The sequence below is a fragment of the Streptomyces bathyalis genome, from assembly GCF_015910445.1.
GTDB lineage: Bacteria > Actinomycetota > Actinomycetes > Streptomycetales > Streptomycetaceae > Streptomyces > Streptomyces bathyalis.
In genome coordinates this window covers 1,314,919-1,372,589 of record NZ_CP048882.1, presented here as the reverse complement: position 1 = coordinate 1,372,589, position 57,671 = coordinate 1,314,919, and the positions used below count along the sequence as shown (strand labels likewise).

Here is a 57,671-nt window from a genome sequence, read left to right as displayed (position 1 = left end):
GTCACCGCGGGGGAGACCCGGCTGACGTACGGAGAGCTCGACGGGCAGGCCAACCGGCTCGCCCGGTGGCTGATCCGGCACGGCGCGGGCCCTGAGCGCATCGTCGCCGTACTGCTGCCGCGCTCGGCCGGCCTGGTGACCGCGATCCTCGCCGTGGCGAAGACGGGCGCCGCCTTTCTGCCGGTCGACCCCCGCTGGCCCGAAGAGCGCGTCCGTACGATCCTCGCCGACGCACAGCCGGTGCTGACCGTTTCACCGGGCGAACTCGGCCGGGCCGAGGACGAGTTGACGGCCCCGAAACACCCGGAACCGGAACAGCACAGCCAGGAGCATCGCCGGGAGCATCACACGCCTGACGCGACGGTGACCGACGCGGACCGGTGCGCGCCCCTGACTCCGTCGCACGCCGCATACGTCATCTACACCTCGGGTTCCACCGGCCGCCCCAAGGGCGTGGTGGTTCCCCACCGCAGCATCGTGACGCTCCTCGAAGACGCCGCGGCCCCGTTCGGCTTCGGCCCCGACGACGTATGGACCATGTTCCACTCCTGCGCCTTCGACTTCTCCGTCTGGGAGATGTGGGGCGCCCTCGCACACGGCGGGCGCCTGGTCGTCGTCGACCATGACGTGAGCCGCTCGCCCCGCGCCTTTCGTGACCTGCTCGTCAGGGAGAGCGTGACCGTGCTGAACCAGACGCCGTCCGCCTTTCTCGCCCTCGACCGCGCCGACGCAGAAGAACCGCGACGCGGCCGCGAACCGGCCCTGCGACTCGTCGTCTTCGGAGGCGAGGCCCTGCGCCCGGAACTGCTGCGCCCATGGAGCGAGCGGTACGGTGCGTCCGCGCCCGGCATGGTCAACATGTACGGCATCACCGAGACCACCGTGCATGCGACTCAACTGGGCCTGGACGGCCGGTATCTCGCCGAACGCGGCAGCCCCGTCGGCAAGGCCGTATCCGGCACACGCCTCTACGTGCTCGACGCGCGGCTGCGGCCCGTGCCGCCCGGCACGACCGGCGAGCTGTACGTGGCGGGCGCCGGCGTCGCCCGCGGCTATCTCGGACGTCCGGGCCTGACCGCGTCGCGGTTCGTCGCCGATCCGTTCGGGCCGCCCGGTTCGCGGCTCTACCGGTCCGGAGACCTCGCCCGGTGGCGTGCGGACGGCGGACTGGAGTACGCGGGAAGAGCCGACGACCAGATCAAGGTGCGCGGATTCCGCATCGAGCCCGGCGAGATCGAGACCGCCCTGGCCGGCGCCCCCGGTATCGCGCACGCCGTCGTGGCCGCCAGACAGGACGGCGGCGGCGAAGGCGATGCGGACGGAACCCGGCTGGTGGCCTACGTGGTTCCGGGCGCCGCCCGTCAACAGGGCGCCCGTCAACAGGGCGGCGCAGCCGAGCCGTTGGAGGTCGCCGGTGCCGCCCTGCGCGAGTATCTGCGTCTCCGGCTGCCGGAGCATCTCGTGCCGTCCGTGTTCGTACGGCTGGACCGGCTGCCCCTCACGGCCAACGGGAAGCTCGACAGGGCCGCGCTCCCTGCCCTCCCCGCACCGGTTGTACGCACTGCGCGTCACCCCGCGCCGGGGCGGCAGCCGCAGGGCCCGCAGGAGCGCCGACTCGCCGCCCTGTACGCCGAGTTGCTCGGCGTCGGCACCGTCGGCGCGGATGACGGCTTCTTCGATCTCGGCGGCGACAGCCTGCGCGCGGCACGGCTCGTCAGCAGGGTCCGCAGCGAACTGCACGCGGAGATCGACGTACGGGACGTGTTCGAGCACCCGACCGTCGCAGGGCTCGCCGCCCGGCTGCGGACGCGCGCCCCCGCCGTTCCCCTGTCCGCCGCGGACAGGGCCGGAGGGCGGCCGGTGAGCGTCCCGCTGTCGCATGCACAGCGCCGCCTGTGGTTCCAGCAGTCGCTGACCGGGCCGGACGCCTCGTACAACGTACCGCTGGTGCTGCGGATGACCGGCGGACTGGACAGGGACGCCCTGCACACCGCCCTCCTCGATGTGACCGAACGCCATGAGCCGCTGCGCACCGTCGTACGGGCCGGGGCCGCGGGCCCGGAACAGCACGTGCTTCCGGTGGGAGAGGCCCGCGTGTGGCTGCCCGACGCCGAGACCGATGCGGAGCGGCTCGACGAGGAGCTGGGCGCGGCGGCCCGGCACGCCTTCCGGCTGGAGAGCGAACCACCCCTGCGGGCCCAGCTGTTCGTTTCCTGCCCTGGGCGGGGAGACCCCGAGTGCCTTCGGCAGGAGGACCCCAACCGGACCGGCGAACACGTACTGCTTCTGCTGCTGCACCACATCGCCTGCGACGCGGCTTCGCTCGAACCCCTCCTGACCGACCTCGGCACCGCCTACACCGCGCGCCGCGACGGACGTGCGCCGCAGTGGGAGCCGCTGCCCGTCCAGTACGCGGACTACGCGCTGTGGCAGCGCACCGTACTCGGCACAGGGACGGACACGGACACGGGCGAGGGCGCGGGCAGCGGGGGCCCGGCCGGCTGCGGCCTCGAGCACTGGACGCGCGCCCTGGAGGGCCTGCCGCGGCGGATACCGCTGCCCGCCGACCGGGCACCCGACCCCGAGGACGCCGACAGCAGCGGCGACAGCGTCGAGCTGCGCATACCGGCAGACGTGCACGCGCGGCTGGCGGATCTGGCCGCCTCGGAGCAGGCCAGCCTGTTCATGGTGGTGCACGCCGCGCTGGCCGCGCTGCTGACCCGTCTGGGCGCGGGCGACGACATACCCGTCGGCAGCGCCGTGGAGGGGCGGACCGACGCGAGTCTGAACGGCCTCGTCGGCTTCTTCGTCAACACGGTCGTGCTGCGCACGGACACCTCCGGCGCACCCACCTTCCGTGAACTGCTCTCCCGCGTAAGGGAATCGGACCTCGCCGCGTTCGCACACCAGGACGTGCCCTTCGACCTGGTCGTCGAGGCGCTCAACCCCGACCGCAGCGCGCCAGGACAGCCCTTGTTCCAGGTCATGCTGACCCTCACGCAGCCGCCGCCGGAGCACGTCGCACTACCCGGGCTGACGACCACGGTCGGCGCCGCAGGCACCGGCGCCGCCAAGTTCGACCTGTGCCTGAGCCTGTACGAGCACCGCGGTGCGGGCGCCGGCTGTCTGGGACTCGACGGCCGGCTCGAATACCGCAGCGCCCTCTTCGACCACGCCACGGCCGAAGCGATCGGCGGGCGCTTCGAACGGCTGCTTGAGGAGGTGTCCGCCGGTCCGGACACTCCCGTCCCCCGGCTGGACATCCTCGGTGGCGCGGAACGGCGCCGCCTGCTGACGGAATGGGGCACCGCCGTGCCCTTGCCCGGCTCCGCGCACCGCACCGTTCCGCAGCGTTTCGCAGAGCAGGTACGCGCCACACCGGACGCGGTGGCCGTACGCGCATCCGGCTCCGGCGGTCCCTGGGCCCTGACCTACGCCGAGTTGGACGCATGGTCCGGTCAACTCGCCAGGCGGCTCGCCGGATTCGGAGTGGGCGCGGAGACGCCCGTCGCGGTCCTGATGGAGCGGTCGCCGGGCCTCGTCGTGACGCTGCTGGCGATCCTCCGGGCGGGCGGCGCGTACGTACCGCTGGACGCGCGGTCGCCGCGCGCCCGGCAGGAACAGGTCGTCGCCGAGTCGCGGGCGCCGGTGCTCGTCGTCGGCAACGGGCAGGAGAGCGGGGGGAGTTGGCCCGGAGGTCCCCGTGTCGTCGAGGTCCGGGAATTCGGCACTCCGCAGGACGGCGCGACGGCCGGCAGCGGTGGGGCATCGGTGCCCGTGAGCGGTCCGGCCGGCCCGGCCGGTCTGGCGTACGTCATGTACACCTCGGGGTCGACCGGTGTGCCCAAGGGCGTTGCCGTCACACACGCCGACGTCGTCGCCCTCGCGCTCGGGACGGCCCTCGGCGGCCAAGTGAGCACGCCCCGGCGGACGTTGCTGCACTCCCCGCATTCCTTCGACGCCTCCACGTTCGAGATGTGGGCACCGCTGCTGACCGGAGGAGAGGTGGTCGTCGCACCGCCCGGCGAACTGGACGTGGGGACGCTGGAACAGCTCGTCACCGCAGGGCATGTGAACACCCTCTGGCTCACCGCGGGCCTCTTCCAGCTGGTCGCCGAGGAGAACCCGGCGGCTCTCCGTACGCTCGACGAGGTGTGGACCGGTGGCGACGTCGTCTCTCCGCGCGCCGTCCGCGCGGTGCGGGAGCACTGCGCCGGCACCCGCGTGGTCAACGGTTACGGACCGACCGAGACGACGACCTTCGCCACCCGGCACTCCGTCGAGGACACCGACGTGGGCGGGCCCGGGCATGGGCCCGCGCAGGACAGCCCGGCCCCGGACCCGGGGCCGGGCGTGCCCATCGGACTTCCGCTCGACGGCATGCGCGCGTACGTCCTCGACGAGGCCCTGCAGCCCGTACCGGCGGGCGTGGCAGGCGAGTTGTACGTGGCCGGCGCGGGCGTCGCACGCGGCTACCTGGGCCGACCCGGCCTCACCGCGGAACGCTTCGTGGCTGATCCCTTTGGCTCCTTCGGCACCGCCGGAGCGCGCATGTACCGCACCGGCGACCTCGTGCGCTGGCTGCCCGGCGGCGTGCTGGGATTCGTCGGCCGCGCCGACGGCCAGGTGAAGCTGCGCGGCTTCCGCATCGAGACGGAAGAGGTCGAGGCGGTGCTCGCGGGACACGGCGGAGCGGGCCAGGTGGCCGTCGTCGCCCGCGAGCCGCAGCCTGCACAGGATGGGCCGGGCGAGCGGCGTCTGGTCGCCTACCTCGTGCCCGCCGACGGGCGAGCGGTGGACACCGTGGACTGGGACGCCGTACGGGAACACGCCGGACGGCTGCTGCCGGACTACATGATTCCGACCGCGCACGTCGTGCTGGAGCGCCTGCCCCTGACCCGCAACGGCAAGCTCGACCGCGCGGCACTGCCCGCACCCACGCTGCCCGGACCCACACGGCCCGGACCGGACGGCGCCGGTGCGGCCCCGGGCACTGAGCGCGAGCGCGTGCTTTGCGACATCGTCGCCGGACTGCTGCGCCTGCCGTCGGCAGGCGTCACCGACGCCTTCTTCGACCTGGGCGGCGACAGCATCACCGCCATCCAGCTCGTCAGCCGGGCACGCTCCGCCGGGCTGCGCTTCAGCGTGCGCGACGTCTTCAAGCACCCCACGGTCGCTGAACTGGCCGCCGTCGCCCAGGAGATCAAGGGCAAGAGCCCCCGCGCCGGGGCCGCGGGCACGGCCGCACGTGGCACCAGCACGTCCGGTGCGGACGCGGACGTCGCCGGCGAAGCGGACAGCGACAGCGCAGCCACCGGCCCGGCGTCCGTGGCGGAGGCGTGCGGCCCGGTGCCGCTCACCCCGGTCATGCACTGGTGGCGCGAACACGGCGGCGAGACCACGAGGTTCAGCCAGCACATGACGCTGCGCGCTCCGCTCGGTCTGACACGGCACCGGCTGGTCGCGGCGGTGCAGTCGCTGCTCGACCACCACCACGCGCTGCGGCTGCGTTTCGGCGCACCGGAGGGCCCCGGGGAACACGCGGGGCCGTGGACGCTCGAAGTGCCGCCGCCGGGTGCCGTACACGCCGAGGACTGCGTCAAGTACGTCCGTTCGCGCGACGGCGGCGAGCAGGAGAGCAGCCATGGGCAGGCGCTCTCCGAGGCGGTGCGCGCGGCAGAGGACCGACTGGACCCGCGGGCAGGGCGGATGCTCCAGGCCGTCTTCCTCGACCGTGGCCGCGACCACCCGGGACGTGTCGTGCTCGTCGTGCACCACTTCGCCGTCGACGGCGTCTCCTGGCGCATCCTGCTGCCCGACCTGGCCTCCGCGTACGATGCCGTCGCCGCCGGAAAGCGGCCCGAACTGCCGCCCGCCGCAACCTCGTTCAGACAGTGGGCCCGGCTTCTGGCCGGCCAGGGCGAGGAGGGCGCACGCAAGGACGAGACGGCGCTGTGGTCGTCGGCCCTGCCGGGACCCGGCCCGGCGCCGGCGGACACCGCCGCCCGTACGCCCGCGGGAACGGCAACCGGCCCTGCAGGAACGGGCGTTGCGGGAACGGGCCCTGCGGGAACCGGCACCGGCGTGGAGCGGCTGCGTGTGACGATGCCGCCGGGGCGCACGCGTGCACTGCTGACGGAGGTCGGGGCCGCCTTCCACTGCGGGGTGGAGCCCGTACTGCTGACCGGCTTCACGCTCGCCCTGGAGGAGTGGCGCCGCAGACGCGGGCTCGCGCCGGGTGACGTCGTGCTCGACCTGGAGTCGCACGGCCGCCCGGACGGGGACGGTACCGCCGGCGCCGACGGGGACGAAGGTGTCGAACTCTCCCGTACCGTCGGCTGGTTCACCAGCGTCCACCCGGTACGGTTCGAGCCCACAGGATGCGACTGGGGCGACGTGTGGAGCGCGACCCCGGCGCTCGGGCAGGCGCTCAAGCAGGTGAAGGAGCGGCTGCGGGCCGTCCCGGACCGCGGCGTGGGTTACGGAGTCCTGCGGTACCTCGACCCCCGCACGGGACCCGGCCTGGCCGAACTAGGCACCCCGCAGCTCGGGTTCAACTACCTCGGCCGCTTCGGCGCCGCGGACGACGCCGACTGGTCGCCCGCGAACGACGGCGACGGCTTCGCCGGCGCCGAGCACCGCGCGGACAGCGACCAGCGCGACCACGGCGACCAGAGCGACCGAGGTGAGGACCGCGGCGGCACCGGGACGGGGTCCGCCCTGCCCGGCGGACACCTCATCGACGTCAACTCGCTGACGGCGGACGGTCCCGACGGCCCCGTGCTGAGCGCCGAATGGTCCTGGGCCGCAGGGGAGTTCCGTCCCGCGGAGATACGGGAGCTGGCCGACCTGTGGTTCAGCGCCCTGTACGCGCTGACGGCGCATGCGGCCTCACCCGGCGCCGGCGGACGCAGTCCCTCCGACCTGCCACTGACCGGTCTGCGGCAGGAGGAGGTCGACCGGCTGGAGGAGAGCTACCCGGACCTGACGGACGTACTGCCGCTGACGTCGCTCCAACAGGGCCTGGTCTTCCACTCGTTGTTCGCCCCCGGCAGCCCGGACGTCTACCAGGCGCAGATCGTGCTCCGGCTGCGGGACGAGCCGGACGCAGAGGCGATGCGCGCAGCCGCGAGGGCGCTGCTGGAACGCCACCCGAACCTTGGAGCGGCCTTCGTGCACGAGGACTTGCTCCGCCCCGTGCAGGTTCTTCAGCGCGCTGTCGAACCGCCGTGGCGAGAGGCCGACCTGACCGGAGTGGCCGCCGGGCGCCGCGAGGCGGTGATCAGGCGCCTCCTCCACGCGGACCTGCGCCGCCGGTTCACCCTGGACCGGCCGCCGCTGATGCGGTTCAGCCTCTTCCGCTGCGGGGACGACGACCACCGGCTCGTGCTCACCAATCACCATCTGCTGCTCGACGGCTGGTCGATGCCGCTGCTCGTGCGCGAACTCTTCGCCCTGTACGCCGTGCACGCGGGCAGCAGCACGCAGACCGCCCTGCCCGCGGTCACCCCGTACCGCGAACACCTCGCCGTGCTGGCCCGCCTGGACGAGGACGCCGCCCGCGCGGCGTGGCGGGAATCGCTCGCCGGCGTCGATGCCGCGACCAGGCTGACCGGCGGCGAGATCAGCGCCGGAGCAGTGCCCCCGCAGCCGTTGCACATCGTGCTCCCTGACGAGACGGCCGCGGCCCTGCGCCGCACTGCCGCACACGGCGGACTCACCCTCAACAACCTGCTCCTCGCGGCGTGGGCGCTGCTCCTCGCCCGTTCCTGCGGCACCCGGGACGTGCTCTTCGGCACGACCGTCTCCGGACGACGGCCCGAAGTCGCGGGCATGGAATCGATGATCGGCCTGTTCATCAACACCGTTCCGGTACGGCTCACGGTCGATCCGGGGGAGACCGTCCAGGAGCTGCTGGTCCGCTTCCAGCAGGAGCAGGCCCGCATGCTGCCGCACCACCACCTTGGGCTGGGCGACATCCAACGCATCGCGGGACGGCGGGAGTTGTTCGACACCCACGTGGTCTTCGAGAACTACCCGCTGGACCGGTCCGGCCTCGAAGAGCCCGTGCCGGGCCTCCGTGTCGACCGTATCGAGGGCCGGGACGCCGCCCACTACCCGCTCACCCTGGTGGCGTTCGCCGGTGAGGGAGGCCTCGCCCTGCGCTTCGACTACCGTCCCGACGTCCTGGACCGTGCACGAGCCGGGACGGTCGCCGCCGACCTGCAGCGCATCCTCACGGCCGTCGCCTCTGCGGACACCGTGCCGGTGGCGGACCTGCTCCGCGGCTGAGGAGTGCGAGCGGGCGCACGAGGCAGTGCCGCTATCGACGCGATCCTTGGGTAGCCTCGGGGCGGGCGTAGCCCGGTCCGGTCCGTGCCTGTGCCCGGACGTGGCCCGGTCCGTGCACAGGCATGAAGGACACCCGGGATCAGCTCAAAGTCCCAGAGAAGTCCCAGGGATGCCACCGTGCCCTGTCTCTCCCATTTCTTAGCAGGTCAGGCAGGGTGCGATGCCGTCCATCGATCAGATGTCGCGGAACGTCTCGATCTGCGCGCCGACTTCGTTGAGCCGCTCGGCGAGGTCCTCGTAACCGCGGTTGATCACATAGACGTTGCGCAGCACGGAGGTCCCCTCGGCCGCCAGCATCCCCAGCAGCACGACGACCGCCGGCCGCAGCGCGGGCGGGCACATCATCTCCGCCGCCCGCCAGCGCGTCGGGCCCTCGACCAGGACCCGGTGCGGGTCGAGGAGTTGGAGCCGTCCGCCGAGGCGGTTCAGGTCGGTGAGGTAGATGGCGCGGTTGTCGTAGACCCAGTCGTGGATGAGCGTCTGCCCCTCCGCGACGGCGGCGATCGCCGCGAAGAACGGGACGTTGTCGATGTTGATGCCGGGGAAGGGCATCGGGTGGATCTTGTCCGCCGGCGCCTCCAGCTTGGAGGGGCGCACGGTCAGGTCGACCAGGCGCGTACGGCCGTTGTCCGCCGCGTACTCCGGGCTGCGGTCGGTGTCGAGGCCCATCTCGTCCAGCACCGCGAGTTCGATCTCCAGGAACTCCACCGGCACCCGGCAGACGGTCAGTTCGGAACCGGTGACGACCGCGGCCGCCAGCAGGCTCATCGCCTCCACCGGGTCCTCGGAGGGGGAGTAGTCGACGTCGACGTCGATCTCCGCGACACCGTGCACGGTCAGCGTCGTCGTGCCGATGCCCTCGACCTTGACGCCGAGCTGCTCCAGGAAGAAGCACAGGTCCTGGACCATGTAGTTGGAGGAGGCGTTGCGGATCACCGTGACGCCCTCGTGCCGGGCCGCGGCCAGCAGAGCGTTCTCGGTGACGGTGTCACCGCGCTCGGTCAGCACGATGGGCCCCCCGGGCGTGACGGAGCTCTCCACCACCGCGTGGTACAGGCCCTCGGTCGCCGTGATCTCCAGACCGAACCGGCGCAGGGCGATCATGTGCGGCTGCACGGTGCGCGTTCCGAGGTCGCATCCGCCCGCGTACGGGATGCGGAACTGGTCCACGCGGTGCAGCAGCGGACCGAGGAACATGATGATGCTGCGGGTGCGGCGCGCGGCGTCCGCGTCGATGGCCTCCAGGTCCAGCTCCGCGGGGGGCACGATCTCCAGATCGGCGCCGTCGTTGATCCACCGGGCGCGGACGCCGATGGAGGAGAGCACCTCGAGGATGCGGAAGACCTCTTCGATCCTGGCGACGCGGCGCAGCACCGTACGCCCGGAGTTGAGGAGCGAGGCGCACAAAAGGGCGACGCACGCGTTCTTGCTCGTCTTGACGTCGATGCTGCCGGACAAGCGGCGCCCGCCGACGACGCGCAGGTGCATCGGGCCGGAGTAGCCGAGCGAGACGATCTCACTGTCGAGCGCCTCGGAGATGCGCGCGATCATCTCAAGACTGATGTTCTGGTTTCCCCGCTCGATCCGGTTCACCGCGCTTTGGCTCGTGCCCAGGGCTTCGGCGAGCTTCACTTGTGTCCAGCCCCGGTGCTGACGGGCGTCGCGAATGAGTTGCCCGATGCGGGCCAGGTAGTCATCAGTCATGCGTTGAGAATATCTCACATGTGAGATGTCTACGCACCGAGGGTGTGTCCGTGCGGCTGACGTGCGGGGCAGTACGGCGTGAGGCCGGCCCGGCACGGAGCGCAGCGCCGGGTGTCGGCGGGTGTCAGGGCGGGCTCCCGGGTCCCGGAATCCCGTGTACGCCCCGGGCGCGGCGGCGATCGCTTCCTGCACCCCGCATGACCCTGCGGCGCACGTGTACTAGAGTTATCTCGACATCGAGATAACTTGCCGGAGTGCGCACAGCATGAGCACGCGCACCACATTCGACCGCAGCCGAGCAAGGCTTGCACGGCACGCCCGCCGCTTGCCCACAAGCTTCGCCCGCTGAGGGGTCTCGGGCCGCAGGGCCAGGGGACGGATGCCAACGCACTGAAGGAGACTGTCGTGTCGGCGAACAGCTTCGACGCCCGCAGCACGCTGCAGGTGGGCGACGAGTCGTACGAGATCTTCAAGCTGGACAAGGTGGAGGGCTCCGCGCGCCTCCCGTACAGCCTGAAGGTCCTGCTGGAGAACCTCCTCCGCACCGAGGACGGCGCTAACATCACCGCCGACCACATCCGCGCCCTGGGCGGGTGGGACGCGAATGCCAAGCCCAGCCAGGAGATCCAGTTCACGCCCGCCCGCGTGATCATGCAGGACTTCACGGGCGTGCCCTGCGTGGTGGACCTCGCGACCATGCGTGAGGCCGTCAAGGAGCTGGGCGGCGACGCGGACCGCATCAACCCCCTCGCCCCCGCCGAGCTGGTCATCGACCACTCCGTGATCGCCGACAAGTTCGGCACGGCCAGCGCCTTCGCTCAGAACGTCGAGCTGGAGTACGGGCGCAACCGCGAGCGCTACCAGTTCCTGCGCTGGGGCCAGACCGCCTTCGACGAGTTCAAGGTCGTCCCGCCCGGCACCGGCATCGTCCACCAGGTCAACATCGAGCACCTCGCCCGCACGGTCATGGTGCGAGGCGGCCAGGCCTACCCCGACACCCTCGTGGGCACCGACTCGCACACGACCATGGTCAACGGCCTCGGCGTGCTCGGCTGGGGCGTCGGCGGCATCGAGGCGGAGGCGGCCATGCTCGGGCAGCCGGTCTCGATGCTCATCCCGCGCGTCGTGGGCTTCAAGCTCACCGGCTCGCTGCCGACCGGCACCACCGCCACCGACCTCGTGCTGACGATCACCGAGATGCTGCGCAAGCACGGTGTCGTCGGGAAGTTCGTGGAGTTCTACGGCGAGGGCGTCGGCGCGGTGCCGCTGGCCAACCGCGCGACGATCGGCAACATGTCGCCGGAGTTCGGCTCCACCGCCGCGATCTTCCCGATCGACGGGGAGACCATCAACTACCTGAAGCTCACCGGCCGTTCGGAGGCCCAGCTCCAGCTCGTCGAGGCGTACGCCAAGGAGCAGGGCATGTGGCACGACCCGGCGCACGAGCCCGAGTACAGCGAGTACCTGGAGCTGGACCTCGCCAGCGTCGTGCCGTCGATCGCCGGCCCCAAGCGCCCGCAGGACCGCATCGCGCTCTCCGGGGCGAAGCAGCAGTTCCTGGCGGACCTGCCGAACTACGTCGCGGACGCCGGCGGCGCCGCGGACGGGGCCCCGAAGACCTCGGCGTCCCCCGTCGACGAGGCGAGCTCCGAGTCCTTCCCGGCGAGCGACGCCCCTGCCTACGGCCACCTGGACAACGGCAGCGGCGTGCCGCAGCACGCCGCCATCGGCGCGGACGCGGACAGCGGCCCGACCAAGCGCGTGCAGGTCACCGGCCCGGACGGCAACTCGTACGAGATCGACCACGGCGCCGTCGCGGTCGCGGCGATCACCTCCTGCACCAACACCTCCAACCCGTACGTGATGGTGGGCGCGGCGCTGGTGGCCAAGAAGGCGGTCGAGAAGGGCCTCACGCGCAAGCCGTGGGTCAAGACCACCCTGGCCCCGGGCTCCCAGGTCGTCATGGACTACTACGACCGCGCGGGCCTCACCCCGTACCTGGACAAGCTCGGCTTCAACCTCGTCGGCTACGGCTGCACGACCTGCATCGGCAACTCCGGTCCGCTGCCGGAGGAGATCTCGCAGGCCGTCAACGACAACGACCTCGCCGTCGTGTCCGTCCTCTCCGGAAACCGGAACTTCGAGGGCCGGATCAACCCGGACGTGAAGATGAACTACCTCGCGTCCCCGCCGCTGGTCGTGGCCTACGCGATCGCCGGTTCGATGAAGGTGGACATCACCACTGAGCCGCTGGGCACCGACCAGGACGGCAACCCGGTGTACCTCGCCGACCTGTGGCCCTCCGAGCAGGAGGTCGAGGAGGTCGTGGCCTCGGCCATCGGCCAGGAGATGTACACGAAGGGCTACACCGACGTCTTCGCGGGCGACGACCAGTGGCAGGCGCTGCCGGTGCCGACCGGGAACACCTTCGAGTGGGACCCGGAGTCCACCTACGTGCGCAAGCCCCCGTACTTCGACGGCATGGGCACCGAGCCCGCCCCCGTCGAGGACATCTCGGGCGCGCGCGTGCTGGCCAAGCTGGGCGACTCGGTGACCACCGACCACATCTCGCCGGCCGGTGCGATCAAGGCCGACACCCCCGCCGGCAAGTACCTCACGGAGCACGGTGTCGAGCGCCGCGACTTCAACAGCTACGGCTCGCGGCGCGGCAACCACGAGGTGATGATCCGCGGGACGTTCGCCAACATCCGGTTGCGCAACCAGATCGCGGAGGGCACCGAGGGCGGCTACACCCGTGACTTCACGCAGCAGGACGCGCCGGTCTCCTTCATCTACGACGCCTCGCAGAACTACCAGTCGCAGGGCATCCCGCTGGTCGTCCTGGCGGGCAAGGAGTACGGCTCCGGCTCGTCCCGCGACTGGGCGGCCAAGGGCACCGCGCTGCTGGGTGTCAAGGTCGTCATCGCCGAGTCCTACGAGCGCATCCACCGCTCGAACCTGATCGGCATGGGCGTGCTGCCGCTCCAGTTCCCCGAGGGGCAGAGCGCCGAGTCGCTGGGGCTGACCGGGGAGGAGACCTTCAGCTTCTCCGGGATCACCGCTCTCAACGACGGCGGCATCCCCGCGACGGTCGGGGTCAGCACGGAGACGGGCGTCTCCTTCGACGCGACCGTACGCATCGACACCCCTGGTGAGGCCGACTACTACCGCAACGGCGGGATCATGCAGTACGTACTGCGCTCGCTGATCAACGCGTAGCACCGGCCCGCCCGTCCCGGGGAGGGGCGGGCAGCGAGGGCACAGGCGGGTGCCGGGAAACGACCCCGGCACCCGCCGCCCGTGTTCCCTCCCCCAGAGCCTTCGGCCTGGGAGGTGCCCCCAGGCCGCGTCGGCCTTCCCCGTGCCTCCAGGAATCCGCCAGGTCTCAACTCGGGAAAGACTCACCATTCGGGTTGTTTTGATCTTGCCCTGTTGACGGCAAGTGGACTATACCTGTCGGCACCTCACGAGGGCCCGTGCACGCGGCGCTCCCGGCGGTAGCGAAAACGATCAACTCAGCTTCAACTGACCCGCGGTGTCGGGCTGTTCGCCGGTGGGCGAGTCCTCGGGAGACCCCGGAACACCGCCTGAGTCCTGGAGAAGGCGAGGACTTGAGCATGGGATCCAACCACGTCAACCGCCGTAATCTGATCAAGCAGGCAGCCGCAGCCGGCCTGATAGCCGTCCCCGCCGTCGGAGCGCTCACTTCCTGCGCCAGCGGAAGCGGTGAGGACAACAAGGTCGAGAAGGGCAAGAAGACCAAGGACAACCCGCTCGGCGTGAACAAGAGCGCCGCGCTGGAGATCTACATCTTCGACGGGGGCTTCGGCACCAAGTACGCCAAGGACGCCCAGGCCGTCTACGAGAAGAACTTCCCCAAGGCCAAGACCAAGCTGAAGTCGACCCAGAAGATCCAGTCCGTACTTCAGCCCCGCTTCAACGGCGGCACCCCGCCGGACCTGATCGACAACTCGGGCGCCGAGCAGATGGACATGGGCGTCCTGGTGGGCAAGAAGCAGCTCACCGACCTCACGGACCTGCTCGACGCACCCTCCATCGACGACCCGAGCAAGAAGGTGCGCGACACCCTGCGCCCCGGCGTGGTCGAGATGGGCCAGTTCGACGGCAGCCCGGTGTGGATCATGTACTACGCCTACACCGTGTACGGCGTCTGGTACTCCCAGAAGGCGCTCGACAAGCTCGACGCGGAGTACCCGGAGAACTGGGACGACATGCTCGCCCTCTGCGCCAAGGCGAAGAAGAAGGGCATGGCCGGCTGGACGTACGCGGGCAAGCACCCGTACTACCTGCCCTTCAGCCTGTACCCCTTCATGGCCAAGATCGGCGGCCCGAAGGTTCTCGAGGCCATCGACAACCTGGAGCCCGGCGCCTGGAAGCAGCCGGCGGTCAAGGCGGCCCTCGAGGCGTACTACGAGCTGTACAAGAAGGGCTACATCCTCGACGGCACCCCGGGCCTGGACCACATCGAGTCGCAGACCGCGTGGAACGAGGGCAAGGCGCTGTTCATCCCGAACGGCTCCTGGGTGGAGAACGAGGCGAAGAAGACCACGCCGAAGGACTTCGAGATGCGGGTGGCCGCGCCCTCCGGCCTGGACAGCGGCGACAAGCTGCCCTTCGGCACGCTGTGGGCCTCCGGCGGCGAGCCGTTCATCGTGCCCGCCAAGGCCAAGAACCCCGCAGGCGGCATGGAGCAGTTGCGGATCATGCTCGGTGAGGCGTCCTCGAAGAACTTCACCAAGCAGGTCTCCTCGCTGACGTCCTTCAACGGCGGCACCGAGGGCCTGACGCTGCCCCCGGGCCTGCAGTCGGCCGTGGACGCGCTGGACAAGGCGGGCAAGAACATCGTCAACCCCCGCATCCAGGACTGGTACGTGGCCCTCCAGAAGGAGAAGATCGGCGTGGCCTGCCTGGGCGAGATGATGGCCGGACGCATGACCCCGGCCGAAACGATCAAGAAGGCCCAGAAGTACACCGACGAAGCGCGCGAAGACGACTCCATCACGCACTACAAGCACAACTGAACAATCGTCACCAGCGGCGGCAGGCCACAGCGGATCGGAGTCGGTGAGTAATGGAGCACGGCAAGTACCGGTTCATCGTGGGGTTCTTGATCGTTCCCCTCACGATCTACGCGGTCTTTGTCATCTGGCCGTTTGCCCAGTCGATCTACTATTCGTTCACCGACTGGACCGGACTGAGTCCGGACTTCAAGATGGTCGGCTTCGACAACTACATCAAGCTGTTCAGCGACGAGGTCTTCTGGAAGTCGCTGCAGCACAGCTTGTTGTTCCTTCTGCTGCTGCCGCTGGTGACGATCAGCCTCGCGCTGTTCTTCGCATTCATGATCAACGTCGGGGGGAGGCGGCGGAAGAACTCCGCCGTCTCCGGCGTTCGTGGATCCAGCTTCTACAAGATCGTCTACTTCTTCCCGCAGGTGCTGTCGATCGCCATCGTCGCCCTGCTCTTCCGCTTCGCCTACAACCCGCGCAGCGGCTCGCTCAACGCGGCGCTGGACGCGGTGGGTCTCTCCGCGCTGAAGACGGCGTGGCTGGGCGACCCGGAAACGGCGCTGTGGGCGGTCATGGCCGTCATGGTGTGGAGCACGGTCGGCTTCTTCGTCGTGCTCTTCTCGGCCGCCATGACGTCCATACCGCGTGACTACTACGAGGCCGCGCTGCTGGACGGGGCCGACCGGATCACCACGTTCTTCCGGATCACTCTGCCCCTGCTGTGGGACACCGTGCAGTCCGGCTGGATCTACATGGGAATCCTGGCGCTGGGTGCCGAGGCGTTCGCGGTGGTGCAGATCATGACCACCGGTCCGGGCGGTCCTGCCTACTCCACCACCGTGCTGCCGCTGTACGTGTACCTGAAGGCATTCCGCGACGGGCAGGCCGCATACGCCACCACGATCGGCGTGGCGCTGCTCGTGGTCACTCTGGCCTTCGCGGCCGTCGTACTGAAACTGGGTCGCCGCGAGAGGCTGGAGTACTGATGAAGACCACCGGCACCCTTCCCGAGGACCGCGAGACCGAGACGGTGAGCACCGTCCTCACCGGCGACCCGCTGCGCGGCACCGCCGACGAGGAGAGCAAGAAGGGCACGGAGGGCAGGACGCTCAACGTCTTCTCGCACGGGATGCTCGTGCTGTGGGCCGTGATGGTGGTGATGCCGCTCCTGTGGGCGGTGATGACCTCCTTCAAGGACGACAAGAGCATCTTCACCTCGCCGTGGTCACCGCCGTCCACGCTCAACTTCGACAACTGGTCGCGCGCCTGGAGCCAGGCGCACATGAGCGAGTACTTCTTCAACACCCTTCTGGTGGTGGGCGGTTCACTCATCGGCACCATGCTCCTCGGCAGCATGGTGGCGTACGTGCTGGCACGGTTCGACTTTCCCGGGAACCGCTTCTTCTACTTCCTGTTCATCGGCGGGATGAGCTTCCCGATCATCCTGGCTCTCGTGCCGCTGTTCTACGTGATGAGCAACACCGGGCTGCTGAACACCCGGCACGGTCTGATCCTGGCGTACATCGCGTACTCCCTGCCGTTCACCACGTTCTTCCTGACCTCGTTCTTCCGCTCGCTGCCGACGTCGGTGGCGGAGGCGGCGCTCATCGACGGTGCCTCGCACACCCGGACGTTCTTCCAGGTGATGCTGCCGATGGCGAAGCCCGGTCTGATCAGCGTGGGCATCTTCAACTTCCTCGGGCAGTGGAACCAGTACATGCTGCCCACGGTGCTCAACACCGATCCGGACCAGCGGGTGCTCACACAGGGACTGGTCGAACTGGCCGCCAGCCAGGGCTACAAGGGCGACTGGTCGGGCCTGTTCGCCGGTCTGGTGATGGCGATGCTGCCGGTGCTGGCGGCGTACATCATCTTCCAGCGGCAGGTGGTGGCAGGACTGACCGCGGGTGCGCTGAAGTAGGGATTCACGGCGGGGCGCCGTCAAGTAATCCACTCAGCACGGGCGGGACCGCCGGGTCCGAGCCCGGGTGAGGGCTGTCCGCTCACCCTCCGTAGAATCCCCCACATGTGAGCGCCCACCTCGTTCAAGGTCTTGACGGGAGAGAACCGCTCGGGCTCTGCTTGGAGTTCAGGTGTTGGAGACATGCCGTTTCCCGAAGACTCGGTACGGCGGACGGTCCGATGGTCGCGCCGGCCGTCGAGGCGGGAGTGAATCAGTGGTGGAGACTCCGGGGTCGCAGTCCTCGCTGCACCGGGCGAACCTCGAGCGGGTCGTGCGGGCGGTACGCATGGCGGGCTCGCTCACCCAGGCGGAGATCGCCCGCACCACGGGGCTGTCCGCGGCGACGGTCTCCAACATCGTCCGGGAGCTCAAGGAGAGCGGAACCGTCCAGGTCACGCCCACCTCGGCGGGCGGGCGCAGGGCGCGTGCGGTGTCGCTGAGCGGCGACGCGGGCGCCGTCGTCGGAGTCGACTTCGGGCACTCGCATCTGCGTGTCGCCGTGGGCAATCTCGCGCACCAGGTGCTGGCCGAGGAGGCCGAGCCCATCGACGTGGACGCCTCGGCCGACGAAGGCTTCGACCGGGCCGAGCAGCTCGTGCACCGGCTCATCGCCACCACCGGCATCAGCCGCGAGAAGCTGATCGGCGTGGGGCTCGGCGTCCCCGGGCCGATCGATGTGGAGACCGGTGAGCTGGGATCGACGTCCATCCTCCCCGGCTGGAGCGGCACACACCCGCGTGAGGAGCTGGCCTCGCGGCTCGGCGTGCCTGTGCACGTCGACAACGACGCCAACCTCGGCGCCCTGGGCGAGCAGGTGTGGGGCAACGGGCGGGGCGCGACGGACCTGGCGTACATCAAGGTCGCCAGCGGTGTCGGCGCCGGCCTCGTCATCAACGGGCAGATCTACCGCGGTCCCGGCGGCACGGCGGGCGAGATCGGCCACATCACCCTGGACGAGTCGGGCCCGGTCTGCCGCTGCGGCAACCGCGGCTGCCTTGAAACCTTCACCGCGGCCCGCTACGTACTGCCACTTCTGCACTCCAGCCACGGCACCGACCTGACCATGGCGCGGGTGGTCCAGCTGGCGCGCGAGGGGGACCCCGGGTGCCGGAGGGTGGTCGGCGACCTCGGCCGCCACATCGGCAGCGGCGTCGCCAACCTCTGCAACCTGCTCAACCCCAGCCGCGTCGTCCTCGGCGGCGATCTCGCCGAGGCGGGCGACGTGGTGCTCGGGCCCGTGCGCGACTCCGTCGCGCGGTACGCGATCCCCAGCGCCGCCCGCCAGTTGACGGTGGTTCCGGGCACCCTCGGCGGCCGTGCGGAGGTGCTGGGCGCGCTGGCCCTGGTGCTCAGCGAGATGGGAGACGCGACGCTCCTGGAGCCCTCGGCCGCCGTACCGGCAAGACGGGCCTCGGGCGACGTCGACGGTGAACGCAGAGCGCCCGTCGGGGCCGTCGCGGCGTCCGTCTGACGAACGGGACGGCAGGCGGAAACGGCTGCCCTTCGCCTCCGCTCCGGATCCGCACGGACACACACCGTGGCCTTATGGGTTCATGGAGATAACGGATGGCATCGTTGCCGTCTCGTTAATGATTTACTTCTTGACGCCTGGCTGACCTGGGAGTTGACTTCCGACCACCTCGGCCGCAACGACGCGGCCTCGTCAGGGAGGTTGGAACCCCATGAACGCAAAGCTGCGTCGCGTCGTCATCGGTACGGCAGCCATATCGATGGCCGTGTCCCTCGCGGCCTGTGGCAAGGCCGGAGGCGGTGACGGCGGAAGCGGTGGTGACAACAAGACCATCGGTCTGCTGCTGCCGGAGAACAAGACGACTCGTTACGAGACCTTCGACCGTCCCATCATGACGGACAAGATCAAGTCCCTCTGCAAGGACTGCAAGGTCAAGTACAACAACGCCAACCAGGACTCCGAGCTTCAGAAGAAGCAGTTCGACGCGCTCATCGCCCAGGGCGTCAAGACGATCATCCTGGACGCCGTCGACGCCCAGGCCACCAAGTCGTGGGTGGACCGCGCGGCGAAGAAGGACGTCAAGGTCGTCGCGTACGACCGCCTCGCCGAGGGCGACATCTCCGCCTACATCTCCTACGACAACGAGCGGATCGGCGAACTGCAGGGCCAGGGCCTGGTCGAGGCGCTGGGCGACAAGGCCAAGGACGCCAACGTCGTCATGATCAACGGCTCGCCGACCGACCCGAACGCGCCGCTGTTCAAGAAGGGCGCCCACAGCGTCCTCGACGACAAGGTCAAGAAGGTCGTCTATGAGCAGGACATCCCGGACTGGTCGCCGGACGAGGCGAACAAGAAGATGGGCGCCGCCATCACCAAGCTCGGCAAGGACGGCTTCGACGGCGTCTACGCCGCCAACGACGGCATGGCCGGCGGTGTCTCCACCGCGATGAAGAAGCAGGGCGTCAAGGACGTCCCGCTCGGTGGCCAGGACGCCGAACTCGCCGGTCTGCAGCGGATCATCAAGGGCGACCAGACGCTGACGATCTACAAGGCGATCAAGCCGCAGGCGGAGACCACGACCGAGATCGCGGTGGCTCTGCTCCAGGGCAAGAAGATCGACGAGTTCACGCCGAAGAAGGTCGACAGCAAGAGCAAGAAGGGCGTCCCCGCCCAGCTGTACGACGCCAAGATCGTGACCAAGGACAACATCCAGGACACGATCCTCAAGGACAAGGTCTACAAGGTCGACCAGATCTGCACCCCGCAGTTCAAGAAGGCCTGCGACGCGGCCGGTCTGAAGTAACCACCGGGGTCGCCGGAGCCGCGGCCCCTCTCCCTGAATGAATCGCAGGCCGCCGCCCCCGCCGTGAGCGGGGGCGGCTCCTGACGGAAGATCGGAGTTGGCCCAGTGGCGAAGGAAACCGTGCTGGCGCTGCGCGGGATCTCCAAGCGGTTCGGTGCCGTCCAGGCACTCACCGACGTTGATCTGGAAGTACGGCCCGGCGAGGTGGTCGCCCTCGTCGGCGACAACGGCGCCGGCAAATCGACCCTCGTCAAGACGATCGCGGGCGTTCACCCCATCGACGAGGGCGGCATCGAATGGGAGGGCAGGCCGGTCACGATCAACCGGCCCCACGACGCCCAGGAGCTCGGCATCGCCACCGTGTACCAGGACCTGGCGCTCTGCGACAACCTCGACGTCGTCGCCAACCTCTTCCTCGGCAACGAGGCACGCCACGCCTCCATCCTCGACGAGATCGCGATGGAGAAGCGGGCGATGGAGCTGCTGGACACGCTCTCCATCCGCATCCCGAGCGTCCGCATCCCCGTCGCCTCGCTCTCCGGTGGACAGCGGCAGGTCGTCGCCATCGCACGCGCGCTCATCGGCGACCCGAAGGTCGTGATCCTGGACGAGCCGACCGCGGCACTCGGCGTCGAGCAGACCGCGCAGGTCCTCGACCTGGTCGAGCGGCTGCGGGAACGCGGCCTCGCCGTCATCCTCATCAGCCACAACATGGCCGACGTGCAGGCTGTCGCCGACCGTGTCGCGGTGCTGCGCCTCGGCCGCAACAACGGCGTGTTCGACGTGGCGACCACCTCCCACGAGGAGGTCATCGCGGCGATCACCGGCGCCTCCGACAACGCGGTCACCCGCCGCCAGGCCCGTACCGAGAAGGAGACGGCGCAGTGAGCGACACCGTCGACAAGGAGCGCGGCAGCGAGGCCGCGAACGCGAAGGAAGCGGCACCCGCGAACGGCGACGCCGGGAACGGCGGCGCCGACCGCGTGGTCGACCCCCGCCTGCTCGTGCGCGAACAGGGCTTCGCGGGCTATCTGACGGAGTTCAAGCGCAAGGTCCGCGGTGGTGAGCTCGGCTCGCTGCCCGTCGTCCTCGGCCTGATCGCCATCGCCGTCATCTTCCAGTCGCTGAACGGGAACTTCCTCTCCGCAGGCAGCCTCAGCGACATCAGCATCTACATCGCCGGTACCGGGATCATGGCCACCGGCATCGTCTTCGTCCTGCTCCTGGGGGAGATCGACCTCTCGGTCGGTTCCGTCGCGGGTGTCGGGGCGGCCGTGTGGGCGGTGCTGAGCGTCACGCACGACGTCAACGACTGGCTGGCGGTGCTGATCGCGATCGTCTCCGGTCTGGCCATCGGCGCGCTGCACGGCTTCTTCTTCGCCAAGGTCGGCGTTCCCGCATTCGTGGTCACGCTGGCCGGGTTCCTCGGGTGGAGCGGTCTGCAGATCTGGCTCATGGGCCAGGAAGGCAGCATCAACACCCCCGAGAGCAGCGTCGTCGAGGATCTGACCGGCTACTACTTCGAGGACATCGCCGCCGCGTACGGACTGGCCCTCGTCGCCGTACTCGCCTACGCCGCCGCCCTGCTGGTGGACGCCAAGCGGCGCCGGGCGGCCAAGCTGCCGTCGCGTCCGGTCAGCGAGATCGTGGTGCGCACCGTGGTGGTGGCGGTGGTGGCCTTCGTCGCCGCGTACGTGCTCAACCAGTCGCGCGGCCTGCCGCTGGCGCTCGTGCTCTTCCTGGCGGTGCTCGTCATCGCCGACTTCGCGGTGCGGCGCACGACGTACGGACGGCAGATCTTCGCCGTCGGCGGCAACGCCGAGGCGGCCCGACGGGCCGGTATCAACGTGGAGCGGGTCCGCATCACCGTCTTCGGCATCGCGGGCATGCTGGCCGCGTTCGGCGGACTGTTCATCGCCAGCCTCTCCGGCGGCGCCACCAAGAGCCTCGGCGCCGGCAACACGCTGATGAACGTCATCGCCGCGGCCGTCATCGGCGGCACCAGCCTCTTCGGCGGGCGAGGCAAGATCTGGTCCGCGCTGCTGGGCATCCTGGTCATCCAGTCCATCCAGCAGGGCCTGAACCTGCTGGGCATGGCCAGCGAGATCCAGTACATGATCACCGGCGCGGTGCTGCTGGCCGCGGTGGTCATCGACTCCGTGTCGCGGCGTACGCAGAAGACGGCCGGACGCACCTAGCCGGACGCACCTGGACCGGCCGCATTCGCAGCAGCTCCGAAGCGGCGGAGGGGGGTTCTCCGGGACCCGCCTCCGAACGCTTCCGCCCGGGACCACGGTCCCGGTACCGCCCCTCCTGGGCCCGGGGCGGTGGGGCCTCCGCGGACATGCTCCGCAGGGGCCCCGCGGCGTGCGGCGGGTGCCGACGCGGAACGTGGCCCTGTTGATCCGGCGGAGTGCCCCTCGCCTCAACGAGGCTGCGGGCCGGGCCTTCTGCCGGCCCGTCCGGGGCGGCCGCCTTCCGCTTCGCGCCCGGACCCCCTCGGGCGGTGACAACTCCCGCTGCGCCCGGGACTTTCCCCTGCGGGAAACCGCACACGGGCCGGGAGCGTCCTGTCCGGTGGCAGGCATCGCTCGGCCAGCACCGCCGCGGCCGGTCACCGTTGCGCGGGACGGGGCGCCTCCTGCGGCGCCACGTCCGGAAGGACGCCTCCGTTCCCCGGAAAGGGGGCACTCCGGCGGTGTGCCGGACTTGCTTTCCGCCCGGCAGCCGGGGCCGGCCGCCACTTGTGCCGCGTCCAGACGGGTGATCGATCTCGCACGGCCAGGAGACCCCGTCTGCGGTAGGAACATTAGACTCGACGGATCGGCACAGCTCGATCACGCTCGAAAGCAAGGAGGCACCGTGGATAAGGGGCCGCGCCCAGCGCGTCATCCCGGGTCGGGGGCGGTGGAGTTCCCCAGGGCACAGCGCCGTGGAAGGTGGGATCTGCTGACCCGCATCGAGGGGCCGCGCGACCTGGACCAGCTTTCACCCGAGCAGTTGGAGCAGCTGGCCGGGGAGGTCCGCTCGTTCCTCGTCGACTCGGTCTCCAAGACCGGCGGCCACCTGGGGCCGAACCTGGGCGTGGTGGAGCTGACCATCGCGCTGCACCGGGTGTTCGATTCCCCGAAGGACAAGATCCTCTTCGACACCGGGCACCAGTGCTACGTCCACAAGCTGCTGACCGGACGTCAGGACTTCACCAAGCTCAAGAGCAAGGGCGGCCTCTCCGGCTACCCCTCGCGTGCCGAGTCCGAGCACGACGTCATCGAGAACAGCCACGCCTCCACCGTCCTCGGATGGGCGGACGGCCTCGCGAAGGCCAACGAGCTGCGCCACAGGGACGACCACGTCGTCGCCGTCATCGGTGACGGCGCCCTGACCGGAGGCATGGCCTGGGAGGCGCTGAACAACATCGCCGCCGCCAAGGACCGGCCGCTCGTCATCGTCGTCAACGACAACGAGCGCAGCTACGCACCGACCATCGGCGGCCTCGCCAACCACCTCGCCACGCTGCGCACCACCGACGGCTACGAGCGCTTCCTCGCCCGCGGCAAGGAGGTCCTCAACCGCACGCCCGTCGTCGGCAAGCCGCTGTACGAGACGCTGCACGGCGCCAAGAAGGGCCTGAAGGACTTCATCGCCCCGCAGGGCATGTTCGAGGACCTCGGCCTGAAGTACGTCGGCCCCATCGACGGTCACGACCTCGCCGCCGTCGAGTCCGCCCTCCAGCGCGCCAAGCGCTTCGGCGGCCCCGTGCTCGTGCACTGCCTGACCGAGAAGGGCCGCGGCTACCAGCCCGCCCTGGAGGACGAGGCGGACCAGTTCCACCAGGTCGGCATCATCCACCCCGACACCGGTCTGCCGGTGAAGTCCTCGGGCGCCGACTGGACTTCGGTGTTCGGCGAGGAGATGGTCAAGCTCGGGCGTGAGCGCGAGGACATCGTCGCCATCACCGCCGCGATGATGCGCCCCGTCGGACTGCACGGCTTCGCGGAGGAGTTCCCGGACCGCGTCTACGACGTCGGCATCGCGGAGCAGCACGCCGCCGTCTCCGCGGCGGGCCTGGCCACGGGCGGGATGCACCCCGTCTTCGCCGTCTACGCCACGTTCCTCAACCGTGCCTTCGACCAGCTGCTGATGGACGTCGCGCTCCACAAGTGCGGCGTGACGTTCGTACTGGACCGCGCCGGCGTCACCGGCTCCGACGGGGCCTCGCACAACGGCATGTGGGACATGTCCGTGCTGCAGTGCGTGCCCGGGCTGCGGCTTGCGGCGCCGCGCGACGCCGACCAGGTGCGCGCGCAGCTGCGCGAGGCCGTCGAGGTGGACGACGCCCCGACGGTGGTGCGCTACTCGAAGGGCAAGGTGGGCCCGCCCGTTCCGGCGGTCGGCCGCGTCGGCAGGATGGACGTGCTGCGCAGGCCCGCGGACGTCCAGCGCCCCGACGTGCTGCTGGTGTCGGTGGGCGCGCTCGCCCCGATGTGCCTGGAGATCGCCGACCTCCTCGACAAGCAGGGCATCTCGACGACCGTCGTCGACCCGCGCTGGGTCAAGCCGGTCGACGAGGAGCTGGCGCCCTTCGCCGAGCAGCACCGCGTCGTCGTCACCGTCGAGGACAACGGCCGCTCGGGCGGCGTCGGTTCGGCCGTGGCGCAGGCCCTGCGGGACGCGAACGTCGATGTGCCGCTGCGTGACTTCGGCATCCCCGAGCGCTTCCTCGACCACGGCTCGCGAGCCGACGTGATGGCCGAGATCGGGCTCACCGCGCCCGACATCGCACGTCAGGTGACCGGTCTCGTCGCGAAGCTGGACGGCCGGTACGAGACGGAGACGGCCGAAGCCGCACGCGACTGACGCGCGCACGACCGCCGTTCGCAGGCAGCCGGCCAGGGCGGGCGGCGGAAGGGCGATCAGACGGCCGGCAGGGACGGACCGGACCTCTCAGGGTTCTGGTCCGGCCCTGCCGCATGCACGTTCCGTGCGTCCCGCTAGCTTTGGTGCCATGCCGCCCTCGACCACGACCACGACCAGGGTGCCCGGACCCGGGGACGGCGCTCACGCTCCCACCGGCCGCGCGGTCCCTGCCGGCGTCCAGGGAGGGGGCCGGCGGCAATTCTGGGCGCGCCTGCTGCCCTTGCTGGCGCTGCTGACCGCGGTGACCCGGCTGCCGTCCTTCGCGCGGCCGCTGTGGAATCCCGACGAGGGTTATCTCGCCACGCAGGCACGTCAGTTGGCGGCCGGCGGAACGCTCTACGAGACCGTAGTGGACCGCAAGCCGCCGCTGCTGCCCTGGCTGTACCGGGGTGCGTTCGCGCTCTTCGGCGACCGTTCACTGTGGCCGCTGAGGGTGGCCGCGGTACTCGCCGTGCTGGCCGGTGCGGTGCTGCTCGCCTCCCTCGCGCGCCGCCGCTGGGGTGACCGTGCGGGACGTCTCGCGGGCGTCTGCTACGTCCTCACGTCCGTCGCCCTCGTCCCCGAGGACACCCAGGCGGCCACGTTCGAGGTCTTCATGCTTCCGTGGACGGTTCTCGCCATGTGGTGCGCGGACCGCGGGCGTTGGACGTGGGCGGGCCTCGCGGTCGCGGGAGCGGTGCTCACCAAGCAGACCGGCGGCGCCGTGCTGCTGCCTGTGCTGTGGCTGCTGTGGTCGGCACGAGCCGGCTGGTGGCCCCTGGTGCGGCTGTCCACAAGTACGGCACTTCCGGTACTGGCGGCGGCGCTCCTGTACGGGCCGGCACGCTTCGTCTTCTGGATGGCCACCGGCTCACAGAGCTACCTCTCGGCGGACGGCTCGGTGGGCTACGCGCTCATGCGCGCCCTCGCCAACTGCGGCCTTCTGCTGGCGGGTTGCCTGCCCATGCTGCTCGCGGTGCTCCATGCGTCACGATCCGGCCGCATGCCGGGCAGGACTTCAGACGTGTGGGTGTGGGTGGCGGCCTCGGCGGTGGCGGTGACCGCGGGTTTCCAGTTCTTCGGCCACTACTTCCTCCAACTCACCCCCGGGCTGGCCCTGTTGGCGGCCGCAGCCCTGCAACACCTCACCGTGCGCCCGCTGATCACCCTGCTCGCCGTCAATGCCCTCATCGCCGCGGGCTTCCTCGCCTGGGGGCTGTTCCTCTTCCCGCGCGGCGAACTCGCCCACCAGCAGCGGCTGGCCGCCGAGGTCCGCGGACTGACCGCGCCGACCGATCGTGTGCTGCTGTGGGGCATGCACCCGGAGGGCTACTGGTTCGCCGGACGCACCCCCGCCTCCCGCTATCTCACCGCCGGCTTCCTCACCAACTTCAGCGGCGGACGCACCGGCGCGCGCGTGGGGGAGCGGTATGCGATGGAGGGGGCCTGGCCGCACCTCCGGCGTGAACTGCGAAGCAGGCCACCGGCGTTGATCGTCGACGACTCCCGCGGGAAGCCGTACGCGCTGCCGCGCACGCCGACGCTGCGGTCCTACGTTGCCCTTCAGTACGAGCGGGTGGGAACGGTCGACGGCGCGGTCCTGTACGTCCGTTCAGCCGCCGCGGCCGGTTGAGCGCGGACGCGGGTCCCTTCGGGGTGCCTGGCGGCCATCTGGTCCGCTACGAGGCGAGTGTCCGCCTTGCGACGTAGATCCGACGCCGGATGTGGCCGGGTGCCCGCCGTCATAACCTCCCCGCATGACGGCACCCGACTCTCCCTCCACCGGACCCCGCAGCCCGCAGCGGCGCAAGCGCGAAGCGCTCGAACGACTGGCGAAGGACAACGACCTGTGGGCTGCCACGGCCGACGCCACCGGCGAACCGTGCCTCGTCCCGCTGGCCTTCTGGTGGGACGGCGAGGCGGTGTGGCTCTCCACCCGGGAGACCAATCCGACCGGACGCAACATGTGCGCCTCAGGCCGGGTCCGGCTCAGTCTCGGCCATACACGGGACGTCGTCCTGGTCCACGGCACCGCGCGCATGCTGACCCGCGACGAGCTTCCGGCCGAGGTGGGTGACGCCTTCGCGGCCAAGGACGGCTGGGACCCCCGCGAGAGCCACCCGTCGTACATGTTCTTCCGGGTCGTCCCGCAGGTGCTGCAGGCGTGGGGGACGGTCGCGGAGATGACAGGACGGACCTTGATGCGCGATGGGAAGTGGCTGGTCTGAGGCCTGTCCGGAGCCCCAACCCCCTCGCGCTCTCTCCGTCTCCTTCTCCTTCGCCGTAGCGCGGGTGGCGCGGCCCGCGACGGCGAACGGCGCCCGCCCGCAAGTGCGTTGCGGACGGGCGCCGTTCCGGTTCTTTCGTCTGCCTGGTCAGGCGGGGACGCTGGCGACTCCCGGCTCCAGGAAGCGGCGCCCGGTGGCCCGTTCGCTGACGCCCTCACGGTCCAGGTACGGCGTGATGCCGCCCAGGTGGAAGGGCCAGCCCGCGCCGGTGATCAGGCACAGGTCGATGTCCTGTGCCTCGGCGACGACGCCCTCGTCGAGCATGAGGCGGACCTCCTGCGCGATGGCGTCCAGCGCCCGCTCCCGCACCTGTTCCTCGGTGAGCACCACGTCGCCCGTCTGGAAGAGCGCCTCGACCTCCGGGTCCAGTTCCGGCTTCGCGGCGCCGGGGACGTAGAGGTTGCGCTTGCCCGCGTCGACGACGCGCCCGAGGTTCTCCGAGACGCCGAAGCGGTCGGGGAACGCCGCGTTCAGCGTGCCCGAGACGTGATGGGCGACGGCCGGACCGACCAGCTCCAGCAGCACGATCGGCGACATCGGCAGCCCCAGCGGCGCCAGCGCGCGGTCGGCGACGTCGACGGGGGTGCCCTCGTCGATGGAACGCAGCACCTCGCCGAGGAACCGGGTCAGGACACGGTTGACGACGAAGGCCGGTGCGTCCTTGACCAGAACTGCCGTCTTCTTCAGCGACTTGGCCACGGAGAAGGCCGTCGCCAGCGAGGCGTCGTCCGTGCGCTCCGCCCGTACGATCTCCAGCAGCGGGAGGATGGCGACCGGGTTGAAGAAGTGGAAACCGACCACACGCTCGGGGTGCTTGAGCTTCGAGGCCATCTCCGTGACCGACAGCGACGAGGTGTTGGTGGCGAGGATGGCGTGCTCCGGCACGGCCGCCTCCACCTCGGCGAAGATCTTCTGCTTGAGACCCATCTCCTCGAAGACGGCCTCGATGACGAAGTCCGCGTCGGAGAAGGCGGCAGCCTTGTCCAGCGACCCGGTCACCAGCGCCTTCAGCCGGTTGGCCTTGTCCTGGTTGACGCGGCCCTTCAGGAGCAGCTTGTCGATCTCCTCGTGGACGTAGGCCACTCCCTTGTCCACCCGCTCCTGGTCGATGTCGGTCAGCACGACCGGCACCTCCAGACGGCGGGCGAAGAGCATCGCCAGCTGCGAGGCCATGAGTCCGGCTCCCACGATGCCGACCTTGGTGACCGGACGTGCGAGGGACTTGTCCGGAGCACCAGCCGGCCGCTTCGCGCGCTTCTGCACGAGGTTGAACGCGTAGATGCCGCTGCGCAGTTCACCGCCCATGATCAGGTCGGCCAGCGCCTTGTCCTCGGCGTCGAATCCCGCACGCAGGTCGCCGCTCTTGGCCGCGGCGATGATGTCGAGCGCGCGGTAGGCGGCCGGGGCGGCGCCGTGCACCTTGTCGTCGGCGATCTGCTTGCCGCGTGCCACGGCCTGGTCCCACGCCTCGTCGCGGTCGATCTCGGCGCGCACGACCTCGATCTCGCCCTTGAGGACGGCCGCGGTCCAGCGCAGCGACTGCTCGAGGAAGTCCGCGCCCTCGAACAGGGCGTCGGCGATGCCCAGTTCGTAGACCTGCGGGCCCTTGAGCTGCTTGTTCTGGTTCAGGGAGTTCTCGATGATGACCGAGACCGCGCGGTCGGCACCGATGAGGTTCGGCAGCAGCGCACAGCCGCCCCAGCCCGGCACCAGCCCGAGGAAGACCTCCGGCAGCCCGAACGCGGGCACGGCCTGCGAGACGGTGCGGTAGTTGCAGTGCAGCCCGACCTCGACGCCGCCGCCCATCGCGGCGCCGTTGTAGTACGCGAAGGTCGGCACACCGAGGTCGGCCAGCCGCCGGAAGACCGCGTGGCCGCCCTGGCCGATGGCGAGGGCGTCCTTGTGCTCCTTGAGCAGCTCGACGCCCTTGAGGTCGGCGCCGACGGCGAAGATGAACGGCTTGCCGGTGATGCCGGCACCGACGATCTCGCCCGCCTTCGCCTCCTTCTCCACCTCGTCGATCGCGGCGTCGAGGTTGGCCAGCGAAGCCGGCCCGAACGTCGTCGGCTTGGTGTGGTCGAAGCCGTTGTCCAGCGTGATGAGTGCGAAGCGGCCCGCGCCGCCCGGCAGGTCGAGGTGACGCACATGCGCCTGCGTGACGACCTCGTCCGGGAACAGTTCGGCCGCGCCCTTCAGCAACTCGGCGGTGTTGGTGCTCATGCCGCTCCCTCGCTGTGCTCGGTCGTGCATGCGCACGTGCTGCCCCTCTTCATTGTTCGCTCGCTGCGCTCGCTCACTTGCCTGCCCCCTTGTGGTGCGGGTTCTCCCAGATGACGGTTCCACCCATGCCGAATCCGACACACATCGTCGTCAGCCCGTAGCGCACGTGCGGCTGCTCCTCGAACTGCCGCGCCAGCTGCGTCATCAGGCGGACGCCGGAGGACGCCAGCGGGTGCCCGTAGGCGATGGCTCCGCCGTACTGGTTGACCCGCGGGTCGTCGTCGGCGATGCCGTAGTGGTCCAGCAGCGCCAGCACCTGCACGGCGAAGGCCTCGTTGACCTCGAAGAGGCCGATGTCGTCGATCGACAGCCCGGCCTTCGCGAGCGCCTTCTGCGTGGAGGGCACGGGCCCGACGCCCATGACCTCCGGCTCGACACCGGCGAACGCGTAGCTGACGAGCCGCATCCTGACCGGCAGGTCCATCTCCTGCGCGAAGTCCTCGGCGGCGATGAGCGAGGCGGTCGCACCGTCGTTGAGACCGGCGGCGTTGCCCGGGGTGACGCGGCCGTGCGCGCGGAAGGGGGTCTTCAGCCCTGCGAGGCTCTCCAGCGTGGTGCCCGGACGCATCGGCTCGTCCTGCGTGGCCAGGCCCCAGCCGGTCTCCCCGCCCTCCTCGTTGGTGCGGCGGACCGAGATCGGCACGAGGTCCTGCTGGATCTTGCCGTTCGCGTAGGCCTTGGCGGCCTTCTCCTGGCTGCGCACCGCGTACTCGTCGGCGCGCTGCTTGGTCAGGTGGGGGAAGCGGTCGTGCAGGTTCTCCGCCGTCATGCCCATGAACAGGGCGGACTGGTCGACCAGTTTCTCCGATACGAAGCGCGGGTTGGGGTCGACGCCCTCGCCCATCGGGTGACGCCCCATGTGCTCGACACCGCCCGCCACGACGACGTCGTAGGCGCCGAAGGAGACGGAACCGGCGGTGCTCGTCACCGCCGTCATCGCACCCGCACACATGCGGTCGATGGAGTAGCCGGGGACGGTGTTGGGGAGTCCGGCGAGGATCCCCGCCGTGCGGCCCAGGGTCAGGCCCTGGTCGCCGATCTGCGTGGTGGCGGCGATGGCCACCTCGTCGATGCGCTCGGGCGGCAGGTCCGGGTTACGGCGCAGCAGTTCGCGGATGCACTTGACGACCAGGTCATCTGCCCTGGTCTCGTGATAGATGCCCTTGGGGCCCGCCTTGCCGAACGGTGTGCGGACGCCGTCGACGAAGACGACGTCCCTAGCGGTACGAGGCACTTTGGCTCTCCTCCAGTGCGGTGCAGTTACGCCGTGCGGCGCGCTTCCCACGGGTCATGCTACCCGTGGGTAACTGAGGAGCAAGGGCCGTTCCCAGGGAGGGGTACACGTCACACCGCGGCCGCGCCACAGGCGTGTCCCACGGCCCCTGGACCACACTCGCAACGCGGGCGGACGGCCGGTCAGCGGCGGCCCGGCCGGCGCTTCCGGAAGCGCAACCTCCGCCGCCGTGTGCGCGGTCGCGGTACGACCGGCCGCCGCCCCGCGCCACCGTCCCTGCCACCCGGCGAAAGCACCGGCACCTTGCGTTCCGCCTGTGCCTGGATCTCGTACGCGGAGTCGTGCGCGGTCACATGGAAGGCCTCGTCGTGCGCGGCCAGAGCGCCCCGCACCGCTGCCCCCGCGATGCCCCGGCGGCGCACGACGGCCGCCAGCCATGCGAAGAAGCCGATGACCGCCGCGAGGGCGGCGGCGACCACGAGATACGGAAGGAGCTCACTCATGGGCCCGGACCGGGGCGGGCACCGCTCCGCCGATGTCGGCCATGGCGCGCTACTCGGCCGGGGCCGGCTCGGCCAGCGCCTCGGTCAGCAGCGACGCCGTCTGCTCGATCTGCCACTCGCGGGCCCCGAGCGCCCGCAGTGCCGAGACGACCTCGGGCATCGTGCTCGCACTGGGCGGCTGCCAGCACAGCCGCCTGACCGAGTCGGGCGTCAGCAGGTTCTCCTGCGGCATGCCCAGCTCCTCCGCGCGTGCCGTCACTGCCGCACGCGCCGCCGCGAGCCGGGCGGCGGCCGCCGGGTCCTTGTCGGCCCAGGAACGCGGCGGCGGCGGACCGTTGGGCGTCTGGCTCTGCTGCGGAAGAGCCGAGTCGGGCAGCGCCTTCGCCCTGTCGACCGCCGCCTGCCACTGCTCGAGCTGCTTGCGGCCCATGCGGTGCCCGAAGCCCGGCAGGGCGGAAAGGGCCCGCGCGTCCGAGGGCAGCGCCAGCGCCGCCTCGACGATCGCCGAGTCGGAGAGGACCTTGCCCGGCGAGACGTCCCGCTTCTGCGCGATCTTGTCGCGGGCGTTCCACAGCTCCCGTACGACGGCCATCTGGCGCCGCCGCCGCACCTTGTGCATGCCGGAGGTGCGCCTCCACGGGTCCTTGCGGGGCGGGGCCGGGGGTGCGGAGGCGATGGTCTCGAACTCCTCCCGCGCCCAGGCCAGCTTGCCCTGCTGTTCCAGCTCCTCCTCCAGGGCGTCCCGCAGGTCGATCAGCAACTCGACGTCCAGCGCCGCGTAGTGGAGCCAGGGCTCCGGGAGCGGACGCGTCGACCAGTCGACGGCGGAGTGGCCCTTCTCCAGCGAGTATCCGAGCAGGTTCTCCACCATCGCGCCCAGCCCGACCCGTGCGTACCCGGCGAGGCGTCCCGCGAGCTCGGTGTCGAACAGCCTCCGGGGCACCATGCCTATCTCACGCAGGCACGGCAGGTCCTGGGTGGCGGCGTGCAGCACCCACTCCGAGTCGGCCAGGACGGAGCCCAGGGCCGACAGGTCCGGGCAGCCCACCGGGTCGACCAGCGCGCTTCCCGCACCTTCGCGTCGCAGCTGCACGAGATAGGCCCGCTGCCCGTAGCGATAACCGGAAGCCCGCTCGGCGTCCACGGCGACGGGGCCGGTGCCCGAGGCGAACGCGGAGACGATCTCGGCCAGTCCCGCCTCGTCGGCAGTCACGGGTGGAACGCCCTCGCGGGGCTCGAGCAGGGGGACCGGCGCCTGACCAGGGTCTTGGCCCTCGGTCGTGGTCTTAGCGGGGTTTGCTGATGCGGTGTCTCGGGCGTCGGTCACCGGTCAAGGGTATCTGCGGAAGGCCCGTGGTTGTCCGAATGTCCGGGCAGATCGTTGCCCGTGGCACCGGAATCTTCGTCAGGTTCCGCCGGCGGCCACCGTGCGGAGGCTTCCGCAGCGCACACACGAGGCGCCCGCCTGCGGACAGTGCCGCCGGCGGGCGCCTCGAGGTGTGGGGGAGGGGAAGCTCCGTGAAGGAGCGGGTGATCAGTGGATGATGCCGGTACGGAGCGCCACGGCGACCATGCCCGCACGGTCCCCGGTGCCCAACTTGCGGGCGATGCGGGCCAGATGGGACTTCACCGTCAGAGCCGAGAGGCCCATGGAGACGCCGATGGCCTTGTTGGACTGGCCCTCCGCAACCAGCCGCAGCACCTCGACCTCGCGTCCGGACAGCTCGCGCTGTCCGCCGGGGTGCCCCGGGCCGCCGGGGCCGCCGCCGGGCCGGCGGTGCATCCGCGCGGCCGCGGCACCGATCGGGGCCGCACCGTGCCGGGTGGGCATGGCGCCGAGGTTGTTGCGGGTGCCGGTGACGACGTAGCCCTTGACGCCGCCCGCCAGGGCGTTGCGTACGGCGCCGATGTCGTCGGCTGCCGAGAGGGCCAGGCCGTTCGGCCAGCCCGCGGCTCGGGTCTCGGACAGCAGGCTGAGGCCCGAACCGTCCGGGAGGTGGACGTCGGCCACGCAGATGTCGCGTGGATTGCCGACTCGGGGACGTGCCTCCGCGATCGACGACGCCTCGATCACGTCCCGTACCCCGAGAGCCCAGAGATGTCGGGTCACGGTGGAACGGACGCGGGGGTCGGCCACGACGACCATGGCCGTCGGTTTGTTCGGGCGGTAGGCGACCAGGCTTGTGGGGTGCTCAAGAAGAACAGACACCGGGCCTCCGAGGGCTGGCTGCGGACGGAACGATTCCGGTGACCGCGCGGGGCTGGCCGGGGAGTTCCGTGTGGAAGGGTCATAGACTCCTTCGGCAGGTCGGGGACCCTGCTTTAGGAAGTGATCACCAATTGATGACCGATATTTCCTGAATCGGACAGCCGCTCGACCTCGCCCCGCGCGGTCTCGCGCGCCGGGGAGCGGCGCGGCGGAACCGGCCGCGGGCGCAGGGGAGCCGGTGATCTTCAGAGGGGCTGAGGGCCCCGCCGCTTCGGCAGGGAGACGACGGAGCTTCCGTCGCCGGGGTCGGGCGGCAGCCCCGCGCACTGACACAGAAGCTCCGACCAGGCGATCAGATGGACGGCCATGTCGGGCAGGGCGTCGGCTGCCGCCGCCTCGTCGGGGCGGGGCGTCCAGCTGGCCCGGATCTCCAGTTCCGTCTGCGGCGGGCGCTCGTCCAGGCCGCCGAAGTAGGAGGAGCCGGACCGGGTCACCGTCCCGCTCGAGTCCGAGTACGCGGCCGACTGAGCCTCCAGTGCACCTGTGAGCCACGACCACGTGACCTCGGGCAGCAGCGGATCGCCGGCCATCTCGGGTTCCAGCTCGGTGCGGGCCAGGGTGACGACGCGGAACGTGCTCTGCCAGGACTCCTGCCCCGACGGGTCGTGGAGCAGGACGAAGCGGCCGTCCGCGAGCTCGGCCGACTCGTCCTCGGGGTCCATGACCGCGGCGGACAGCGCGCAGGAGAACGGGGCGAGGCGCTTGGGCGCAGGCAGCGCGGAGAGCTGCACCTCAGGCCTGGTGTGTGCGGAGTTCAGGGCCGCCATCGCCTGCTGGAAGGGCACGGGGGCGCCGTCGCCCCCGCCGCCCGAGCCGCCGGAGCCCTCCGTCGTCGTTGGTCGCGCCGCTGCCATGGGGCGCAAGAGTAGGGCGAGCCGGGGGCACAGACCGGTAGGGACACTCGCAAGTGGCCGAAGAACGATGGGTGTTGAAGATCCCGGAGGGTTCGCAGGGCAGTCACGGGGCGGGCGGCGGCCGGCCGTCCGCCGAGATTGGCCGACAAGCGACGGCGCTCGTGGGAGGGTGCTCCGCCCGCCGGGCCGGGACGGGCGAGAGCCCGCAAGCCACTGCGCCACCTCGCCGGTGAGGAGCCCCTCCTGGGCGTGGGAGACTGCCGTGCGTGAGTGCCGAAGAACCCCAGCCGGGCAAGCCGACCGACCCGCACGACTCCGCATTCCTCAGGGCGTGCCGCAGGGAGCCCGTGCCGCACACCCCGGTGTGGTTCATGCGGCAGGCGGGGCGCTCGCTGCCGGAGTACCGCAAGGTGCGTCAGGGCATCGGCATGCTCGACTCCTGCATGCGTCCGGACCTGGTCACGGAGATCACGCTGCAGCCCGTTCGACGCCACGGGGTCGACGCCGCCATCTACTTCAGCGACATCGTCGTACCGCTCAAGGCCATCGGCGTGGACCTCGACATCAAGCCGGGCGTCGGACCGGTCGTGGAGCAGCCGGTGCGCACGCGCGCGGATCTGGAGCGGCTGCGGCCCCTCGAGCCGGACGACGTCGCCTACGTCACGGAGGCGGTGCGGCTGCTCGGCCGCGAACTCGGCGACACCCCTCTCATCGGCTTCGCCGGTGCGCCGTTCACGCTGGCCAGCTATCTCGTCGAGGGCGGCCCCTCACGCAACCACGAGCGCACCAAGGCGCTGATGTACGGGGACCCCGAGCTGTGGGCCGCGCTGCTGGACCGGCTCGCCGTAATCACCGCCACGTTCCTGAAGGTGCAGATCGAGGCCGGCGCCTCGGCCGTGCAGCTCTTCGACTCCTGGGCCGGCGCCCTCTCCGAGACCGACTACCGCCACTCGGTCATGCCCGCCTCGGCGAAGGTCTTCCAGGCCGTGGCGCACTACGGCGTACCCCGCATCCACTTCGGCGTCGGCACGGGCGAACTGCTCGGGGCCATGGCGGAGGCGGGAGCGGACGTCGTCGGTGCCGACTGGCGGGTGCCCCTGGACGAGGCGGCCCGGCGGATCGGTCCGGGCAAGGCGGTGCAGGGAAACCTGGACCCGGCGGTCCTGTTCGCGCCGCGCCAGGCCGTGGAGGTTCAGGCGCAGCGCGTGCTGGAGGCGGCGCGCGGGCTCGAGGGCCACATCTTCAACCTGGGCCATGGAGTGCTGCCCGATACCGACCCGGACGCGCTGACGCGGCTCGTGGAGTACGTGCACGAGAAGACGGCTGGCTGAAGGGGCGTCCACGCTGCTTCCGCTCGGTCCTGGCCGCCTCGTTCCGTCATCCGGAGACGGCCGCCGTCGCCTTCCGTGCCGCCACCAGCACCGGGTCCCACACGGGGGAGAACGGCGGCGCGTAGCCCAGGTCGAGATACGTCATCTGCCCGACAGTCATTCCTGCGGTCAGCGCGACCGCCGCGATGTCCACGCGCTTGCCCGCGCCCTCACGTCCCACGATCTGCGTGCCCAGCAGCCGTCCCGTGCCGCGCTCCGCGAGCATCTTCACCCGCATCGGACGGCTGCCGGGGAAGTAGCCGGCGCGGCTCGTCGCCTCCGCCGTGACCGTGACGAACTGCAGTCCCACCTCGCGGGCCTGCCCCTCCAGCAGTCCCGTACGGGCGATCTCCAGGTCGCAGACCTTGCTGACGGCCGTGCCCACGACGCCGGGGAAAGTCGCGTACCCGCCGGCGATGTTGGCGCCGATGACCTGCCCGTGCTTGTTGGCGTGCGTGCCGAGGGCGACGTGCCGCGTCCGTCCGGAGATCAGATCGAGGACCTCGACGCAGTCGCCGCCGGACCAGATGTTCTCACTTCCGCGCACGCGCATCGCCAGGTCCGTCAGCAGACCGCCCGATTCCCCGAGCGGCAGCCCGGCCTCGCGCGCGAGCGAGGTCTCCGGTGCGACGCCCAGGCCGAGCACCACGACGTCGGCCGGGTAGGAGGTCTCCCCGGTGGTGACGGCGCATGCCCGGCCGGAGTCGTCCGTTTCGACGGCGGTGGCCGGTGTTCCCGTCACCACCTCCATGCCCATGTCGCACATCGCGTCGCGCACCAGCTCGCCCATGTCGGGGTCGAGGGTCGTCATCGGCTGCGGGGCTCCCTCCAGAACCGTCACCTCGAAGTCCCGCCTGACGAGGGCCTCGGCCATCTCCACACCGATGTAACCGGCGCCGACCACCACTGCCCTCAGGCGGTCCCCGCCGTTCCCTGACCCTTTCCGGTCCGGGCCCTGCAGCGCGTCCAGGCGTTCCAGCAGGGCCTGTCCGTCCTCCAGGGACTGCACGCCGTGCACGCCCTCGGCGTCGATGCCGGGCAGTGGGGGGAGCACGGGCCGGGCGCCGGTGGCGAGGACGAGGTCGTCGAATTCCGTCCAGAACTCCGGCCCCGGGGGCGCGTCCCGCGGCAGTTCACGTGCGCGCACCCGCCCGCGGTCCGGGTCGATCGCGGTGACCTCGGTGCGCATCCGCACGTCGATGTCGCGTTCGCGGTGCTGCTCGGGCGTACGGGCGATCAGATCGTCCCGTTGCCCGACGTCGCCGGCGACCCAGTACGGAATGCCGCACGCGGAGTAGGAGGAGTAGTCGCCCCGTTCGAAGGCGATGATCTTCAGTTCGTCCGGCCCCTGGAGCCTGCGGGCCTGCGACGCGGCCGTCATCCCTGCCGCGTCACCTCCGACGACGACCATGCGGCGGGCAGCGGCCATGTCCCGAGTCCTTCCGTCGTGGGCGGGGCTCCCTCGTCCCCGGGATTCCCGCCGTCGCCCTGGATACGCCGGGCGGTACCCGTCCTGGGACGATGGACACATGCATGTGATCGTGATCGGCGGGGGCATCTCGGGGCTCGCGGCGGCCCTGCGGCTCTCCTCGAGCGGGGCGTCGGTGACCGTGCTGGAGGCGTCCGCGCGCCTCGGAGGGAAGCTGCTTCCGGGCGACATCGCCGGCTCCGCCGCCGTCGATCTGGGCGCGGAATCGATGCTGGCGCGCCGCCCCGAAGGCGTGGATCTCGCGCGGGAGGCCGGCCTGGCCGACGCGCTCGGGCCGCCGACGTCCGCGAGCGCCGCCATCTGGTCGCGCGGCGAGATGTGCCCGATGCCCAAGGGCCATGTGATGGGTGTGCCCGGCGATCCCGAGGCTCTGCGGGGTCTGCTCTCGGAGGAGGGAATCACCCGTATCGGCGAGGACGCCTCGCTCCCGCCCACCGACATCGGCGAGGACGTCGCCATCGGCGAGTACGTGGCGAAGCGCCTCGGACCCGAGGTCGTGGACCGCCTCGTCGAGCCGCTGCTGGGCGGCGTGTACGCGGGCGACGCGTACCGCATCTCCATGCGCGCGGCGGTGCCGCAGCTCTACGAGGCCGCACGCGCCGGGACGTCGCTGCTCGCCGGGGTGCGCGGCCTCCAGGAACGGGCGCCCGCCCCGGCCGCCGCCTCGCCCGTCTTCATGGGCATCGAGGGAGGGATCGGGCGCCTGCCGGGAGCGGTGGCGGACGCCTGCCGTGCCGCGGGCGCGGTGATCCGCACGGGCACTCCCGTACGGACCGTGCGCGGGCACGTCTCCGCTGACGAGTCGTCACCGCACGGGCGCGCGGCCCCCGCACGCTGGACGGTGGTCACCGACGGCGGCGAGGCGCTGGAGGCCGACGCGCTCGTCGTGGCCGTGCCCGCCCCGCAGGCCGCGCGGTTGCTCGCGGATCAGGCGCCGGCTGCGGCGAGGGAGCTGCGCGCCGTGGAGTACGCGTCGATGGCGCTGGTCACCATGGCCTTCCGGCGCGCGGACCTCGATCACGTGCCGGGCGGCAGCGGCTTCCTCGTGCCCCCGGTCGACGGCCGCACCATCAAGGCGTCCACCTTCTCCAGCAACAAGTGGGGGTGGGTCGCCGCACAGGACCCGGAACTGTTCGTGCTGCGGACCTCCGTCGGGCGGTACGGCGAGGAGGCGGTCCTCGAGCGCGAGGACTCCGAGCTCGTTGAGCTGTCCCTGCGCGATCTGGCTGCCGCGACGGGTCTGTCCGCCTCCCCGGTGGACCGCGTGGTAACCCGCTGGAGCGGCGGCCTGCCGCAGTACCCGGTCGGCCACAGGGCGCGCGTCGCCCGCATCCGTCAGGCCGTGGAGAAGGTGCCGGGCCTGGCGCTGTGCGGGGCCGCGTACGACGGGGTGGGCATCCCCGCGTGCATTGCGAGCGGTGAGCGTGCGGCCAGGGAGACCCAGGCGCCGGCGACGGCCGGCAGCGCGCGAGAATAGGCGCATGACAGCTGCACCGGAGCCTGGGAGCCCCGAGAAGACGCCCAACGCGGGCAAGAAGGCCAAGGACCTCAACGAGGTCGTCCGATACGCCCTGTGGTCGGTCTTCCGGCTGCGCGACGTCCTGCCCGAGGACCGCGCGGGATACGCGGACGAGGTGGAGGAGCTGTTCGGGCAGCTCGCCGCGAAGGACGTGGTGGTGCGCGGCACCTACGACGTCTCGGGGCTGCGCGCCGACGCCGACCTGATGATCTGGTGGCACGCGGAATCCTCCGACGCCCTGCAGGACGCCTACAACCGCTTCCGCCGCACCCGCTTGGGGCGGGCCCTGGAACCGGTCTGGTCGAACATGGCGCTGCACCGCCCCGCCGAGTTCAACAAGTCGCACCTGCCCGCCTTCGTCGCCGGTGAGGAACCGCGGGCCTACGTCAGCGTGTACCCCTTCGTGCGTTCCTACGACTGGTATCTGCTTCCGGACGAGGACCGCCGCCGCATGCTCGCCGACCACGGGAAGATGGCCCGCGGGTTCCCGGACGTACGGGCCAACACGGTGCCCGCCTTCTCCCTCGGCGACTACGAGTGGATCCTCGCCTTCGAGGCCGACGAGCTGCACCGCATCGTCGATCTGATGCGCCACCTGCGGGGCTCGGAGGCGCGGATGCACGTACGGGAAGAGGTGCCGTTCTACACGGGGCGGCGCAAGCCCGTGGCGGAGCTGGTGGCCGGGCTGGTCTAGGGCCGGTCCAGGGCTGGTCGGTCCGGCAGGTCGTGCAGGCGCGCGTGGCTCCGGTCGGGTGTCACAAGGCAGCCGCCCGTTGCCGTTTTTCCGGCCTCGAAGCTGCATCCGGTTCGGTGACCACGTCTCAGCTGAACGTGCGCCGGTAGGTCTTCGGGCTGACGCCGGTCGTGCGTTTGAAGCGGTCACGGAAAGTGGTCGCCGAGCCGAATCCGACCTGGGTGCCGATGCGTTCGACGGAATGCTCCGTGGTCTCGAGCAGGTGCTGGGCCTGGCGGATGCGGGCTCGATGGAGCCACTGGAGCGGGGTGGTGCCCGTCTGTTCGCGGAAGCGGCGGATCAGGGTCCGGGTACTTGTCCCGGACTGCGCCGCGATGTCAGCGAGGGTGAGGTCGCGGCCCAGGTTGCTGCGCAGCCATGTGAGCAGAGTTTCGAGGTCGGACCCCTGCGGGGTCGGAGCGTGGTCGTGGACGATGAACTGCGCCTGTCCGCCCTCTCGTTCGAGAGGCATCACCGACAGCCGGGCGGCATCGGCGGCGACGGCCGAGCCGTAGTCCCGGCGGATCATGTGCAGGCACAAGTCCATGCCTGCGGCTGCGCCGGCTGAGGTGAGGAACTGACCGCTGTCGACGTAGAGGACGTCCGGGTCGACGTCGATGTCCGGATGGCTTGCGGCCAGCAGTCCGGCCGCAAGCCAGTGAGTGGTTGCCCGCAGCCCGTCGAGGAGGCCGGTGGCGGCAAGCGGAAAGGTGCCCGTGCAGATCGACGCGATCCGCGTGCCGTCGGCGGCGGCCGACCGCAACGCGTCGCGTACCGGGGGAGAGAGCGGGGCCGCGGGATCAGCGACACCCGGCACGATGATCGTGTCCGCGTCCTGGAGGCCCTCCAGACCCCAGGGGGCACGAAGAGTGAAGGTGCCGGCGTCGATCTCCTCGTCCTCGGCGCACACACGGATCTGGTAGCCAGGTCGCCCATCGGGCAGACGGGTCCGCGTGAAGACCTCGACCGGGGTTGACAGGTCGAACGGGATCACCTGATCCAGCGCGATGACGGCGACGGTGTGCATGGCAGGAACGTACCTCTTCGACGGTTTCACGCCTCAGGCCGGGCGTCCGCCCTGAGCCATGCCACTCCACGTCTCAGACCTGACAGTCGCGGTGGCGTTATCCCGTTGAAAGGTGTCACTCGTGCCACTGGGCGAATGTGGCGGCAGCGCGTTGACTTCGGAGCGTCCGACAGAGATCGACATCCGAAGGACCTTCATGCACATCCAGGTTGTTCTGCTCGACGGCTCCGACCGACTCGATGTCACCGCGCCCGGCGAGGTGCCGCACGCCCCGCGAGGTGGGCAGCGGCACCGGGCCGGCGCCCCCGTCGGGACGGTGCGGCCCGAGTTGGAAGAGGTCATCCCGTCATGAACTACGTGTGGCCGATCCTGGTCGGTGTCGTCTACTGCCTGCTGATGTGCCTCATCAGGGAACCGCACCGACGCCGCTTCAACGCGATCATGGTGGGGGGAGCCGGCGCGGCCTATCTGAGCGGAGGCGGCTTCGGCGCCTGGGAGCTCCCGGTCGTCGCCGTCATGACCTACGTCGCCTACCGGGGCCTGGAATCCTGGACCTTCATCGGCATCGGCTGGCTGATACACACGGCGTGGGACCTGGCCCACCACCTCAAGGGCAACCCGATCCTGCCCTTCCAGCACGACTCCTCCCTGGGCTGCGCCATCTGCGATCCCGTCATCGCCCTGTGGTGCTTCCGCGGAGGCCCCTCGCTGATCACCTTCGTCCGCGGCCGGTTGAGGCCCCGCCGGACGGCGGACCAACCGCCGCACGATGCGGCTGCACCCTGCTAGCGGACTTCGTCGGAATCCCGGGTCGTCACCGGCAGGGGTCAGGGGCGCGGTCCGGGAGGCGCGGGGCATTCGGCCGCGCGCCCCGGCGTCCTGCCGTCCAGCAGATAGGCCGCGAGATGCCGGTCGGCGCATGCGCTGCCGCCGGCGACGCCGTGCGTGCCCGAGCCCCGTTCGGTGACGAGGGAGGAGCCGGGCAGCCGCTTCCAGGTCTCCACGGCGCCCTCGTATGGGGTCGCGGCGTCACGGGTCGACGCGAGCAGCAGCACCGGCGGCAACTCGCCGGGCGTGGCGCCCACATCGACGGGCCGGACGGACCTGCCCTGCCAGTAGGCGCACGGAAGGTTCGCCCGCAGGTTCTCCCAGGTCTGGAACGGCGCCTCCCGCGCGAGCGCGGTGTTGTCGCGGTCCCAGCGCGACCAGTCCCGCGGCCAGTGCCCCTCGGAACACTGGACGGCGCGGTAGACGGAGTCGCTGTTCATCCGCTGCGCCGAGGCGCGCCGGCCGGGAGCGGCCAGTTCGGCCAGCGCACGCGGGTCGCCCTCGCGGAAGTCCGCGAGGGCGCGGGCCAGGCGCGGCCAGCTCTCGTCGCTGTAACCGGCGTCGAGGTAGCCGCGCAGCAGCTGCCGTGAGCCGACGCCGTCGCCCGCCCAGCCGCCCACGCTCCCGTGGTCGAGGGCGTCGCGTGCCCGGTCGAAGTTCCGCTGGACCGTGTGCGCCGTGCGGCCGAGTCCGTAGGCGGAGTCGTGCTCGGCGACCCAGGACATGAAGTCCCCCCAGCGGCGCTGGAACGCCTTGTTCTGTTCGAGGCCGTTGCGGTACCAGACCCTATCCGGGCGCGGATCGACGACGCTGTCGAGGACGAGGCGGCCCACGCGCTCCGGGAAGAGCGTGGCGTACACGGCGCCGAGGTAGCTGCCGTACGAGGTGCCGATGAAGTCGGTCCTCTCCCGGTGCAGGGCGGCGCGCAGGACATCCAGGTCGCGGGCGTTGTCGGCGGTGGTGAAGTGGTCGAGCCGCGCACCGTGTTCGCGAGCGCATGCCCTGGCGAACGCGGCGGCCTGCCGTCGCATCTGCCTCTTGAACGCCTCGGACGGCACACGGGGCGAGCGCGACGCGCCGCTGTCCGCCTCGTCCGGGTCCGCGCACAGCAGCGGGCCGGAGCGTCCGACGCCGCGCGGCGCGTAACCGACCAGGTCGTAGGAGCGGTTGAGCTTCTTCCACACGCCGCCCGGGACCGTGGCGTGGAGCGGGAAGTCCATGCCGTCGGCGCCCGGCCCGCCGGGGTTGTGCAGCAAGGGGCCGCGTCTCAGGGCCGCCGGACCGGTCGCACGTTTGCGGCTGACGGCCAGCCGGAACTTCTCCCCGTCCGGATCGGCGTAGTCCACGGGGATGGTGACGCTGCCGCACTCGGTGGACGCCGGAAGCTCCTCGGCCGCGGGGCACCTGGACCAGCCGATGCCGGCGGCCTCCGCCGCTTCGGCCGCCTTCGCCGCACCGACCGCCTCACGCGCGTCGCGGAGCGGAAGGGGCAGGCCGCCGGGGGTGATGTCGCCCGGGAGGACGGCGGCGGCCGTGAGGGCCAGGGCACCGAGCGTGGCGTGGATCGCGGCTGAGCGCACGGTGGTGCCTCGTTCCTGTTGGTGCTGTGGCGGGGCGCCGGAGACATGCGTTCGCCGCGTGCTGTGTGTGAGCCCCCATGAGCGGTGTGTGACAACGGGCATGCTGGGTGCGGGAGTTGGCGAAGTAAAGAACCGGCGGTACGTGTCGGCGGGGATGCGCCCGAAGCGGCGACCGCGGGGGCGGCCGTACGAAATCCGCCCGTACGCAAGGGAGTTCGGGGACGATCAGTGGTCGTTATCCGGCGATCACCGTGACTGACCGCAACGGCCGCGGGGCGGGCCGGGCCCGGCTCTCGTCAGCGGGCGCGCATCAGATGCAGCGTGCGGGCCAGCGTCCCCTCGGGCAGGGGCTCCGGGCCCGAACGCTCCAGCCACCACGACCGCAGCTTCCTGCGTGCGCGGCGGTCGCCGGCGAGGCCCTCGTCCAGTACGTGCGCCGCGAAGTGCAGCGCGTCGCGCCGGTAGCCCCCGGTCATGGGCCTCGCCCGCGCGTACGAGGCGAAGGCCGTGCGGAAGGCCGACTCGCCCATGATCTCCGGCAGTTCCGGTGCCACCTTCTCGACGACGCCGGCGCGCTTTCCGATGAGCGCGCGACTCTGCACGGCCAGCCGCTCGTGGTCGAAGCCCTCGGGTGCAGGCGCGCCCGCGACGAGCGCGGCAAGCAGCCCGGCCTGGGCCTGTGCGAGGCGTTCCCGTGCGCCGGCCGTTCCGGCAGTGTCCTCAGTCGCCATGGGTGCTCAACTCCCTTGCGCGCACGCCCTGTTCGACCATGCCGCGGATGCTGTCGAGCTCGCCCGCGAGTTCGCTCACGGGCGGGAAGTTCTCGTCCCGCTCCAGCAGCACGCCCGGTGGCTCCGTACGTGCGCACAGCTGGGCGAGAACGTCCAGCACGGACTGCGGCACGGGATGCCCGTGGCTGTCGTGCCAGACCCCGTCCCGCTCGAAGCCGCCCGCCACATGCACGTAGGCCAGTGCGTCCAGGGGGAGTTCGTCCAGCGCGACCGAAGGTTCCTCGCCGCGGTTGACGTGATTGGTGTGCAGATTGGCGACGTCGATCAGCAGGCGCACACCGGTGCGCTCCACGAGCTCGGCCAGGAAGGCGCCCTCCGTCAGCTCCTCGCCGGGCCACTCGACGAGCGCCGCGATGTTCTCCAGCGCGAGCGGCACGGGCAGCGCGTCCTGCGCGATCCGCACGTTCTCGCACAGCACGTCGAGGGCGTCCCGGGTGCGCGGCACCGGCAGCAGATGGCCCGCCTCCATCCGAGGGAGCCCGGTCGGCGCGCCTCCAGCCCGTACGAATGCGATGTGCTCGGTGACGAGCGGCGCCCCGAGCGCCTCGGCGCACTCGGCGAGCGCCGACAGCCGCGCCGGGTCGGGCGGTTCGGCTCCGCCGAGCCCGAGGGAGACGCCGTGCGGGACGACAGTCGTGCCGCGCTCCCGCAGCCGCTCCAGGGCGTCCGGCAGATGGTCCGGGCAGATGTTCTCCGCCACCACCTCGACCCAGTCGATGCCCGGCAGAGCCTCGATCCCGTCCGCGATCTCGGGCCGCCAGCCGATGCCGGTGCCCAGCCGCACCGCGGTGCCCGCCGTCCGTGTCCGCGCCGTCCCCATGTGAGCCTCCCCCTGCGTCTTCCTCGCTCCTGCCACGGAACGGGCGGGCGAATCCACCCCGGCCCGCTTTCAGAGGAGGAATTGAGGTTCGTGCGACCGGAAGCGACCGCTACGGATGGCGGCCGCGACCCGGATCAGTCAGGTTCGCAGAGCCGGATGGTCCGCGACCACCGTCACGGAACCCGGCGCGACCTCGGTGAAGCCCGCATCCCGTACGACCGGGAGCCCGCTGCGGACCAGACCGGCCCACTGCCCCGGCCCGCCGGCCGTACGCACGGCGAGGGCGAAGTCCGCCTCGCGCCACTCCTCGCGTGCCACGCCGGACAGCTGCCACCAGGCCAACTGCGCGCTGTGCCCGGCCTGTGCCATGGCCTTGCCCGCCGACATCTCCAGATCCGGGGCCAGCCACAGCACCGGTACTCCGTGAGGCGGGGCCGGGGGCGGCTCGGGGTCGGTGAGTTCGGTGCCGGAGACCTGCAACCGCGCCAGTTCCCCCGGCCAGTCGTCGACGGGCACGGGCGGATAGACCCTGACCGCCGCCGTCCGCCCCGTAACGGTCACGCCGGGCAGAGCTTCCGCGCGCCGCCACTCCGCGCCTCGCGCCCGCCGAACCACCTTGCGGATCGCGCTGTCCTCCCACAGCCGCACGCGCTCGGCCCACTCGCCGTCCTTCGCCGACCGTTCGTCGGAGAGGAGGGTGAGCACCGCGCGGGCCGCCGTCTCCATCGCGTCGGTGCGCTCCGGGGGCGCGGCCCGCTCCACCCGGACGACCAGCGGCAGCGCGTACTCCTGTGCGTCGTTCACGCGGTCAGTCTGCCAGCCGACGGAAACGGTCAACTCGTGCGGGAGGGGACGGAGTCGGCCGCCCGGCCCCGCTGCTCGTCACGGCAGAGCCCGGGTGAAAGCCGTCCGGATCCCGGGCGTACCGGGGGAGCGGAGCCGGAGCCGCGCCGGGCGGGCGTACACCTCTCTGTGTGATCAACCCGAATTATGCTGAATGCCGGTTTGATGACATCCGGTTCTCCGTTAGCGAGTAGCCGCTCGTACCGACCGTGCGCGAGGGGAGCGACCAGCCCCTCGCCATGCTCGCCGGCGAGTGCCGGTCTCCCGCGTTCCCGCATATCTGAGGAGAGGCGATGGCCAAAGCACTGAGTCAGCGACGCGAGGCACGCTCCGTGCCCGATGCCCCGGTGGAGCTGCACGTCAACGGCCGGCGGCACAAACTGCACCTCGACGTGCGGGTGACCCTGCTCGACGCGCTCCGGGACCGGCTCGGTCTGACGGGGACGAAGAAGGGCTGCGACCAGGGAACTTGCGGGGCGTGCACCGTGCACGTGGAGGGCCGCCGCGTCCTGTCGTGCCTGACGCTCGCCGCCCAGTGCGACGAGCGGGAGGTCACCACCATCGAGGGCCTGACCGCACCCGACGGGGGATCGCACCCGCTCAAGGAGTCCTTCGTACGTCACGACGCCTTCCAGTGCGGCTACTGCACGCCCGGTCAGATCATGTCGGCGGCGGCCCTGCTGGAGGAGGGACGAGCCGGTTCCGACGAGGACATCCAGGAGTTCATGAGCGGCAACCTCTGCCGCTGCGGCGCCTACGTCAACATCGTCGCCGCCGTGCGCGACGTCGCATCGACCGGGGGTGCCGATGCTTCCCTTTGAGTACGCGCGCGCGGCAGACGTCGACGAGGCCGTGAACCTCCTGGCCGGGGACCCCTCCGCGTCCTACCTGGCCGGGGGTACGACCCAGCTCGATCTGATGAAGGACGGGGTGCTCGGCCCCGAGCGGCTGGTCGACATCACCCGGCTCCCGCTCCGCGGCGTGACCCGCGACGGGGACGGCCTGCACATCGGCGCCCTCACCACGATGGAAGAGCTGGCAGCCGACCCGACGGTGACCGACGAGCTGCGCATCGTCCGCCAGGCGCTGCTCCTCGGAGCATCGACCCAGCTGCGCAACATGGCGACGATCGGCGGCAACCTCCTGCAGCGGGCGCGGTGCCGCTACTTCCGCGACCCGAGCGTGCCCGACTGCAACAAGCGCGAGCCCGGCACCGGGTGCGCGGCCGTGAACAACACCGCGAGGATGCACGCGATCCTGGGCGTCAGCGAGCGGTGCATCGCGGTGCACGCGTCCGATCTCGCCGTCGCCCTGGTCGCCCTCGACGCCGTGGTGCATCTGAAGGGGACGTCCGGCGGCCGCAGCGTGCCTCTCACACAGTTCTACCGGGAGGCCGGCAGCAGCCCCGACGTCGAGAACGTGCTCGTGCACGGTGAGTTGATCACCGCGATCACCATCCCGTTCCTGCCGCCCACGGCGGTCTCCGGCTACCTCAAGGTCCGCGACCGCGCCTCCTACGAGTTCGCCCTCGCGTCTGCCGGGGTCGCGCTCGTCGTGCAGGACGGCACGATCAACCAGGCACGTGTCGGGCTCGGCGGTGTCGGTTCGAAGCCGTGGCGGTCGCTTGAGGCCGAGCAGGTGCTCACCGGTTCGCCTGCGGGCGAGGAGACGTTCCGTGAAGCCGCGGCCGCTGCCGTACAGGGAGCCTGGACGGTCTCCGGCACGGCCTTCAAGGTCGAGCTCGCCCAGCGCACCCTGGTGCGGACCCTGCGGACCGTGTCGGGGGTGACCTCGTGACCGCCGCGGAAGCCGAACCCGTCGTCGGGCCGGGAATCGACCGCGTCGACGGTGCCCGCAAGGTGGAGGGTGCCGCGGCCTACCCGAGCGACGTCCAGGTACCGGGGATGGTGCACGCCGTCCTCGTCCAGAGCACCGTCGCCGCCGGGCGCATCCGCACGCTCGACACGGGCGCGGCGGAGGCGTCGCAAGGCGTCCTGGCCGTCATCACCCACCGCAACGCGCCCCGGCTGCCAGGCGGGCCGATGACCGCGCTCGGCGCGACGCCCCCGGCACCGCTCCAGGACGACCGGATTCTCCACCACGGTCAGCACGTCGCCGTCGTGGTCGCCGAAACGCACGAACAGGCCACCGCCGCCGCGCGGATGGTGCGCGTCGTCTACGAGGTGACCGACGCCGTTCTCAGGCTCGACGATCCGCGTGCCGAACGGCTGCAGAACCCGTGGGGGCTCGACACCGACCGCGGCGCCACCGGGGCCGCGCTCGAGGCGGCGGAGGTGAAGCTGTCGGGCACCTACACGACGGCGGACAACACCAACAACCCACTGGGCTGCTTCGCGACGGTGGCCGTCTGGGAGCGGAACGGCCTGACCGTTCACGACGCCACGCAGTGGCCGACGATGGTGCGCTCCACCCTCGCGAGGACCTTCGACCTGCCCGAGAGCGCCGTGAGAGTGCTGGCACCGTACGTCGGCGGCGCGTTCGGGGCCGGGCTGCGGGCGTGGCCGCACGTCGTGCTGGCGGTGCTCGCGGCGCGGATGCTCGGGCGGCCGGTGAAGCTGGTGCTGACCCGGCCTCAGATGTTCACCTCGATCGGGCACCGTCCCCGCGGGGTTCAGCATCTGTCGATCGGCAGCAGCCGGGACGGCGAACTGGTCGCCCTCGACCACCGTTCCACCTCCACCGTGGCCATGGAGGACGAGGACTTCGAGCCGGTCGCCGCGCTGTCGGCCCTCTCCTACGCCTGCCCCAACGTGATCACCCGGGACAGCCAGGCACGTCTGAACATCCCCGACCCCACGTCCATGCGCGCGCCCGCGGAGGCGCAGGGGAACTTCGCCATCGAATCGGCGCTCGACGAACTCGCCCACGCCCTGGAGATGGACCCGATCGAACTCCGGCTGCGCAACTACGCCGAGACCCATCCGGGGAACGGGATGCGCTGGTCGAGCAAGGCGCTCCGGGAGTGCTACGAGGCCGGGGCCGAGCTGTTCGACTGGTCACGGCGTACGCCCGAGCCGCGTTCCATGCGCGACGGCGACTGGCTCGTCGGGTACGGCATGGCCGGCGTCAGCTACCCCTGGTACGCGCAGCCCTGCAATGCGCGGGCGACCGTCAACCGGGACGGCAGCGCGCTGGTGCGCAGCGCCGCGACGGACATCGGGACCGGCACGTACACGGTGATGACACAGGTGTCCGCCGACGCCCTGGGCATCCCGGTGGGCAGGGTCCGCTTCGACCTCGGGGACTCCGACATGCCGCAGGCCCCGCAGGCCGGCGGGTCGGGACTCACCGGTGCCCTGGCGCCTGCCGTGCAGGACGCGTGCCGCGGAGTGCTGCAGCGGGTCCTCGACCTGGTGCGGGACGACGCCGATTCACCGCTGCGCGGGTGCACGCTCGAGGACGTCACCGTGAGGGGCGGCCGCATCCACCGGCGGGACCGGCCCGGAGAGGGGGAGTCCTACGCCGACATCCTCGAGCGGCACGGCCATCAGGAGCTGTCGGCGGACGGTGCCAGCACTCCGGCGGATCCCTCCGTGCTGGGCATGGCTCCGGCGGGGGCGTTCGGCGCCAAGTTCGTCGAGGTGCGTGTCGACGCCGAACTCGGCATCATCCGGGTGCCGCGCGTGGTCTCGGCGATCGACGGCGGCCGGATCCTCAACGAGAAGACGGCCCGCAGCCAGATCATCGGCGGGACCGTCGGCGGCATCGGGCAGGCACTGTTCGAGGAGACCATCACGGACGACGACACCGGACGCATCGCCAACGCCACGTTCGGGGACTACCTCGTCCCCGTGAACGCGGACGTTCCTCAGGTCGACGTCGTCTTCGTGGGAGCGCCCGACCCTGCGACTCCCCTCGGCACCAAGGGGATCGGGGAGATCGGGCTGGTCGGCATCGCCGCGGCCGTCGCGAACGCCGTCCACCACGCCACGGGAACGCGCATCCGGTCGCTGCCGATCACCCTGGACCGGCTGCTGTGACCTGCCCTGCGGTGACCGTCCTGCTGTGACCGGCCACCGCTGAGAGCCAGGAAGGGCCCGGCGTCCCTACGGGGACACCGGGCCCTTCCTGCGAGGCGTGGTGCGACGACGGGTCAGTGCTTCCAGGGACCAGTCACGGCGAACGTCGTGCCGGGCTCGTAGCAGTTGACGTACATCGTGCTGCTGTCCGGCGAGAAGGTCACACCCGCGAACTCGCCCCATGCGGGCTCGTCCTCGGATCCGGTGTTCTGCCGGTTCTTGGCCATCGGGTAGACCGAGCCGTGCTTGGTCAGGCCGAAGACGTGCTGCGCGCCCTCGCCGTCCTCGCTGACCATCAGGCCTCCGCTCGGCGCGAGGCAGATGTTGTCCGGCTCCTCGCCGGGAAGCTGGACGTCGGTGTCCGGGCCGAAGACCACGACGAGCGTGAGCTGCTTGCGCTTGGGGTCGTAGCGCCAGACCTGGCCGAAGTGGTCGGCCTTCGAACCCTCGCCCTTCTTGGCGAAACTGGAGACGAAGTAGACGGACTTGCCGCCCCAGTAGCAGCCTTCGAGCTTCTGCGCGTGTGTGATGCCCCCCTTGCCGTAGTCCTGGAGGCGGGTCGGGGTCTCCTTCGCCAGCGGGTCGGGCACGTCGACCCACTCGATGCCGTCGAAGGTCTTGCCCGGCTCCTGCACGACCGACAGGTCCGGCACGTCCGGCACCCGCATGGCCTGGAGCTTTCCACCCGCGTGCAGCGATCCGTGGCCGCCGAGCGGCTTCTCGGGCAGGAAGCGGTAGAAGAGACCGAACGGGAAGAGGAAGGCGTCTTCGGTCTCGTACACCACGCCGTTGCGCGGGTCGAAGGCGATGGCCTCGTGCTGGAAGCGGCCCATCGCGGTCAGCGGCTCGGTGGAGGTGGGCCGCTCGCGGGAGAAGCCGACCTCGAAGATGAAGCCGTGGTCCTTGGAGTAGCCCTCCTCGCCCGCCTTGAACTCGGTCTCCTCGCAGGTCAGCCAGGTGTCCCAAGGGCTGGGGCCGCCCGCGCAGTTCGTCGAGGTGCCCGCGATGGCCACCCGCTCGTCGAGGACCTTGTTCCTGCCGTCGAGTTCGAGGGACGTGCAGCCGCCCTTGGCGTCGGGGTCGTAGGTGAGGCCGTCGACGGTGGGGACGGCCTGCTCGGCGTCCTGGCGGTTCTCGTGGTTGCGCACGAGCCACGTGTGGCCGCCGCGCCGCGAGCCGAAGGCGGCCATTCCGTCGCAGTTGCTCGGGACCTTGCCTTCACCGGACGGCAGATCGTCGCCGGTGCGGGAAAGGATCTTGTACTTGAAGCCCTTGGGCAGATCGAGCACGCCCTTCGGGTCGGGCACGAGCGGCCCGTAGCCGGAACGGCCTCCGGTGCCCTGGGCGGCGGCGGTGCCCGTGAACAACTCCGAGAGGGCGCCCGAGAAGGCGATGCCTGCTCCCAACGCGCCCGATCTTGCCAGCACTTGACGTCGTGTCGTCATACGGAAACTCCCAGTCGGCGGGCAGATACCTCGTGTGTCTACCACGCGGACGGGCGTACGAGCACTAGCCACGACAGCTGTTGTCTACGCGCGTGCGTTCCGGACGGGCCGCCCCGGCGGTGTGACGGGCGGGGCGTGCTCTCAGCCGGAGGCGAGCCGGGCACCGTCCCGCGCGAGCGAGGTGAGGCGGGAGATCGCGCGGAAGTACTTCTTCCGGTAGCCGCCTTCGAGCATCTCCTGCCCGAAGAGCTCGTCGAAGGGCGCGCCCGAGGCCACCACCGGCAGTTCGCGGTCGTACAGGCGGTCCGCGAGCACCACCAGCCGCAGCGCCGTGGACTGGTCGGGCACCGGCCCGACTCCGCTCAGGCACACGGCGCCAAGACCGTCGACGAGTGCTCCGTAGCGGCTCGGGTGGACGTCGGCCAGGTGCGTCAGAAGGGCGGGGAAGTCGTCGAGCGAAGCGTCGGGAGTGAGGTTCGCGACGCGGATGACCTCGTCCTCGGCGAGCGGCGCGGGAGCGGCCGGGAGACCCCGGTGCCGGTAGTCCTCGCCGTCGATGCGCAGCGTGCGGAAGTGGGCGGAGAGGCCCTGGATCTCGCGGAGGAAGTCCGCTGCGGCGAAGCGTCCTTCCCCGAGCTTGCCGGGCAGCGTGTTGGAGGTGGCGGCGAGCGCCACGCCCTGTTCGGCGAGGCGGCTCAGGAGGCTGGAGACGAGGACGGTGTCTCCCGGGTCGTCCAGCTCGAACTCGTCGATGCACAGCAGCCGGTGACCCCCGAGGGTCCGCACGGTCTGCTGGAAGCCGAGGGCCCCGACGAGGTGGGTCAGCTCGACGAACGTCCCGAACGCCTTGCGCTCAGGGGGCGCTTCGGTGGCGTGCCAGAGCGAGGCGAGCAGGTGCGTCTTGCCGACGCCGTAGCCGCCGTCGAGGTAGACGCCACGGGGAGCGTCGGGGCGGGCGGTACCCCCTCCGCGCCGGAACCACCGCTTGAGACCGCCGCCCGCGCTCCCGGACCGCGGGGCCTCGCCGATGCCTTCGGCGAAGGAGGCCAGTACCCGTACCGCCTCCGACTGGCTGGGCCGGTCCGGGTCCGGTACGTACGTCGAGAAGCGGACGGAGTCGAAGCGCGGGGGCGGCACCATCTCGGCGACGAGACGCTCGGCGGGCACCTGCGGCTCGCGCGCGGTCAGCGAGAGCGGTGCGCTCCCCTCGCCGGGTGCACCGGCAGGACGGGCCGGGTCGGAACGGCGGGCGGAACCGTGCGAGTCGAGGGAGCTGGACACGCCCTTCATGCTAAGGGGGCGGCGCTGGAAGTCCTTCGGGGGTTGACGTGAGGGTCCGAGCCGTGCCGAGCTGTGCTCGGCGATCTAGTGCCACATCAGCAGCGTTTGCCCTGCGGTTCGCGGCCCGCCCTGACTGATTTCCCCACGTAGGCCCCGGACCGTGCGTCCCCAACGTCGAGTCACGCATCCAGTTGTGCACGGATGAGCATGTCGAGTCGCTGCCATGCGGGGGACGAGGCGTTGACCGTGCCCTGAATGAGGGCGGGGATCTCAGAGGCTGCATCCAGCTCGGGCGGCTCGTGCGCCCCGTAGCGTTTCCGGGTCGCCTCGGCGATCCGGCGGGCGAGGTCGTCGAGGCGGGGATCGTCGGCGTTGAGGTCGTACGCACGGTCGTAGTCGAGGAACAGCTGCCGCAGCGCCGGATCGGACAAGCTCTCGGCTTGATCGTGAAACCGGGGGATCGCGCGGTCTGGATGGGTGGCGAACACGAGGGCCCACAGGTCGCGTTGCAGGTCCACCCAACGAGGGGTGAATCCCCAGCGGGCCAGGTGCTCTAGATGGGCGCCGACATCAGTGGGCAGCGCCGCAAACTGCCCGACGGCGAGTTGGCGCAGGCGGCCCTGCGTTGCCTGCAGGCCGCGGATGCGGTCGGTGAGCTCGTCCTCGATCTCGCGCAGCGCCTGCTGGAACTCCTTCTTGTTCGCTGATCTCAGGTCCCGGATACGGGCCAGCGGGACGCCGGCTTCGGCGAGCGTCCGGATCTTGATCAGGTCGATGGCGTCCCTCGCACCGTACCGCCGGTAGCCGGACGCATCGCGGTCGGGCTCGGGGAGCAGTCCCTTGTCGTGATAGACGCGGATGGTCTTGATCGACACTCCCACGTACCCGGCCAGCTGCCCGATGGTGATCACCTGGCCATCGTCTCACTTGACCCTGCCCCAGGGGCAGGGCTGCAACATGGCGTCATGTCGAACACGAACATCGATCGGGAGACTCTGCGCGAGCTGGCCGACGAGGGCAACGAGACCGCTCTGGACCGGCTGGCCGACCTTGCCGACGCAGCCGGCGACCTCGGGGAGCTGAGCGAGCTGCTGGACGAGGGATCCCTGCACGCCGGGTTCCTGCTCACTCGACGCGCGGCCGCGGCCGGCAACCTGCGCGAGCTGCAACGGATCTCCGACGCCGGGTACGAAGAGGCCGGGCACGAGCTGGACCGGCTGCTGAAGGCACCGGCTGACGGGCATCGGGATTGAGGATCTGATCAGCCGCAGCGGCCGCGCGGCCACGGATTTCGGGCTGCGCCCGGTGCCTGACCGTCCTGAATGCCCCTCTCGAGATTGACCATTGCCCCCTTGCCTGCTGCCACCGCCTGCCCGTCATCCTGACCGCCTCCGACCGGCACCAGCTGAAGAAGGCGGCCTACGGCCACAAGACCGAGCACCAGGCCCGGGTGCGCGCGCAAATCGTGCTGCACGGGGCTTGGGGACGGTCCAACGCCCGTATTGCCGCCGAGACCCGCCTGTACGTGGATACGGTGCGGACATGGCGGGGCCGGTTCGCCCACGGCGGCTTGCCAGCCCTGGCCGACCGTAAACGCTCTGGTCGCCCCGCCCGTCTCACCCCGTGCAAGTCGCCGAGACCAAGGCACTGGCCTGCCAGTTACCGGCCGAGACCGGCGTGCCGCTGTCGCGCTGGTCGTGCCCGGAATTGGCAGCCGAGTTGACCGCGCGTGGCATCACAGACAGCATCTCGGCGTCCACGGTGCGCCGCTGGCTGCGCGAGGACGCGCTTAAGCCCTCATCAACCCGGACTTCCGCGCCAAAGCCCAGCGGATGCTGGACCTGTACGCCCGCACCTGGCGGGGGCGAACCCCCCGGGCGCGAACGATTACGTCATCAGCGCCGACGAGAAGACCTCCATCCAGGCCCGCTGCCGCTGCCACCCGACCCTGCCGTTCATGCACCTGGTCACCCAGGTCATGAGCCAGGAGCCTCACGCGAGGGCGAAGCGGGTGTTCTGGGTCGTCGACAACGGCTTCTCCCACCGCGGCAAGAAGGCCGCGGACCGGCTGTCGGCCGCGTTCCCGAACGCGGTCCTGGTCCACACCCCGGTGCACGCCTCCTGGTTGAACCCGGCAGCTTGATCAACCCCCGAAGGATTTCCGGCGCCGACCACTAACGGGGCGACCCGGCCGTCACGGAATGCGGTTTCGCAGGCTCGAAAGGGCGGATGGCGCTGATCGGTGGGCGGTGACGGTCGTGCCACACTGCCGTCCCATGCGACGTCTGTTCCCCCTCCTCGCCGACGAGCGTCCCGAAGCCTCCGCCGCCCCCGAGGAGGGCCGGTGGAGCATCGACGACCTGGCCGACGCCTATGCCTATCCGGAGCCGGCCGCTTCCGGCCGCGGGGTGTGGCTGCGCGCCAACATGGTCTCGTCGCTGGACGGCGCCGCCCATCACGAGGGGCACTCGCAACCCCTCTCGTCCGAGGCCGACATGCGGATCTTCGGAGTGCTGCGCGGCCTCGCGGACGCGGTCGTGGTGGGAGCGCAGACCGTGCGTCAGGAGGGCTACGGTCCGGCGCGCGAGCGCGAGGTCTTCGCCCGGCGGCGTGCCGCGGCGGGGCAGGGCCCGGCACCGGCGATCGCCGTCGTCAGCGCGGGCCTCGACCTGGACTTCTCCGATCCGCTCTTCATGCGCCCCTTGGTGCCCACCGTGCTGGTGACGGGGGCGGCGGCGCCCTCCGACCGGATCGAGGCCGCGCGGGACGCGGGAGCCGAGGTCGTCTTCGCGGGTGAGGGAGCCGCCGTCGACCCCGCCCGGCTGACCGGTGCCCTGGCGGAGCGGGGCCTGCGGAGGCTGCTGACCGAAGGGGGTCCGCGGCTGCTGGGGCAGCTGGTCTCCGGGGGCGCCCTGGACGAGCTGTGCCTGACGGTCGCGCCGCGCGTCACCTCCGGCGAGGCTGCGCGGATCGTGGACGGGCCCGGGATGCAGGTGCCGGTGGACTTCCGGCTCGCCGGGGTACTGGAGGAGGACGGGTTCCTGTTCACGCGGTATCAGCGCACCGCGCCGGCGGCGGAGTAGAGCGATCCGGATGGATTTGCGGGGGGCCGGGGTGCGTGAGTTCCGTCTGGGCGGGCAGCCGTTGGCTGGATGATCGTCTCGGAGCCCCGGGCTCCACGTGGAGGAAGGGCGCCGCAGTGTTCACGACCGTGCTGATGATCGAGAAGCCGCTGGTGTCCGACGATGTGGAACTCGTCACGACGCTGCACGGTGACGAGGCTGTCTCCTTCGTCGTACTGATACAGCCGCGAGGTGACCAGGACCGCCTGCTGCGGGCCCTGGACGACGTCGCACTCGGAGAGTTCGACCAGGCCGTCCGGGAGGGCAGCGAACCGGAGGACCGCGACACGCACGATCCGGCCGTCCGGGCCCTCGAGCACTCGCTTGCGCTGCTGCGCGAGTCGGGTGCCCAGGCGGAGGGGCAGGTCATCGAGAACCATCCGCTCGACGTGCTGACCGCGACGGTGGAGCGGCACAAGGCGGACGAGGTCATCGTGCTGACGGCCCCGCACCTGGTCGAGGAGTTCTTCCACCGCGACTGGGCGACCAGGGCCCGGCACAAGGTGGGCGTCCCCGTGCTGAAGCTCTTCGCCCACACCCCGTAGCCGGCACCGGCGGACACCTGCCGGATCTCTGCCAGACCTCCTGGCGGATCTGCCGGACCTGCTGGCTGCCCGCCGGACTCCTGCCTGGCCCCTGCCGAGGGGTCCCGAGTGGAACAGGACAGGGTGCTGCGGAGCCGGAGGCGGGGCGGCCGCCGCGTAGCGCATAGGCTGAGCGGGCGCGTCGTGCATGCTCCGGGGCTTCCCGGAGCCGCGCAGCGCGCCCGTTCGTGAGAGTACGAGTCATGGAGGCGCCCGCATGGCAGCCGACCTGTCCACACCGACCGTCCCGGCGGACCTCGCACGCCCGCACTTCATCGGCATCGGCGGCGCGGGGATGTCAGGCATCGCGAAGATCCTCACCCAGCGCGGAGCGCGGGTGCAGGGCAGCGACGCCAGGGAGTCGGTGACGGCGGCGGCGCTGCGCGGGCTGGGCGCGACCGTGCACATTGGCCACGACGCCACACATCTCGCTCAGGACGCCAGCTGCGTCGTCGTCTCCAGCGCCATCCGCCCCGACAATCCCGAGCTGGCCGCGGCCGCGTCGCGAGGCGTCCCCGTCGTGCACCGCTCCGACGCGCTCGCCGCGCTGATGGACGCCTGCAGGCCGCTGGCCGTCGCGGGCACCCACGGCAAGACCACCACCACCTCGATGCTCGCCGTCGCCTTGGGCGCCCTCGGCCTCGACCCGTCGTACGCCATCGGCGGCGACCTGAACGAGCCCGGCTCCAACGCCCACAACGGACGCGGCGAGATCTTCGTCGCCGAGGCCGACGAGTCGGACCGCAGCTTCCACAAGTACGCGCCCGATGTGGCCATCGTGCTCAACGTGGAACTCGACCACCACGCCAACTACTCCTCCATGGAGGAGATCTACGAGTCCTTCGTGACCTTCGCCGACCGGATCCGCCCCGGCGGCGTGCTCGTCGTCTCCGCCGACCACGAGGGCGCCCGCGAGCTGACGCGCCGGGTGCGCGAGCGCGGAGATGTGCGGGTCCGCACCTACGGCGAGGCCGCAGACGCGGACGTGCGCGTCCTCGACATCACCCCGCACGGCCTGACCAGCGAGGCCACCGTCCGGCTCGACGGGGACGAGCTGACCTTCGCGGTCTTCGTGCCCGGCAGGCACTACGCGCTCAACGCCGTCGCCGCCCTCGTCGCGGGCTCCGAGCTGGGCGTGCCGGCGGGCGAGCTCGCGAAGGCCCTGGGCACGTACACCGGCGTACGCCGCCGGCTCCAGCTCAAGGGCGAGGCGAACAGCGTGCAGGTCATCGACTCCTACGCGCACCACCCGACGGAGATGACCGCCGACCTGGAGGCCATCCGGGGCGGCGCGGGCGACGGGCGCATCATCGTGCTCTTCCAGCCGCACCTCTTCAGCCGCACGCAGGAGCTGGCCACGGAGATGGGGGAGTCCCTGGCCCTGGCAGACGCCTCCGTCGTCCTCGACATCTATCCCGCCCGTGAGGACCCGATTCCGGGCGTCACGAGCGACCTGATCATCGACGCGGCACGCGCCGCGGGCGCCGATGTGCGGCACGCGGCGACCGGCACGGCCGGCGCGGAAGTGGTCGCGGGAATGGCGGAACCCGGTGATCTTGTTCTCACGATGGGGGCAGGTGACGTGACGGAGCTGGGTCCCGAGATCCTCGCCCGGCTGCCGCACTGACCATCACGGGGACGCCCCCCGGGGACCGACGAAGGAGGCCGACGGGCCGTGACGTACGAGATCGAGAAGCCGGAAGAGCAGTGGCGGGCCGAGCTCAGCTCCGACGAGTACCGGGTGCTGCGCGAAGCCGGTACGGAGCCCGCCTTCACCGGCGAATACACCGACACCAAGACCACCGGCGTCTACAACTGCCGGGCCTGTGGCGCGGAGCTCTTCCGCTCCGACACGAAGTTCGAGTCGCACTGCGGCTGGCCCAGCTTCTACGACCCGGCCCAGTCCGATGCCGTCGAGCTGATCGAGGACCACTCGATGGGCATGCTCCGCACAGAGGTCAGGTGCGCCCGCTGCGGTTCGCACCTCGGCCATGTCTTCGACGGTGAGGGTTACCCGACCCCGACCGACCAGCGCTACTGCATCAACAGCAT

The 57,671-nt window shown here is 70.9% G+C and carries 41 protein-coding genes and 1 pseudogene (2 of these 42 only partly in view); 27 read left to right on the top strand and 15 right to left on the bottom strand.

The window, feature by feature from the left end; translation table 11 throughout:
* Positions 1 to 8,292, top strand: the 3' portion of a protein-coding gene (locus G4Z16_RS05990; RefSeq protein WP_197349565.1) for a non-ribosomal peptide synthetase. 1,551 nt of this gene lie to the left of the window's left edge; only the last 8,292 of its 9,843 coding nucleotides appear in the window; the start codon falls outside the window, past its left edge; it ends in the stop codon at positions 8,290 to 8,292.
* A 234-nt stretch (positions 8,293 to 8,526) separates the two neighbouring features.
* Here the strand turns inward: G4Z16_RS05990 and G4Z16_RS05985 are convergent, their stop codons facing one another.
* Positions 8,527 to 10,056 (bottom strand): helix-turn-helix domain-containing protein, encoded by a 1,530-nt coding sequence (locus tag G4Z16_RS05985; protein WP_197349564.1) that lies wholly within the window; start codon positions 10,054 to 10,056, stop codon positions 8,527 to 8,529.
* A gap of 405 nt (positions 10,057 to 10,461) precedes the next feature.
* On the opposite strand from G4Z16_RS05985, the gene G4Z16_RS05980 reads away from it, so the two are divergent.
* The 11 genes from G4Z16_RS05980 to G4Z16_RS05930 all read left to right on the top strand — a co-directional run bounded on the left by G4Z16_RS05980 (position 10,462) and on the right by G4Z16_RS05930 (position 26,947).
* On the top strand, positions 10,462 to 13,275 hold the full coding sequence (locus tag G4Z16_RS05980; protein WP_197349563.1) for an aconitate hydratase: 2,814 nt from the start codon (positions 10,462 to 10,464) through the stop codon (positions 13,273 to 13,275).
* 398 nt (positions 13,276 to 13,673) lie between these two features.
* On the top strand, positions 13,674 to 15,098 hold the full coding sequence (gene ngcE, locus G4Z16_RS05975) for an N-acetylglucosamine/diacetylchitobiose ABC transporter substrate-binding protein (protein WP_197349562.1): 1,425 nt from the start codon (positions 13,674 to 13,676) through the stop codon (positions 15,096 to 15,098).
* A 50-nt stretch (positions 15,099 to 15,148) separates the two neighbouring features.
* Positions 15,149 to 16,072 (top strand): carbohydrate ABC transporter permease, encoded by a 924-nt coding sequence (locus tag G4Z16_RS05970; RefSeq protein ID WP_197349561.1) that lies wholly within the window; start codon positions 15,149 to 15,151, stop codon positions 16,070 to 16,072.
* Positions 16,072 to 17,007 carry a carbohydrate ABC transporter permease gene (locus G4Z16_RS05965; RefSeq protein ID WP_197349560.1) on the top strand — a complete coding sequence of 312 codons (936 nt, stop codon included), beginning with the start codon at positions 16,072 to 16,074 and terminating at the stop codon, positions 17,005 to 17,007. Before G4Z16_RS05970 ends, G4Z16_RS05965 begins: the two co-directional genes overlap by 1 nt.
* Positions 17,008 to 17,266: 259 nt before the next feature.
* Complete coding sequence (locus G4Z16_RS05960) at positions 17,267 to 18,520, top strand: ROK family transcriptional regulator (RefSeq protein WP_197354193.1); 1,254 nt, start codon at positions 17,267 to 17,269, stop codon at positions 18,518 to 18,520.
* A 211-nt stretch (positions 18,521 to 18,731) separates the two neighbouring features.
* Positions 18,732 to 19,823 carry a substrate-binding domain-containing protein gene (locus G4Z16_RS05955; protein WP_197349558.1) on the top strand — a complete coding sequence of 364 codons (1,092 nt, stop codon included), beginning with the start codon at positions 18,732 to 18,734 and terminating at the stop codon, positions 19,821 to 19,823.
* 120 nt (positions 19,824 to 19,943) lie between these two features.
* Positions 19,944 to 20,711 (top strand): ATP-binding cassette domain-containing protein, encoded by a 768-nt coding sequence (locus G4Z16_RS05950; RefSeq protein WP_425508147.1) that lies wholly within the window; start codon positions 19,944 to 19,946, stop codon positions 20,709 to 20,711.
* Positions 20,708 to 22,021: a sugar ABC transporter permease gene (locus G4Z16_RS05945; protein ID WP_197349555.1), complete on the top strand. Its 1,314-nt coding sequence runs from the start codon at positions 20,708 to 20,710 to the stop codon at positions 22,019 to 22,021. The genes G4Z16_RS05950 and G4Z16_RS05945 overlap by 4 nt, the downstream gene beginning before the upstream one ends.
* A 748-nt stretch (positions 22,022 to 22,769) precedes the next feature.
* Positions 22,770 to 24,680: a 1-deoxy-D-xylulose-5-phosphate synthase gene (dxs, locus tag G4Z16_RS05940; protein WP_197354192.1), complete on the top strand. Its 1,911-nt coding sequence runs from the start codon at positions 22,770 to 22,772 to the stop codon at positions 24,678 to 24,680.
* A gap of 148 nt (positions 24,681 to 24,828) precedes the next feature.
* Positions 24,829 to 26,352 carry a glycosyltransferase family 39 protein gene (locus G4Z16_RS05935; protein WP_197349553.1) on the top strand — a complete coding sequence of 508 codons (1,524 nt, stop codon included), beginning with the start codon at positions 24,829 to 24,831 and terminating at the stop codon, positions 26,350 to 26,352.
* Positions 26,353 to 26,476: 124 nt separating this feature from the next.
* The gene (locus G4Z16_RS05930; protein WP_197349551.1) at positions 26,477 to 26,947 is read left to right on the top strand and encodes a pyridoxamine 5'-phosphate oxidase family protein; all 471 of its coding nucleotides are present in this window, start codon (positions 26,477 to 26,479) and stop codon (positions 26,945 to 26,947) included.
* Positions 26,948 to 27,094: 147 nt separating this feature from the next.
* Here G4Z16_RS05930 and G4Z16_RS05925 read toward each other — a convergent pair whose 3' ends face one another.
* The 6 genes from G4Z16_RS05925 to G4Z16_RS05900 all read right to left on the bottom strand — a co-directional run bounded on the left by G4Z16_RS05925 (position 27,095) and on the right by G4Z16_RS05900 (position 34,147).
* Positions 27,095 to 29,227 (bottom strand): 3-hydroxyacyl-CoA dehydrogenase NAD-binding domain-containing protein, encoded by a 2,133-nt coding sequence (locus G4Z16_RS05925; protein WP_197349549.1) that lies wholly within the window; start codon positions 29,225 to 29,227, stop codon positions 27,095 to 27,097.
* A gap of 73 nt (positions 29,228 to 29,300) precedes the next feature.
* Entirely contained in the window at positions 29,301 to 30,521 is a 1,221-nt protein-coding gene (locus G4Z16_RS05920; protein ID WP_028437637.1) for a thiolase family protein, read from the bottom strand.
* 182 nt (positions 30,522 to 30,703) lie between these two features.
* On the bottom strand, positions 30,704 to 31,024 hold the full coding sequence (locus G4Z16_RS05915; protein ID WP_197349547.1) for a hypothetical protein: 321 nt from the start codon (positions 31,022 to 31,024) through the stop codon (positions 30,704 to 30,706).
* A gap of 49 nt (positions 31,025 to 31,073) precedes the next feature.
* Positions 31,074 to 32,351, bottom strand: a complete 1,278-nt coding sequence (locus tag G4Z16_RS05910) for a ribonuclease D (protein WP_197349546.1) — start codon at positions 32,349 to 32,351, stop codon at positions 31,074 to 31,076.
* Between the two features lie 207 nt (positions 32,352 to 32,558).
* Positions 32,559 to 33,233: a response regulator transcription factor gene (locus G4Z16_RS05905; protein ID WP_028433019.1), complete on the bottom strand. Its 675-nt coding sequence runs from the start codon at positions 33,231 to 33,233 to the stop codon at positions 32,559 to 32,561.
* A 245-nt stretch (positions 33,234 to 33,478) separates the two neighbouring features.
* Positions 33,479 to 34,147, bottom strand: coding sequence for a DUF3000 domain-containing protein (locus G4Z16_RS05900; protein ID WP_197349544.1), 669 nt, complete (start codon positions 34,145 to 34,147; stop codon positions 33,479 to 33,481).
* A 266-nt stretch (positions 34,148 to 34,413) separates the two neighbouring features.
* Between G4Z16_RS05900 and hemE the strand changes: the two genes are divergently transcribed.
* Positions 34,414 to 35,478 carry a uroporphyrinogen decarboxylase gene (gene hemE / locus G4Z16_RS05895; RefSeq protein ID WP_197349543.1) on the top strand — a complete coding sequence of 355 codons (1,065 nt, stop codon included), beginning with the start codon at positions 34,414 to 34,416 and terminating at the stop codon, positions 35,476 to 35,478.
* 46 nt (positions 35,479 to 35,524) lie between these two features.
* Here the strand turns inward: hemE and G4Z16_RS05890 are convergent, their stop codons facing one another.
* Positions 35,525 to 36,946 (bottom strand): FAD-dependent oxidoreductase, encoded by a 1,422-nt coding sequence (locus G4Z16_RS05890; protein ID WP_197349542.1) that lies wholly within the window; start codon positions 36,944 to 36,946, stop codon positions 35,525 to 35,527.
* A gap of 100 nt (positions 36,947 to 37,046) precedes the next feature.
* Here G4Z16_RS05890 and hemG point away from each other — a divergent pair, with 100 nt between their 5' ends.
* Entirely contained in the window at positions 37,047 to 38,483 is a 1,437-nt protein-coding gene (gene hemG, locus G4Z16_RS05885) for a protoporphyrinogen oxidase (RefSeq protein ID WP_197349541.1), read from the top strand.
* Between the two features lie 4 nt (positions 38,484 to 38,487).
* A complete protein-coding gene (gene hemQ, locus G4Z16_RS05880) occupies positions 38,488 to 39,219 on the top strand; it encodes a hydrogen peroxide-dependent heme synthase (RefSeq protein WP_197349540.1) in 732 nt (243 codons plus the stop codon).
* Between the two features lie 127 nt (positions 39,220 to 39,346).
* On the opposite strand, the gene G4Z16_RS05875 is transcribed toward hemQ, so the two are convergent.
* A complete protein-coding gene (locus tag G4Z16_RS05875; protein ID WP_197349539.1) occupies positions 39,347 to 40,285 on the bottom strand; it encodes a GlxA family transcriptional regulator in 939 nt (312 codons plus the stop codon).
* 196 nt (positions 40,286 to 40,481) lie between these two features.
* Here G4Z16_RS05875 and G4Z16_RS05870 point away from each other — a divergent pair, with 196 nt between their 5' ends.
* The gene (locus G4Z16_RS05870) at positions 40,482 to 40,637 is read left to right on the top strand and encodes a hypothetical protein (protein WP_197349538.1); all 156 of its coding nucleotides are present in this window, start codon (positions 40,482 to 40,484) and stop codon (positions 40,635 to 40,637) included.
* A complete protein-coding gene (locus G4Z16_RS05865; protein ID WP_197349537.1) occupies positions 40,634 to 41,074 on the top strand; it encodes a DUF6010 family protein in 441 nt (146 codons plus the stop codon). Before G4Z16_RS05870 ends, G4Z16_RS05865 begins: the two co-directional genes overlap by 4 nt.
* 38 nt (positions 41,075 to 41,112) lie before the next feature.
* Here the strand turns inward: G4Z16_RS05865 and G4Z16_RS05860 are convergent, their stop codons facing one another.
* The 3 genes and pseudogenes from G4Z16_RS05860 to G4Z16_RS05850 all read right to left on the bottom strand — a co-directional run bounded on the left by G4Z16_RS05860 (position 41,113) and on the right by G4Z16_RS05850 (position 45,108).
* Entirely contained in the window at positions 41,113 to 42,693 is a 1,581-nt protein-coding gene (locus tag G4Z16_RS05860) for an alpha/beta hydrolase (protein WP_197349535.1), read from the bottom strand.
* A 296-nt stretch (positions 42,694 to 42,989) separates the two neighbouring features.
* A pseudogene (locus G4Z16_RS05855) lies at positions 42,990 to 44,304 on the bottom strand (MbnB/TglH/ChrH family RiPP precursor modification enzyme).
* A 138-nt stretch (positions 44,305 to 44,442) separates the two neighbouring features.
* On the bottom strand, positions 44,443 to 45,108 hold the full coding sequence (locus tag G4Z16_RS05850) for a peptidyl-tRNA hydrolase (RefSeq protein ID WP_343070695.1): 666 nt from the start codon (positions 45,106 to 45,108) through the stop codon (positions 44,443 to 44,445).
* Between the two features lie 332 nt (positions 45,109 to 45,440).
* Between G4Z16_RS05850 and G4Z16_RS05845 the strand changes: the two genes are divergently transcribed.
* The 3 genes from G4Z16_RS05845 to G4Z16_RS05835 are packed head-to-tail and all read left to right on the top strand — an operon-like array spanning position 45,441 to position 49,148.
* Positions 45,441 to 45,968 carry a (2Fe-2S)-binding protein gene (locus G4Z16_RS05845; protein ID WP_197349534.1) on the top strand — a complete coding sequence of 176 codons (528 nt, stop codon included), beginning with the start codon at positions 45,441 to 45,443 and terminating at the stop codon, positions 45,966 to 45,968.
* Complete coding sequence (locus tag G4Z16_RS05840; protein WP_197349532.1) at positions 45,955 to 46,944, top strand: FAD binding domain-containing protein; 990 nt, start codon at positions 45,955 to 45,957, stop codon at positions 46,942 to 46,944. The genes G4Z16_RS05845 and G4Z16_RS05840 overlap by 14 nt, the downstream gene beginning before the upstream one ends.
* The gene (locus G4Z16_RS05835) at positions 46,941 to 49,148 is read left to right on the top strand and encodes a xanthine dehydrogenase family protein molybdopterin-binding subunit (protein WP_197349530.1); all 2,208 of its coding nucleotides are present in this window, start codon (positions 46,941 to 46,943) and stop codon (positions 49,146 to 49,148) included. The genes G4Z16_RS05840 and G4Z16_RS05835 overlap by 4 nt, the downstream gene beginning before the upstream one ends.
* Before the next feature lie 113 nt (positions 49,149 to 49,261).
* Here the strand turns inward: G4Z16_RS05835 and G4Z16_RS05830 are convergent, their stop codons facing one another.
* The 3 genes from G4Z16_RS05830 to G4Z16_RS05820 all read right to left on the bottom strand — a co-directional run bounded on the left by G4Z16_RS05830 (position 49,262) and on the right by G4Z16_RS05820 (position 52,824).
* The gene (locus G4Z16_RS05830) at positions 49,262 to 50,632 is read right to left on the bottom strand and encodes an alkaline phosphatase PhoX (RefSeq protein ID WP_197349528.1); all 1,371 of its coding nucleotides are present in this window, start codon (positions 50,630 to 50,632) and stop codon (positions 49,262 to 49,264) included.
* 141 nt (positions 50,633 to 50,773) lie between these two features.
* Positions 50,774 to 51,913, bottom strand: a complete 1,140-nt coding sequence (zapE, locus tag G4Z16_RS05825) for a cell division protein ZapE (RefSeq protein WP_425508050.1) — start codon at positions 51,911 to 51,913, stop codon at positions 50,774 to 50,776.
* A 179-nt stretch (positions 51,914 to 52,092) separates the two neighbouring features.
* The gene (locus tag G4Z16_RS05820; RefSeq protein ID WP_197349525.1) at positions 52,093 to 52,824 is read right to left on the bottom strand and encodes a MerR family transcriptional regulator; all 732 of its coding nucleotides are present in this window, start codon (positions 52,822 to 52,824) and stop codon (positions 52,093 to 52,095) included.
* A 54-nt stretch (positions 52,825 to 52,878) separates the two neighbouring features.
* Here G4Z16_RS05820 and G4Z16_RS05815 point away from each other — a divergent pair, with 54 nt between their 5' ends.
* From G4Z16_RS05815 to msrB, 7 genes are all read left to right on the top strand, one after another.
* Positions 52,879 to 53,166 (top strand): hypothetical protein, encoded by a 288-nt coding sequence (locus G4Z16_RS05815; protein ID WP_197349524.1) that lies wholly within the window; start codon positions 52,879 to 52,881, stop codon positions 53,164 to 53,166.
* Positions 53,167 to 53,363: 197 nt separating this feature from the next.
* A complete protein-coding gene (locus G4Z16_RS32335) occupies positions 53,364 to 53,636 on the top strand; it encodes a helix-turn-helix domain-containing protein (protein WP_281393663.1) in 273 nt (90 codons plus the stop codon).
* 234 nt (positions 53,637 to 53,870) lie between these two features.
* Complete coding sequence (locus G4Z16_RS32330; protein ID WP_246530696.1) at positions 53,871 to 54,056, top strand: hypothetical protein; 186 nt, start codon at positions 53,871 to 53,873, stop codon at positions 54,054 to 54,056.
* Positions 54,057 to 54,189: 133 nt separating this feature from the next.
* Positions 54,190 to 54,996 (top strand): pyrimidine reductase family protein, encoded by an 807-nt coding sequence (locus tag G4Z16_RS05805; RefSeq protein WP_197349522.1) that lies wholly within the window; start codon positions 54,190 to 54,192, stop codon positions 54,994 to 54,996.
* Positions 54,997 to 55,112: 116 nt separating this feature from the next.
* The gene (locus tag G4Z16_RS05800) at positions 55,113 to 55,580 is read left to right on the top strand and encodes an indole-3-glycerol phosphate synthase (RefSeq protein WP_197349521.1); all 468 of its coding nucleotides are present in this window, start codon (positions 55,113 to 55,115) and stop codon (positions 55,578 to 55,580) included.
* Positions 55,581 to 55,836: 256 nt separating this feature from the next.
* Positions 55,837 to 57,246 (top strand): UDP-N-acetylmuramate--L-alanine ligase, encoded by a 1,410-nt coding sequence (gene murC / locus G4Z16_RS05795; protein ID WP_197349519.1) that lies wholly within the window; start codon positions 55,837 to 55,839, stop codon positions 57,244 to 57,246.
* Positions 57,247 to 57,294: 48 nt separating this feature from the next.
* Positions 57,295 to 57,671, top strand: the 5' portion of a protein-coding gene (gene msrB / locus G4Z16_RS05790) for a peptide-methionine (R)-S-oxide reductase MsrB (RefSeq protein WP_197349518.1). Its footprint extends 31 nt past the window's final position; the window shows 377 of its 408 coding nt (coding positions 1-377); the start codon lies at positions 57,295 to 57,297; its stop codon lies off the right edge, out of view.

Bases quoted from the DNA above. Each gene is read 5' to 3' on its own strand.
- G4Z16_RS05985 (WP_197349564.1), bottom strand. From the start codon at position 10,056: ATGACTGATGACTACCTGGCCCGCATCGGGCAACTCATTCGCGACGCC.
- ngcE (WP_197349562.1), top strand. From the start codon at position 13,674: ATGGGATCCAACCACGTCAACCGCCGTAATCTGATCAAGCAGGCAGCC.
- G4Z16_RS05970 (WP_197349561.1), top strand. From the start codon at position 15,149: ATGGAGCACGGCAAGTACCGGTTCATCGTGGGGTTCTTGATCGTTCCC.
- G4Z16_RS05965 (WP_197349560.1), top strand. From the start codon at position 16,072: ATGAAGACCACCGGCACCCTTCCCGAGGACCGCGAGACCGAGACGGTG.
- G4Z16_RS05955 (WP_197349558.1), top strand. From the start codon at position 18,732: ATGAACGCAAAGCTGCGTCGCGTCGTCATCGGTACGGCAGCCATATCG.
- G4Z16_RS05935 (WP_197349553.1), top strand. From the start codon at position 24,829: ATGCCGCCCTCGACCACGACCACGACCAGGGTGCCCGGACCCGGGGAC.
- G4Z16_RS05930 (WP_197349551.1), top strand. From the start codon at position 26,477: ATGACGGCACCCGACTCTCCCTCCACCGGACCCCGCAGCCCGCAGCGG.
- G4Z16_RS05925 (WP_197349549.1), bottom strand. From the start codon at position 29,227: ATGAGCACCAACACCGCCGAGTTGCTGAAGGGCGCGGCCGAACTGTTC.
- G4Z16_RS05915 (WP_197349547.1), bottom strand. From the start codon at position 31,024: ATGAGTGAGCTCCTTCCGTATCTCGTGGTCGCCGCCGCCCTCGCGGCG.
- G4Z16_RS05900 (WP_197349544.1), bottom strand. From the start codon at position 34,147: ATGGCAGCGGCGCGACCAACGACGACGGAGGGCTCCGGCGGCTCGGGC.
- G4Z16_RS05890 (WP_197349542.1), bottom strand. From the start codon at position 36,946: ATGGCCGCTGCCCGCCGCATGGTCGTCGTCGGAGGTGACGCGGCAGGG.
- hemG (WP_197349541.1), top strand. From the start codon at position 37,047: ATGCATGTGATCGTGATCGGCGGGGGCATCTCGGGGCTCGCGGCGGCC.
- hemQ (WP_197349540.1), top strand. From the start codon at position 38,488: ATGACAGCTGCACCGGAGCCTGGGAGCCCCGAGAAGACGCCCAACGCG.
- G4Z16_RS05875 (WP_197349539.1), bottom strand. From the start codon at position 40,285: ATGCACACCGTCGCCGTCATCGCGCTGGATCAGGTGATCCCGTTCGAC.
- G4Z16_RS05870 (WP_197349538.1), top strand. From the start codon at position 40,482: ATGCACATCCAGGTTGTTCTGCTCGACGGCTCCGACCGACTCGATGTC.
- G4Z16_RS05865 (WP_197349537.1), top strand. From the start codon at position 40,634: ATGAACTACGTGTGGCCGATCCTGGTCGGTGTCGTCTACTGCCTGCTG.
- G4Z16_RS05845 (WP_197349534.1), top strand. From the start codon at position 45,441: ATGGCCAAAGCACTGAGTCAGCGACGCGAGGCACGCTCCGTGCCCGAT.
- G4Z16_RS05840 (WP_197349532.1), top strand. From the start codon at position 45,955: ATGCTTCCCTTTGAGTACGCGCGCGCGGCAGACGTCGACGAGGCCGTG.
- G4Z16_RS05830 (WP_197349528.1), bottom strand. From the start codon at position 50,632: ATGACGACACGACGTCAAGTGCTGGCAAGATCGGGCGCGTTGGGAGCA.
- G4Z16_RS05815 (WP_197349524.1), top strand. From the start codon at position 52,879: ATGTCGAACACGAACATCGATCGGGAGACTCTGCGCGAGCTGGCCGAC.
- G4Z16_RS32330 (WP_246530696.1), top strand. From the start codon at position 53,871: ATGCACCTGGTCACCCAGGTCATGAGCCAGGAGCCTCACGCGAGGGCG.
- G4Z16_RS05805 (WP_197349522.1), top strand. From the start codon at position 54,190: ATGCGACGTCTGTTCCCCCTCCTCGCCGACGAGCGTCCCGAAGCCTCC.
- murC (WP_197349519.1), top strand. From the start codon at position 55,837: ATGGCAGCCGACCTGTCCACACCGACCGTCCCGGCGGACCTCGCACGC.